Source organism: Caulobacter sp. CCUG 60055 (assembly GCF_022750545.1).
GTDB lineage: Bacteria > Pseudomonadota > Alphaproteobacteria > Caulobacterales > Caulobacteraceae > PUIC01.
On record NZ_PUIC01000017.1, the window covers coordinates 1 to 55,428 of the forward strand.

50 protein-coding genes and 1 tRNA gene are annotated in these 55,428 nt (G+C 69.6%); 27 read left to right on the forward strand and 24 right to left on the reverse strand.

Going from position 1 to position 55,428, the window contains the following annotated elements; all coding sequences use genetic code 11:
• Positions 1–343 precede the first annotated feature (343 nt).
• The 3 genes from C5708_RS18535 to C5708_RS18545 form a co-directional block, all read right to left on the reverse strand.
• Positions 344–1,354 (reverse strand): hypothetical protein, encoded by a 1,011-nt coding sequence (locus C5708_RS18535; RefSeq protein WP_242923418.1) that lies wholly within the window; start codon positions 1,352–1,354, stop codon positions 344–346.
• 915 nt (positions 1,355–2,269) lie between these two features.
• Positions 2,270–2,452: a hypothetical protein gene (locus C5708_RS18540; protein WP_242923420.1), complete on the reverse strand. Its 183-nt coding sequence runs from the start codon at positions 2,450–2,452 to the stop codon at positions 2,270–2,272.
• 465 nt (positions 2,453–2,917) lie between these two features.
• A tRNA-Cys gene (locus C5708_RS18545) sits at positions 2,918–2,991 on the reverse strand.
• A 172-nt stretch (positions 2,992–3,163) separates the two neighbouring features.
• On the opposite strand from C5708_RS18545, the gene C5708_RS18550 reads away from it, so the two are divergent.
• The 4 genes from C5708_RS18550 to C5708_RS18565 all read left to right on the forward strand — a co-directional run bounded on the left by C5708_RS18550 (position 3,164) and on the right by C5708_RS18565 (position 8,947).
• Positions 3,164–3,730: a protein-L-isoaspartate O-methyltransferase gene (locus C5708_RS18550; RefSeq protein WP_242923422.1), complete on the forward strand. Its 567-nt coding sequence runs from the start codon at positions 3,164–3,166 to the stop codon at positions 3,728–3,730.
• Positions 3,731–3,950: 220 nt separating this feature from the next.
• Complete coding sequence (locus C5708_RS18555; RefSeq protein WP_242923424.1) at positions 3,951–5,453, forward strand: TolC family outer membrane protein; 1,503 nt, start codon at positions 3,951–3,953, stop codon at positions 5,451–5,453.
• 151 nt (positions 5,454–5,604) lie between these two features.
• The gene (locus C5708_RS18560; RefSeq protein WP_278254059.1) at positions 5,605–6,162 is read left to right on the forward strand and encodes a DUF2497 domain-containing protein; all 558 of its coding nucleotides are present in this window, start codon (positions 5,605–5,607) and stop codon (positions 6,160–6,162) included.
• 112 nt (positions 6,163–6,274) lie between these two features.
• On the forward strand, positions 6,275–8,947 hold the full coding sequence (locus C5708_RS18565; protein ID WP_242923427.1) for a valine--tRNA ligase: 2,673 nt from the start codon (positions 6,275–6,277) through the stop codon (positions 8,945–8,947).
• Here C5708_RS18565 and C5708_RS18570 read toward each other — a convergent pair.
• On the reverse strand, positions 8,922–10,109 hold the full coding sequence (locus C5708_RS18570; protein ID WP_242923428.1) for an FAD-dependent monooxygenase: 1,188 nt from the start codon (positions 10,107–10,109) through the stop codon (positions 8,922–8,924). The two genes, C5708_RS18565 and C5708_RS18570, sit on opposite strands and share 26 nt — an antisense overlap.
• 306 nt (positions 10,110–10,415) lie before the next feature.
• Between C5708_RS18570 and C5708_RS18575 the strand changes: the two genes are divergently transcribed.
• Positions 10,416–12,161, forward strand: a complete 1,746-nt coding sequence (locus C5708_RS18575) for a class I adenylate-forming enzyme family protein (protein ID WP_242923429.1) — start codon at positions 10,416–10,418, stop codon at positions 12,159–12,161.
• A gap of 60 nt (positions 12,162–12,221) precedes the next feature.
• Here C5708_RS18575 and C5708_RS18580 read toward each other — a convergent pair whose 3' ends face one another.
• Positions 12,222–13,715, reverse strand: coding sequence for an amidase (locus C5708_RS18580; protein ID WP_242923430.1), 1,494 nt, complete (start codon positions 13,713–13,715; stop codon positions 12,222–12,224).
• Positions 13,716–13,811: 96 nt separating this feature from the next.
• Here C5708_RS18580 and C5708_RS18585 point away from each other — a divergent pair, with 96 nt between their 5' ends.
• Positions 13,812–14,546 (forward strand): TlyA family RNA methyltransferase, encoded by a 735-nt coding sequence (locus C5708_RS18585; protein WP_242923431.1) that lies wholly within the window; start codon positions 13,812–13,814, stop codon positions 14,544–14,546.
• A gap of 121 nt (positions 14,547–14,667) precedes the next feature.
• The gene (locus C5708_RS18590) at positions 14,668–16,284 is read left to right on the forward strand and encodes an amidase family protein (RefSeq protein ID WP_242923432.1); all 1,617 of its coding nucleotides are present in this window, start codon (positions 14,668–14,670) and stop codon (positions 16,282–16,284) included.
• Between the two features lie 109 nt (positions 16,285–16,393).
• On the opposite strand, the gene C5708_RS18595 is transcribed toward C5708_RS18590, so the two are convergent.
• Together C5708_RS18595 and C5708_RS18600 are read right to left on the reverse strand one after the other, a co-directional pair.
• Entirely contained in the window at positions 16,394–16,996 is a 603-nt protein-coding gene (locus C5708_RS18595) for a glycine zipper 2TM domain-containing protein (protein ID WP_242923433.1), read from the reverse strand.
• Between the two features lie 41 nt (positions 16,997–17,037).
• Positions 17,038–17,439 carry a glycine zipper 2TM domain-containing protein gene (locus C5708_RS18600; RefSeq protein ID WP_242923434.1) on the reverse strand — a complete coding sequence of 134 codons (402 nt, stop codon included), beginning with the start codon at positions 17,437–17,439 and terminating at the stop codon, positions 17,038–17,040.
• A 218-nt stretch (positions 17,440–17,657) separates the two neighbouring features.
• On the opposite strand from C5708_RS18600, the gene C5708_RS18605 reads away from it, so the two are divergent.
• Together C5708_RS18605 and C5708_RS18610 are read left to right on the forward strand one after the other, a co-directional pair.
• On the forward strand, positions 17,658–18,911 hold the full coding sequence (locus tag C5708_RS18605) for a class I SAM-dependent RNA methyltransferase (RefSeq protein WP_242923435.1): 1,254 nt from the start codon (positions 17,658–17,660) through the stop codon (positions 18,909–18,911).
• Between the two features lie 13 nt (positions 18,912–18,924).
• On the forward strand, positions 18,925–20,016 hold the full coding sequence (locus tag C5708_RS18610; RefSeq protein ID WP_242923437.1) for a class I SAM-dependent methyltransferase: 1,092 nt from the start codon (positions 18,925–18,927) through the stop codon (positions 20,014–20,016).
• 87 nt (positions 20,017–20,103) lie between these two features.
• Here C5708_RS18610 and C5708_RS18615 read toward each other — a convergent pair whose 3' ends face one another.
• Together C5708_RS18615 and C5708_RS18620 are read right to left on the reverse strand one after the other, a co-directional pair.
• A complete protein-coding gene (locus tag C5708_RS18615) occupies positions 20,104–20,739 on the reverse strand; it encodes a glutathione S-transferase family protein (protein ID WP_242923439.1) in 636 nt (211 codons plus the stop codon).
• Positions 20,740–20,844: 105 nt separating this feature from the next.
• Positions 20,845–21,921, reverse strand: coding sequence for a PA0069 family radical SAM protein (locus tag C5708_RS18620; protein ID WP_242923441.1), 1,077 nt, complete (start codon positions 21,919–21,921; stop codon positions 20,845–20,847).
• A 79-nt stretch (positions 21,922–22,000) separates the two neighbouring features.
• Between C5708_RS18620 and C5708_RS18625 the strand changes: the two genes are divergently transcribed.
• A complete protein-coding gene (locus C5708_RS18625; protein ID WP_242923442.1) occupies positions 22,001–22,504 on the forward strand; it encodes a glycosyltransferase in 504 nt (167 codons plus the stop codon).
• A gap of 33 nt (positions 22,505–22,537) precedes the next feature.
• Here the strand turns inward: C5708_RS18625 and C5708_RS18630 are convergent, their stop codons facing one another.
• The gene (locus tag C5708_RS18630) at positions 22,538–23,362 is read right to left on the reverse strand and encodes a uracil-DNA glycosylase (RefSeq protein WP_242923444.1); all 825 of its coding nucleotides are present in this window, start codon (positions 23,360–23,362) and stop codon (positions 22,538–22,540) included.
• Between the two features lie 137 nt (positions 23,363–23,499).
• Between C5708_RS18630 and C5708_RS18635 the strand changes: the two genes are divergently transcribed.
• The 3 genes from C5708_RS18635 to C5708_RS18645 are packed head-to-tail and all read left to right on the forward strand — an operon-like array spanning position 23,500 to position 27,867.
• A complete protein-coding gene (locus tag C5708_RS18635) occupies positions 23,500–25,179 on the forward strand; it encodes an electron transfer flavoprotein-ubiquinone oxidoreductase (protein ID WP_242923446.1) in 1,680 nt (559 codons plus the stop codon).
• 53 nt (positions 25,180–25,232) lie between these two features.
• Positions 25,233–26,975 (forward strand): tetratricopeptide repeat protein, encoded by a 1,743-nt coding sequence (locus tag C5708_RS18640; protein WP_242923448.1) that lies wholly within the window; start codon positions 25,233–25,235, stop codon positions 26,973–26,975.
• A 10-nt stretch (positions 26,976–26,985) separates the two neighbouring features.
• Positions 26,986–27,867, forward strand: coding sequence for a 4-(cytidine 5'-diphospho)-2-C-methyl-D-erythritol kinase (locus C5708_RS18645; protein WP_242923449.1), 882 nt, complete (start codon positions 26,986–26,988; stop codon positions 27,865–27,867).
• A 69-nt stretch (positions 27,868–27,936) separates the two neighbouring features.
• On the opposite strand, the gene C5708_RS18650 is transcribed toward C5708_RS18645, so the two are convergent.
• Positions 27,937–29,268 (reverse strand): ammonium transporter, encoded by a 1,332-nt coding sequence (locus C5708_RS18650; protein ID WP_278254064.1) that lies wholly within the window; start codon positions 29,266–29,268, stop codon positions 27,937–27,939.
• A 25-nt stretch (positions 29,269–29,293) separates the two neighbouring features.
• The gene (locus C5708_RS18655; protein WP_242923450.1) at positions 29,294–29,632 is read right to left on the reverse strand and encodes a P-II family nitrogen regulator; all 339 of its coding nucleotides are present in this window, start codon (positions 29,630–29,632) and stop codon (positions 29,294–29,296) included.
• Between the two features lie 320 nt (positions 29,633–29,952).
• On the opposite strand from C5708_RS18655, the gene C5708_RS18660 reads away from it, so the two are divergent.
• From C5708_RS18660 to C5708_RS18685, 6 genes are all read left to right on the forward strand, one after another.
• Positions 29,953–30,306 (forward strand): DMT family protein, encoded by a 354-nt coding sequence (locus C5708_RS18660; protein ID WP_242923451.1) that lies wholly within the window; start codon positions 29,953–29,955, stop codon positions 30,304–30,306.
• A gap of 127 nt (positions 30,307–30,433) precedes the next feature.
• Positions 30,434–31,393, forward strand: a complete 960-nt coding sequence (locus C5708_RS18665; protein ID WP_242923452.1) for a fasciclin domain-containing protein — start codon at positions 30,434–30,436, stop codon at positions 31,391–31,393.
• An 87-nt stretch (positions 31,394–31,480) separates the two neighbouring features.
• The gene (locus C5708_RS18670) at positions 31,481–32,377 is read left to right on the forward strand and encodes a glycine--tRNA ligase subunit alpha (protein WP_242923453.1); all 897 of its coding nucleotides are present in this window, start codon (positions 31,481–31,483) and stop codon (positions 32,375–32,377) included.
• Positions 32,378–32,384: 7 nt separating this feature from the next.
• A complete protein-coding gene (gene glyS / locus C5708_RS18675; protein ID WP_242923454.1) occupies positions 32,385–34,442 on the forward strand; it encodes a glycine--tRNA ligase subunit beta in 2,058 nt (685 codons plus the stop codon).
• Between the two features lie 10 nt (positions 34,443–34,452).
• Complete coding sequence (gene ppdK, locus C5708_RS18680; RefSeq protein WP_242923456.1) at positions 34,453–37,137, forward strand: pyruvate, phosphate dikinase; 2,685 nt, start codon at positions 34,453–34,455, stop codon at positions 37,135–37,137.
• Positions 37,138–37,230: 93 nt separating this feature from the next.
• Complete coding sequence (locus tag C5708_RS18685; RefSeq protein WP_242923457.1) at positions 37,231–38,415, forward strand: M48 family metallopeptidase; 1,185 nt, start codon at positions 37,231–37,233, stop codon at positions 38,413–38,415.
• A 19-nt stretch (positions 38,416–38,434) separates the two neighbouring features.
• Here the strand turns inward: C5708_RS18685 and C5708_RS18690 are convergent, their stop codons facing one another.
• On the reverse strand, positions 38,435–38,902 hold the full coding sequence (locus tag C5708_RS18690; protein WP_242923459.1) for a hypothetical protein: 468 nt from the start codon (positions 38,900–38,902) through the stop codon (positions 38,435–38,437).
• A 27-nt stretch (positions 38,903–38,929) separates the two neighbouring features.
• Positions 38,930–40,054: a beta-ketoacyl-ACP synthase III gene (locus tag C5708_RS18695; protein WP_242923460.1), complete on the reverse strand. Its 1,125-nt coding sequence runs from the start codon at positions 40,052–40,054 to the stop codon at positions 38,930–38,932.
• 257 nt (positions 40,055–40,311) lie between these two features.
• Here C5708_RS18695 and C5708_RS18700 point away from each other — a divergent pair, with 257 nt between their 5' ends.
• The 3 genes from C5708_RS18700 to C5708_RS18710 all read left to right on the forward strand — a co-directional run bounded on the left by C5708_RS18700 (position 40,312) and on the right by C5708_RS18710 (position 42,298).
• Positions 40,312–40,842: a porin family protein gene (locus C5708_RS18700; protein ID WP_242923461.1), complete on the forward strand. Its 531-nt coding sequence runs from the start codon at positions 40,312–40,314 to the stop codon at positions 40,840–40,842.
• A 113-nt stretch (positions 40,843–40,955) separates the two neighbouring features.
• On the forward strand, positions 40,956–41,354 hold the full coding sequence (locus C5708_RS18705; RefSeq protein WP_242923462.1) for a hypothetical protein: 399 nt from the start codon (positions 40,956–40,958) through the stop codon (positions 41,352–41,354).
• Positions 41,351–42,298: a sterol desaturase family protein gene (locus C5708_RS18710; protein ID WP_242923463.1), complete on the forward strand. Its 948-nt coding sequence runs from the start codon at positions 41,351–41,353 to the stop codon at positions 42,296–42,298. The genes C5708_RS18705 and C5708_RS18710 overlap by 4 nt, the downstream gene beginning before the upstream one ends.
• On the opposite strand, the gene C5708_RS18715 is transcribed toward C5708_RS18710, so the two are convergent.
• The 5 genes from C5708_RS18715 to C5708_RS18735 all read right to left on the reverse strand — a co-directional run bounded on the left by C5708_RS18715 (position 42,295) and on the right by C5708_RS18735 (position 47,448).
• The gene (locus tag C5708_RS18715) at positions 42,295–44,601 is read right to left on the reverse strand and encodes a TonB-dependent receptor (protein ID WP_242923464.1); all 2,307 of its coding nucleotides are present in this window, start codon (positions 44,599–44,601) and stop codon (positions 42,295–42,297) included. The genes C5708_RS18710 and C5708_RS18715 overlap by 4 nt on opposite strands.
• 126 nt (positions 44,602–44,727) lie before the next feature.
• The gene (locus C5708_RS18720) at positions 44,728–45,708 is read right to left on the reverse strand and encodes an NAD regulator (protein WP_242923465.1); all 981 of its coding nucleotides are present in this window, start codon (positions 45,706–45,708) and stop codon (positions 44,728–44,730) included.
• A 22-nt stretch (positions 45,709–45,730) separates the two neighbouring features.
• Positions 45,731–46,285, reverse strand: a complete 555-nt coding sequence (locus tag C5708_RS18725; RefSeq protein WP_242923467.1) for a hypothetical protein — start codon at positions 46,283–46,285, stop codon at positions 45,731–45,733.
• A gap of 52 nt (positions 46,286–46,337) precedes the next feature.
• Entirely contained in the window at positions 46,338–46,850 is a 513-nt protein-coding gene (locus C5708_RS18730; protein ID WP_242923468.1) for a hypothetical protein, read from the reverse strand.
• A 4-nt stretch (positions 46,851–46,854) separates the two neighbouring features.
• The gene (locus C5708_RS18735) at positions 46,855–47,448 is read right to left on the reverse strand and encodes an HD family hydrolase (RefSeq protein ID WP_242923470.1); all 594 of its coding nucleotides are present in this window, start codon (positions 47,446–47,448) and stop codon (positions 46,855–46,857) included.
• 162 nt (positions 47,449–47,610) lie between these two features.
• Between C5708_RS18735 and C5708_RS18740 the strand changes: the two genes are divergently transcribed.
• Positions 47,611–48,420, forward strand: coding sequence for a universal stress protein (locus C5708_RS18740; RefSeq protein WP_242923472.1), 810 nt, complete (start codon positions 47,611–47,613; stop codon positions 48,418–48,420).
• A gap of 22 nt (positions 48,421–48,442) precedes the next feature.
• A complete protein-coding gene (locus C5708_RS18745) occupies positions 48,443–48,817 on the forward strand; it encodes a hypothetical protein (protein ID WP_242923473.1) in 375 nt (124 codons plus the stop codon).
• Between the two features lie 18 nt (positions 48,818–48,835).
• Here the strand turns inward: C5708_RS18745 and C5708_RS18750 are convergent, their stop codons facing one another.
• The 5 genes from C5708_RS18750 to C5708_RS18770 all read right to left on the reverse strand — a co-directional run bounded on the left by C5708_RS18750 (position 48,836) and on the right by C5708_RS18770 (position 53,217).
• Complete coding sequence (locus C5708_RS18750; RefSeq protein ID WP_242923474.1) at positions 48,836–49,615, reverse strand: hypothetical protein; 780 nt, start codon at positions 49,613–49,615, stop codon at positions 48,836–48,838.
• 148 nt (positions 49,616–49,763) lie between these two features.
• Positions 49,764–50,636, reverse strand: a complete 873-nt coding sequence (locus C5708_RS18755; RefSeq protein WP_242923475.1) for a MoxR family ATPase — start codon at positions 50,634–50,636, stop codon at positions 49,764–49,766.
• An 85-nt stretch (positions 50,637–50,721) separates the two neighbouring features.
• Positions 50,722–50,913, reverse strand: a complete 192-nt coding sequence (locus tag C5708_RS18760; RefSeq protein WP_242923476.1) for a hypothetical protein — start codon at positions 50,911–50,913, stop codon at positions 50,722–50,724.
• Entirely contained in the window at positions 50,910–51,329 is a 420-nt protein-coding gene (locus C5708_RS18765) for a primosomal protein (RefSeq protein WP_242923477.1), read from the reverse strand. Before C5708_RS18765 ends, C5708_RS18760 begins: the two co-directional genes overlap by 4 nt.
• A gap of 94 nt (positions 51,330–51,423) precedes the next feature.
• Positions 51,424–53,217, reverse strand: coding sequence for a tetratricopeptide repeat protein (locus tag C5708_RS18770; RefSeq protein ID WP_242923478.1), 1,794 nt, complete (start codon positions 53,215–53,217; stop codon positions 51,424–51,426).
• 238 nt (positions 53,218–53,455) lie between these two features.
• On the opposite strand from C5708_RS18770, the gene flbT reads away from it, so the two are divergent.
• The 3 genes from flbT (at position 53,456) to C5708_RS18785 (ending at position 55,376) form a co-directional block, all read left to right on the forward strand.
• Positions 53,456–53,881 (forward strand): flagellar biosynthesis repressor FlbT, encoded by a 426-nt coding sequence (gene flbT / locus C5708_RS18775; protein ID WP_242923480.1) that lies wholly within the window; start codon positions 53,456–53,458, stop codon positions 53,879–53,881.
• Positions 53,841–54,206 carry a flagellar biosynthesis regulator FlaF gene (gene flaF / locus C5708_RS18780; protein ID WP_242923481.1) on the forward strand — a complete coding sequence of 122 codons (366 nt, stop codon included), beginning with the start codon at positions 53,841–53,843 and terminating at the stop codon, positions 54,204–54,206. The genes flbT and flaF overlap by 41 nt, the downstream gene beginning before the upstream one ends.
• A gap of 339 nt (positions 54,207–54,545) precedes the next feature.
• Complete coding sequence (locus C5708_RS18785; RefSeq protein WP_242923483.1) at positions 54,546–55,376, forward strand: flagellin; 831 nt, start codon at positions 54,546–54,548, stop codon at positions 55,374–55,376.
• Positions 55,377–55,428: the final 52 nt, after the last annotated feature.

The window sequence follows — 55,428 nt, forward strand, 5'->3', positions numbered from 1 at the left end:
ATTTTCCACGCCGATTCACAACGAACATGCTACAAGCGATGGTAGTGCCGGCCTAGCCGACCGCCCGGTCGCAGATCGAGCGCTCGCGAAAGTCTAGCGACAAGGCTGACGCAAAAATCGACTTAGTGCGCTTTTCAGAAAGTACACCAAGACGCGCACGATCCGCGCTCGTTGTGGCGGCGAGGTTGCCTCCCGCAAATTGGCTGAAGCTACTGCGCGAGCCGCTCACTGGCCAAAACTAGGGGCGATTTTCGCCCCTAGTTGGATTTGCCATGCGCTCTGGTCCGCCTCGCTGCTCCCGGGGCGCAGTGGAGCGTTTCGAAGTTGGGGCGCGAAGTGCTCGTTAACAGTGGGTGACGATCCCCCCTGCAGTGGCGAATTGGGCGGACGGCGGCCCGTTACAGGTCACGCCTGCCACTCCGTTATTATAATAGCCGACGCCGTTGATGTTGCCGTTGACGTTGAGCTTGTAGCCGGATGCGCCGAGGGTGGTGCCAATATCTAGCGCACCGTTGACCCAACGCCCTTGCTCGACCCCACCGACATTGAAGGTCATGATCGCGCTGGCCGTACTGCCTCCGATGCTGGTCTGGTTGGCGGTGACGCCCCAGCCGAGGCCATGCCCATCGGGCAAAACCACGTTGGCTGTCGGTGCGAGTTGGAGCGAGCCGGCTGCATCGGCATAGAGGTAAGCGACGCGGTTTGATGCGCTGGACCACCACTCGAAGCCATAGTTGGCAGGAGACTGGATCGCCGGACTAATTCCGCTGATGGCGGCGACAGAGCCTGGCAGGAAGGAAAGGCCAGCATTGAACGGCATGGGGTTGGCGGCAATGTATTCAGCGACATTGCAGTTGAATTGTCCGGCTGCCGCGAGACCCGCACCACAACCCAATTCAAGATCCACGGTGCCCGCCGGCGTCTGGTAGGGGTTCCAGGCGGACGCAGGGGGCGCTTTGATGTTTCGAGCTTCGTACTCGGCGACATAGGTGTTCGCCCCAGCCGAGGTGATGTTGTGTGCTTCAGCATAGATGGTCCAGATCGGGACCGAAGATGACACTGAGCTGTTATTGATCGAGAATAGATCGAGAGCGCGCGGTGTTGCGCCGGTCGGACTTGATGCGCTTTGCACAGCGAATAGCCCGCAAAGGAAGGGTGTTGCCGTCTTAGCGTACGTGCTGTTCGGATCTGACAGGCATTTGAGCGGCGGCACATAGATGGTGTCATCTCCACCGATTTGGCCGGCGAGATAGGCCGTGTTTAGCCAGTTGGTTGTGCTGCCAGCGACTACCTGCGCTTCAGCAGCAGAAAGGCCGAAGAGCCACGCAAAGGTGGCGACGATCAGATGCTTCATTGAGAAGGGCTCCGCTCGTAGATCCGTTTTGGGGGATAATCGAAATTGATCGACGTCCTGCGGGGCGCGATCTTTAGGTTACGGTGCTGGGGTGAACTCGCGGCCCGGCTCGTTTCGCGCAGTTGGGTTTCTCGGACGCTGGATTGCGCGGACGTGAGAGGGGCTAGATCATGAACGCCTGTTATCTAGTGGGCTTCAGATTCCGCGTGGCGGTTGGCGGTCTTCGGATCGCACGTCAGACCTTCAAGCTAGCCTTGACCCACTAGCTGTTCTCAAGCGGAAAGCTCGATACCCTCAGCTAAAGCTGCTCGCCGCATGGCTCGCAGAAAAAGCGGCTCACTCATCAAGCCATCATAGCTCGTCGGTTTTCCGCATCTCAAAAGAAGAGCGGCCGCGCTAACGACATAAATCGGAATGTTCTCTAATTGTTCTATTTTGGGGCCCGATTGTCAAGATGGGCGGGCGAGTCGAGAGGGGGACGAATCCGTCATGAGCTCTGGAGCGGGTCTGTGGACGCCTTTGCCAGCGCCCTCCGCCGCCAAGGCGCCTTAGGCGTCAGCTCGGCAACGACGTGGGTTGACCGCGCGCACTCATAGCCCTGCCGAGAAGCCTGAATATTACGCCATGCCGTTATGTCCGCGGCTGGGCGGTCGGCCACTGTCTGGGTATCGACTTCGACGCTCCCGAACTTGGAGTCGCAACAGCCCGACGCTAATTCAAGGAGCCTCCACCCGGCAGTTTTCTTCTTCTGAACCGAAAAGCTCCCGCAGGCGGTCAGCCTGATCCCGGCCTGTCGCGACCGGAAGCGCCGTCGCGCCATGGTCTCGCACCCGGCGAGCCTATGGCGTCCACCGGTGAACCGGATCTGGTTGGCGTGGTCGAGTGAAATGTAGGGCATGAAGATCGGATGGCCGCTCACGAAATGTCGCCCGACGGAGTCGTATCGGCTTGGTCGGCCACACCCGGCCCGACCCATTGATCACCTACCACGAACGACGCTTCGACCTTAGCCACATTCACCCAGACGACCGTGTCGGGCTCGACATCCCAACCTGCGCCGACAGGTGTCAACTCCCAGGTCAGTTGTAGGGTGGTCATGGCGTCGGCCCTGCCGTCCTAGGCGTCCGGCCCGGCTGGGATTGGGTCTGCGGGTACTTCGGCATGCTGGCCAAGGGCGGGGACAGGACGCGATCGCCACCGACTAGGATGACGAGCTGGCTAGGGTGCGCGGAAGTCTCGGCGCAGCGGACGATCGTGCTCTTGTCGCTCAGCAACATAATCCGGCGCTGCCGCGGAGATCAAGGGACTCACGTTTCATGACCTGCGCGGGACGTTTGTGACGCGCAGACTTAGTCAGGGCTGGACCACCCAGGAGGTGGCCATGTGCACCGGCCATTCCCTTCGTGATTTGGCGTCGCTCGACACCTATGCCGATCGCGGAATCATCGCTGATGCGGCGGCACTCCGGCTCGCACGTCCCAAAGCCTGAACAAGCAGGCAACCGCGTTTGCAAACCAAGCTGCAAACCGCGTCGACAGCGATTTCCTAACCCATTGAACTTATTGGAGGCCTGGCCGAGAATCGAACTCGGGTACGCGGATTTGCAGTCCGCTGCGTAACCACTCCGCCACCAGGCCGCCGGTGGGCTTCGGCGCAAATCGCCGTCGCCAAGGAGGCGCGATGGCTAACAGAACCCCGCGCCGCCCGCAATGTCTGACAGGCGCCGATTGCGCAGTCGTTAAAGGCGGACCTATAAGCGGCATCTCTTTCGCAGGCAGCTTCGGGGCGCAGAGCCCCGCCGAGGGGTACATGACGGTCGATTACGGCGCGGCGCGGCTGAACATGGTCGAGAGCCAGGTGCGGACCAACGACGTCACCGACGTCGCCATTCACGACGCCATGCGGGCCGTGGCGCGCGAGGCGTTCTGCCCGGCGGACAAGGCGTTCCAGGCCTATGCCGACGTCGACGTCGAGTATGCGCCGGGCCGCTGGCTGCTGAAGCCGCGCGACGTCGGCAAGCTGCTGCAGGCGCTGAAGCCGCGCGCCGGCGAGAAGGCCCTGGCGGTCGCCGCGCCCTATGCGGCGGCCGTGCTGGAGCATATCGGCCTGGACGTGACGCGGGTCGACGCCGACCTGGCGGGGGCGGCCGGCCAATACGACCTGATCATCGTCGAGGGGGCGGTGTCCGCCGTCCCGGCCGCATGGCTGCAGGCGCTGGCGCCGGAAGGCCGGCTGGGCGCGATCGAGCGCAACGGGCCGGTGGGCCGCGCGCGCATCCACCTGCGCGGGGCCGACGACGTCGGCGTGGTCGACGCCTTCGACGCCACCCCCCCGGTCCTGGCCGGGTTCGAGGCTCCCGCCGGCTTCGCCTTCTGAGCGGGCGAGGCCCAAGCAAAAAGGGCGGCCGCGCGGGGATAGGCGAGGGGGACGACGCCTTCCACGACCGGCTTTGGACGGTTTCCCGAGCAACGGCCGGCTTGGCGCGCGTGAAAAAAGCTTAACTCGCTCCGGCTGGCGACTGACGCTACAGGCGCGGTATGGGATGAAACGCGCTGGCCTTTCGGTAAGCGTTCACGGTTGTTGGGGATAGACCTTTATGCGCAAGAGTCGCCGGGCCGGGCTGCTGGCCTCCGTTTGCAGCGCCGGCGCCTTGGCCGCGTTCCTCGTCGCCTCCGCGCCCGCCTCCGCGGAGACGCTCGCCGACGCCATCGCCCTGGCCTATCAGACCAATCCGACGCTGCAGGCCCAGCGCGCCCAGCTGCGGGCGACCGACGAGAACTATGTCCAGGCCCGGGCCGGGCTGCGGCCGACCGCGAAGGTCACCGCCGACTACAACTACCAGAACTCCGAAAGCCTGGTTCAGAACGACCCGGTCACCGGCAAGCAGGTCGTGGGCCCCGAGGCGCGCAGCACCGACGCCACGCTGTCGATCACCCAGACCCTCTATTCGGGCGGGGCGCTGGGCGCGGGGATCCGCGCCGCCGAGGCCGATGTGCTCTCGGGCCGCGAACAGCTGCGCCAGGTCGAGAGCACCGTCCTGCAGAACGTGGTGTCGGCCTATGTCAGCGTGCGTCGCGACCAGCAGGCCCTGGGCATCTCGCAGGAGAACGTCAACGTCCTGAAACGGCAGCTCGAAGAGTCGAAGGCCCGCTTCGAGGTGGGTGAAATCACCCGCACCGACGTGGCCCAGTCCGAGGCCCGGCTGGCCGCCGCCCAGGCGTCGCTGTCCTCGGCCCAGGCCCAGCTGGCCATCAGCCGCTCGACCTACGCCGCCGTGGTCGGCCAGAACCCCGGCGACCTGGCCGCCGAGCCCGATCTCGGCCATGTCCTGCCGGCGACGGTCGAGCAGGCGTTCGAGACTGCGGAGAAGCGCAATCCGTCGATCCTGTCGGCCGACTACGCCGAGCAGGCCGCCGCCGCCCGCGTGGCCGCCGCCAAGGCCCAGACGCGTCCGACCGTCAGCGTGCGCGGCGGCTTCGGCTACGCCGGCGCCGATTCCTTCGGCCGGTCGGAATGGGCCGACCAGCGCAACATCACCGGCGTGGTCACCGCCTCGGTGCCGCTGTTCACCGGCGGCCTCTATTCGTCGCAGATCCGCCAGGCGGCCGAGCGCGACAACGCCGCCCGCATCGGCCTCGAGGGCGCCAAGCGCCAGACGGTGCAGCAGGTCTCCCAGGCCTGGAACCAGCTGCTGGCGGCCCGCGCCAACCTGATCTCCAACGAGCAGCAGGTTAAGGCGACCGAGATCGCCTACGAAGGCACGCGCCAGGAGAACCAGGTCGGCCTGCGCACCACGCTCGACGTGCTGAACGCCGAGCAGGAGCTGCGCAACGCCCAGCTGGCCCTGGTCAACGCCCGCCACGACGCCTATGTCGCCGCCGCGGCGGTGCTGAGCGCCATGGGCTCGCTGGAGGCGCGCTACCTGGCCGCCGACGCGCCGCTCTACGATCCGGCCAAGTCGTTCAACAAGGTGCGGCGATCGGGCGCGGTGCCGTGGGAAGGCGCCGTCCAGGCGCTGGATTCCGTCGGCGCGCCGGCGATCCGCGCCCGGCCGACCGGCGTCGACCAGCCGATCCCGACGGCGAAGGCGCCGCAATAGCCAAATAGCGACAAGGGCTTCGCAAATCTCCGACTTGCGAAGCCCGCGGAAAATTGCAGGATCGCCGAAAGCGCCTAGACTTGGGCGTTCGCGATCCAGCGATTCTGTCACGGCGGGAAAAATGGCGGACCAATCTTCGCAAGAACCCACGATGGAGGAGATTCTCGCCTCCATCCGGCGGATCATTTCTGAAGACGAACCGGCGGCCGGGCCCGCCCACGCCGAGGCGCCGGCCCATCCGGCCCCCGTGGTCGAGGCCGAGCCCGCGCCCTTTTCCGAGACCGTGACCGAGGAAGAAGACATCCTCGACCTCACCGAACGCGTCGACGAGCCGCATGCGGCCGTCGAAAGCCACGGCGATCTGGACGTCTACACCGCCGAGGCCGCGCATGAGCCGCCGCCGGCTCCCGCGCCGGCGCCCGTGCACGAGCCGGCCCCCGTCCTGGCCGCCGCGCCGCCGCTGGCCGCCTCCGTCGCCGAACATGTCGAGGGCCTGGTCGGCCGCGACGCCGCCTCGGCCTCGGCCTCGCACTTCGGCATGCTGCACCAGCATATCGCCATGCCGCCCGCCGGCCTCACGCTCGACGAGGTGGTGCGCGACCTGTTGCGCCCGCTGCTCAAGGAATGGCTCGACACCCACCTGCCCGACATCGTCCAGGCGACCGTCCAGCAGGAAGTCGAGCGGATCGCCCGCCGCAACGTACGCTAGGCGACCATGACGCGCGGTCCGGCGACCGGACCGCGCGACGCCGCTTCGCTTTCTCGTCCACACCTTGTAATAGGCACGGCGGCGCCACTCCGATGCGCCGCCGAAATTCGTCATGCTTGAAAAGACCTTCGATCCCAAAACCGTCGAACCGCGCCTCTATGCGCAATGGGAAGCCTCCGGCGCCTTCGCGCCGACGGACGACCCGAACGCCGAGCCGTTCTCCATCGTCATCCCGCCGCCGAACGTCACTGGCAGCCTGCACATCGGCCATGCGCTGAACAACACGCTGCAGGACGTGCTGATCCGCTTCGAGCGGATGCGCGGCAAGGCCGCCCTGTGGCTGCCCGGCACCGATCACGCCGGCATCGCCACCCAGATGGTGGTCGAGCGCCAGCTCGCCGCCGAGGGCAATGTCGGCCGCCGCGATCTCGGCCGCGACGAGTTCGTCGCCAAGGTCTGGGAATGGAAGGCCAAGTCCGGGGGGACCATCGTCAACCAGCTGCGCCGCCTGGGCGCGTCCTGCGACTGGAGCCGCGAGCGCTTCACCCTGGACGACGGGCTGTCGGCCGCCGTCCGCAAGGTGTTCGTCCAGCTCTATCGCGAGCAGCTGATCTATCGCGACAAGCGGCTGGTCAACTGGGACCCGTTCTTCCAGACCGCCATCTCCGACCTCGAGGTCGAGCAGAAGGAGGTCGATGGCCACTACTGGCATCTGGCCTATCCGCTGGAGGACGGCTCGGGCGAGATCGTCGTCGCCACCACCCGGCCGGAGACCATGCTGGGCGACGCGGCCGTGGCCGTGCACCCGGACGACGAGCGTTACAGGGGTCTGGTCGGAAAGAACGTGCGCCTGCCGATCGTCGGACGGCTGATCCCGATCGTCGCCGACGACTACGCCGACCCGGAAAAGGGCTCGGGCGCGGTCAAGATCACCCCGGCTCACGATTTCAACGACTTCCAGGTCGGCAAGCGCCACAAGCTGCCGCAGATCAACATCCTCGATCCGTTCGCCCGCGTGAACGAGAACGCCCCTGAGGCCTATCGCGGCCTTGACCGTTTCGTCGCCCGCAAGAAGGTCGTCGAGGCGTTCGAGGCGCTCGGCCTGCTGCGCGGGATCGAAAAGACCCGCCATATGGTGCCGCACGGCGACCGCTCCGGCGTGGTCATCGAGCCCTATCTGACCGACCAGTGGTACGTCGACGCCCACACCCTGGCCCAGCCGGCCATCAAGGCGGTGGAAGAGGGCGACACCGTCTTCGAGCCCCGCAACTGGGAGAAGACCTACTTCGAGTGGCTGCGCAACATCGAGCCGTGGTGCATCTCGCGCCAGCTCTGGTGGGGCCACCGCATCCCGGCCTGGTACGGGCCGGACGGCCATATCTTCGTCGCCGAGAGCGAGGGCGAGGTGAAGGCGGCCGCCCGCGAACGCTATGGCCGCGACGAGCCCCTGGCGCAGGACGAGGACGTCCTCGACACCTGGTTCTCGTCTGGCCTGTGGCCGTTCTCGACCCTGGGCTGGCCGGAAGAGACCTCCGACCTGAAGCGGTTCTATCCGACCCACACCCTGGTCACCGGCTTCGACATCATCTTCTTCTGGGTCGCCCGGATGATGATGATGGGCCTGCACTTTCAGGATCGCGTCCCCTTCAAGCGCGTCTTCATCAACGCCCTGATCCGCGACGAGAAGGGGCAGAAGATGTCGAAGTCGAAGGGGAACGTCATGGACCCCCTCGAACTGGTCGACGCCTATGGCTGCGACGCCCTGCGCTTCACCCTGACGGCGATGTCGGGCCAGGCGCGCGACATCAAGCTGTCGCGCCAGCGCATCGAGGGCTACCGCAACTTCGGCACCAAGCTGTGGAACGCCGCCCGGTTCTGCCAGATGAACGAGTGCCTTCGCGTCGAGGGCTTCGACCCCGGCGCGGTCGGTCAGACCCTCAACCGCTGGATTCGCGGCGAGACGGTGAAGACCGCGCACGAGGTGACGCGGGCGCTGGAGGCCTGCGCCTTCGACGACGCGGCCAACGCGCTCTACCGCTTCATCTGGAACGTGTTCTGCGACTGGCACCTGGAGCTGGCCAAACCGATCCTCAACGGCGACGACGAGGCGGCCAAGGCCGAGACCCGCGCCACGACGGCCTGGGTGCTCGACGTCATCCTCAAGCTGCTGCACCCGGTGACGCCGTTCATCACCGAGGAGCTGTGGGACAAGCTGGCCGAATTCGGCGGTCCGCCGCGCGCGGCCGGCGAGGCCCAGCTGATCACGGCGCGCTGGCCGGACCTGCCCCTGGCGTGGATCGACGTCGACGCCGAGAGCGAGATCGGCCTGATCGTCGGCGCGGTGGGCGAGGGGCGCTCGGTGCGCTCGGAGCTGAACGTGCCGCCCTCGGCCCGCCCGCACCTGATCGTCGTCGACGCCTCGGCGGAACAGCAGGCCATCTTCCAGGCCAATGCGGCGGTGATCGCCTCGACCCTCCGCGTCGGCGGGGTGCGGTTCGAGGCCGCCGCGCCGCACGGGGCCATCGCCTTCGTCGTCGACGGGGCGACCTTGGCGCTGCCGGTGGCCGAGTTCATCGACCTGTCGGCGGAGAAGGCCCGCCTGGCCAAGGAGGTCGGGGTCCTGGCCGCCGACGTCGAACGCACGGCCAAGAAGCTCGGCAACCCCGACTTCGTGGCGCGCGCCAAGGAAGAGGTGGTCGAGGAAACCCGCGAGCGCCTGGCCGAGGCCGAGGCGGCCAAGGCCAAGCTGGAAGCGGCGCTCAGACGCCTGGTTGCGGCCGACTGACCGCCGCCCGCCGGACCGGGGCCGCGGCGATCGCCGTCCGCAGCGCGCTGCGGACGCCGACGGCGGTCCGGTGCAGGGCCCAATAGGGCCCCCGGCCGACCTTCGAGCCCCGGGCCCGCAGCGAGATCGACAGAGAGCGCCGGTCGATCCGCCGCTTGGCCGGGTCGGCGTAGAAGCGGGCGATCTTGGTTCGCGCCATGCCCTCGCTGCCCAGCCATTGCGGGATGTGCGTCCGGGCCAGGACGTCGATGTCGTTGAGGATGCGCAGCATGCCGGTGCCGGACGCCGGGCAGGGCGCGTGGAAGGCGTCGCCGATCAGCACCACCCCGTCCCGCGCCGGCTGGTCGACCCGATAGAGGTCGGTGCCGCGGGCCTCGCAGCGGCGGACGACGCGCGCGCCGGCCAGGATTTCGGCGGCGTCAGGCGAAACCTCGGCCAGCGCCTCCAGGGGCGAGCGGCTCATCCGCCGGGTCCATGGATCGTCGAGGGGGCGGTAGCTGAAGACGTTGACCCGCGTCTCGCCGGGCATGGGGAAGATGCTGACATAGCCGATCCCGGCGCCGGGCAGGCCCTGGACCACCACCGAAGGCGAGCTGTCCAGCGCCACGCTGAAGCCGAGGCAGACCGAGTGGCCGGGGCTGATCGCCCGGCGGCGCAGGCCCAGTTCGTCCAGCAGCCGGGGCGCGCGTCCGGTGGCCACCACCACCAGGCGGCCGGCGAACCGTTCCCCGGTCGCGGTCGTCACCACCTGCATGTCGTCCGAAGTGGCGATGCTGTCGACGGCGGCCTCCACGAACCGGACATTGGCCGGCCAGGCGTCCCGCACCGAGGTCAGCCAGGCGTGGTGCGGCGCGCCGCAGTCGGTCAGCGAGGGGCGCGCATCGGCCGGATAGGCGTGGGGATGGCCCTCCGGGGGCCAGCAGACGTCGGCGAAACAGGACAGGGCGTCGTAGCGGCGCAGCAGGACGATCTGTTCGTCGCCCAGCTTTTCGTTGCGGAACATCGGCGGCGGCCGCCGGTGCGGGTCGAAGACCGTCACGCCGTAACCGGCGCGCGACAGCACGAACGCCAGCAGCGACCCGGCCATGCCGGCGCCGACAATCAAAATCTGGTCCAACGCGTACGGAACAAAGCTGGCGACTTCGAAATCGAAATCCTCCATGCGTTCTCTCGCGATGTTGTGCGGCGCCCTGCGTCGCCTGCGGGCCGCGTCTAGCGAGCGCCGCCGGTCGTCAGGGAACCGGACGCCGGGAAGAGCCCCGGCAGGCTAAGGGTTAGCAGGGTCTTAAGCGATCGCCCTCGAATTTCTCTCTCAGCGGGAAAAAGGCTTTGAGAGGCCATAAGGTTCCCGTGTCGGGCGAACATGCGTCGCCCAAACGCTCGTTTGCATCCGGCTTCAGGTTATGCTTGTTCACTTGGGACGAAAGCATGCGCCAAGACATGCCTCGCACATTTCGGAGAACGCCCCATGACTGACGCCGCGATGGCGAAGCCCGTTTGGCCCGCCATGTCCATCGCCCAGGCCCATGCGCTTCTGACCGCGCCCGGCCAGCCGTTCGAGATGGAGGAGGTGGTCATCCGCGGCGTGCCGACGCGAACATGGAAGAACGCGCCGCCGACCCTGCGCCAGGTCTTTCAGGCGGGGCTCGCCCACGGCGAGCGCACCTTCCTGGTCTATGAGGGCGACCGCGCCACCTTCACCACCTTCGGGCGCGCCGTCGTGGCCCTGGCCAAGGAATTCCTGGCCCAGGGCGTGCGCAAGGGCGACCGCGTCGCCATCATCATGCGAAACCTGCCGGAATGGCCCGTGGCGTTCTTCGCCGCCGCCGGCGTCGGCGCCATCGTCACGCCGCTGAACGCCTGGTGGACCGGGCCGGAGCTTGAGTACGGCCTGACCGATTCCGGCGCCAAGATCGCCGTCATGGACGCCGAGCGTCTGGACCGCCTCGCCGAGCACCTGCCCAATTGCCCGGACCTGCAACGGGTCTATGTCGCCCGCGCCACCGAAGAGATCACCCACCCCTGGATCACCCGCCTGGAGGACGTCCTGGGTCAGGTCAACGACTGGGGCGCGCTGCCGGAGGGGGCGCTGCCGGATGCCGATCTGACGCCCGAGGACGACGCCACGATCTTCTACACCTCCGGCACCACCGGAAAGCCGAAGGGGGCGCTGGGCACCCACCGCAACATCGTCTCCAACATCATGGCCTCGGCCATCTCCGGCGCGCGCACCTTCCTGCGCAAGGGCGAGATGCCGCCGACGCCCGATCCGGCCGGCCCGCAGCGATCGACCCTGCTGTCGGTGCCGTTCTTCCACGCCACCGGCTGCTTCGCGGTGCTGTCGCCGTCGCTGTTCGCCGGGGCCAAGCTGGTGCTGATGCGCAAGTGGGAGCCCGAACTGGCCATGCAGCTCATCGAGCGCGAAAGGGTCAGCGGCGCCGGCGGCGTGCCGACCATCGCCTGGCAGCTGATCGAGCATCCCAACCGCCACAAGTACGATCTGTCGTCGCTGGAGAGCGTCTCCTACGGCGGCGCGCCCTCGGCGCCGGAACTGGTGCGCAAGATCGTCGAGACCTTCCCCAAGTCGCTGCCCGGCAACGGCTGGGGCATGACCGAGACCTCGGCCACCTTCACCCACCACCAGGGCGAGGACTACGAGAACCGGCCTGACAGCTGCGGCCCGGCCGTGCCGGTCTGCGATATGAAGATCGTCGATCCCGACGGCAAGATGCTCGGCCCCAACGAGGTCGGCGAACTGTGGGGCAAGGGTCCGAACGTGGTGAAGGGCTACTGGAACAAGCCCGAGGCCACCGCCCAGACCTTCGTCGACGGCTGGGTCAAGACCGGCGATCTGGCGCGGATCGACGAGGAAGGCTTCTGCTTCATCATCGACCGGGCCAAGGACATGCTGATCCGCGGCGGCGAGAACATCTACTGCATCGAGGTCGAGAACGTCCTCTACGACCACCCGGCGGTGATGGACGCCGCCCTGGTCGGCATCCCGCACAAGACCCTGGGCGAAGAGCCGGGGGCGGTGGTCCACCTCAAGCCCGGCGCGACCGCCACCGAGGCGGAGCTGCGCGCCTTCGTCGCCGACCGCCTGGCGGCGTTCAAGGTGCCGGTCAAGGTGACCTTCTGGGCCGAGACCCTGCCGCGCAACGCCAACGGCAAGATCCTCAAGACCGAGCTGAAAAAGGTGTTCGCCGAGGCCTGACGGCCCGTCCCAGTCTCGTCCGGGCCGATCGCCGGGCGAGACCCGAGAAGCCGTGCCGCCTCAGGCGGCCCACAGCGGCGGGCGGCGCCCGGCCCACGGTCGGGCGCGTTCCAGTTCGTAGGCCAGCTGGAACAGGGTGCGCTCCTGGCCGGCGCGGGCGGCGAACTGCACGCCCACCGGCAGGCCGTCCGGGGTCCAGTGCAGGGGGACGCTCATGGCCGGAGCGCCAGCGACGTTGTGCAAGGTGGTGTAGCCGACATAGCCGGTGAGCCGCTCGATCAGCGTCGGCATGTCTACGGTCGGGGCGACATAGCCCAGCTCGACCGGCGGTTTGCCGAGCACGGGCGAGACGATGACGTCGTAGGCGTCGAACCATCGGTCGTAGGCCGCGCTGTCCGCCTTGAGGTTGGCCACCGCCTTGTCGAGCCCGCCCGGCGGCAGTTGGCGCACCAGGTCGGCCATGGCCAGGGTGAAGGGCTCCAGCATGGTCTCGTCGGGGCGGCGGCCGATGTGCTTGGCCACGCCGTCGACCAGCGCCGCCGCGCCCGACGCCCACAGAGTGGTGAAGTCCTGGCCGAACCGTACGCCGTCCACCGGCCAGCGGGCGGGGTCGACATGGTGGCCCAGGGCCTCCAGCAGCTTGGCCGCCTCTTCCGTCGCGACCCGCACCTCGGGATCGGGCGGGCCGCCGGTCAGGGTGACGACGATCAGCCCGACCTTCAACCGGCGCTTGTCTGGGCCGGTCACGAGACCGACCGGGGCCAGGGGCGCGCCCGCCTGGGTCTGCTCGGTGGCCGCGAACAGGGTCGCCGAGTCCCGCACGCTGCGGGTGACGCAGTGCTCGACCGCGATGTCCAGGGCCCGCGAGCTGGGCCGGCCGGGGATCATGCGGCCGCGCGAGGGCTTGAGGCCGAACAGGCCGCAATTGGCCGACGGGATGCGGATGGAGCCGCCGCCGTCGTTGGCGTGGGCGAAGGGCACGACGCCGGCCGCCACGGCGGCGGCCGAGCCGCCCGACGAGCCGCCGCTGGAACGGGCCAGGTTCCAGGGATTATGGGTCGGGCCGAAGGCGACCGGCTCGGTGGTCGGCAGGAACCCATATTCCGGCGTCGCCGACTTGCCGATGAAGATCAGGCCGGCCTTCTCGAACGCGTCGATATAGGGCTCCTGGCTTTCGGCGGCCGGGTTCTTGAGGTTGACCCGCGAGCCGTAGCGGGTGGGGACGCCTTTGACGTCGTTGAGATCTTTGACCAGGAACGGCACGCCGGCGAACGGGCCGGTCTGGCCGCCGGCCTTGGCCCGGGCCCGGGCGCGCTCGAACATCGGCGTGACCAGGAAATTCAGCTTGGGCTGCAACGCCTCGGCCCGGCCGATGGCCAGATCGACGGCCTCCAGCGCGCTGATCTGCCGTTTACGGATCATCTGGGCGAGGCCGACCGCGTCGGGATGGGCGGCCTTGGCCTGGACGGATCTCGCCATGACGGCGGCCGGGGCCGCGCCGGCCGCCAGCACGGGAGCAGAGGCCAGCAGGCCCCGGCGGGTGATCGAATTCATCTGGTCGCCTCCCACGGAACGTCGTCAGCGCGTTCCTTATCGTTGGCAACTTGGCGGGCGGCGTGCGCGGGCGCAAGTCGTGCTATGGCGTGGGCCATGCGAAAGCGCGCCGATGTTCTCCTGGTCGAACGGGGGCTGTTCGACAGCCGGGCCAAGGCCCGCGCCGCCATCGAGGCGGGGCGGGTGACGGCGGCCGGGCGGCCGGTGGCGCGGGCCGCCGAATCGCTCGACGAGGACGCCGACATCCAGGCCGAGCCGGCCCATCCCTGGGTCGGGCGCGGGGGGCTGAAGCTCGACCACGCCCTGGGCCTGTGGCCGGTCGACGTGGCGGGGCGGACGGCGCTGGACGTCGGCGCCTCCACCGGCGGCTTCACCCAGGTCTGCCTGGCTCGGGGGGCGGCGCACGTCTACGCCGTCGACGTCGGGCGCGGCCAGCTGCATCCCAGCCTCGCCGCCGATCCGCGGGTCAGCGACCTGTCGGGCGTCGACGCCCGCCGCCTGGACCGCGCGCTCGTCCCCCAAGCCCCTGGGCTGGTCGTCTGCGACGCCAGCTTCATCGGCCTGGCCAAGGTGCTGCCGGCCGCCCTGGCCCTGGCGGCGCCGGACGCCGACCTGATCGCGCTGGTCAAGCCGCAGTTCGAGGCGGGGCCCGAGCATGTGGGCCGGGGCGGACTGGTGCGCGACACCGCGGTGCGGGCCGCGGTGCTGGCCCGGGTCGAGGCCGAGTTGAACGACCTGGGCTGGACGGTCCGGGCGACCGCGGAGAGCCCGGTGGCCGGGGGCGACGGCAACCTCGAATACCTGGCCTGGGCGCGCCGGACGGCCGGCTGACGCGCCCAGGCCGCGCCCGCATTGCGCATTTGTAAGCAGACGCCCCGATCTCCGCGCCTCAAGGTCCGGCGGAAACGGACTTCGGGGCCGGCCCCGCGGTCGGCGAGGGAAGGGGGACGGCATGACGCGCCTGCAGGGTTTCGTCGCGACGTGGCCGGTGATGGCCTTGCTGGTGCTTGCGCAGCCTTTGCAGGCGGTCGGCCAGCCCCGCGCAAGCCTGGATCTGGAGACGGCGACGGTCGCCGATCTCGACCGGGCCATGGACGCCGGGGCGCTGACGTCCGAGCAGCTGGTGAGGCTGTCGCTGGCGCGGATCGCGGCCTATGAGCCCAAGCTCGACGCGATCATCACGCTGAACCCGCATGCGCTCGCCGAGGCGCGGGCGCTCGACGCCGAGCGGCGGAAGAAGGGGCCGCGCTCTCCGCTGCACGGCGTTCCCGTGCTGTTGAAGGACAACATCAACACCCGCGATCTTCCGACCACGCTCGGCTTCTACGGGTTGAAGGGCGCGGTTCCCCGTTCGGACGCGAGCGTGGTCGCAAGGCTGCGCGACGCGGGCGCGATCATCCTCGCCAAGACCAATTTGAGCGAGCTGGCCTCGGGCCCGACGATGAGCTCGCTGGGGGGCCAGACGCACAATCCGCACGCGCTGGACTACAGTCCGGCGGGCTCGTCCAGCGGAGCGGCGGCGGGCGTCGCCGCCGGCTACGCGCCCATCGCCATCGCCACCGACACCACCGGATCGGTGCGCTGGCCCGCCGCCACCAACGGCGTCGTCGGTCTGCGGCCGACGACCGGGGTCATCAACAATGCGGGCGTCCAGCCCAGCGCGCCGACGCTGGACGCCGTCGGCCCCATCACGCGGCGGGTGGCGGACGCGGCGCTGATGCTGAGCCTTCTGGAGGGGATCGACCGCCGGTCGCCGGCGGCGCGCGACGCCGACGGCCGTTATCCGGCCGATTTCATGCAGGGCCTGAACGCCGACGCCCTGCGAGGCGTGCGGATCGGCTTTCCACGGCGCGACTTCTCGGGCGACGATCCCGAGGTGGATGCGGTGATGAACGCCGCCGTCGAGGCTTTGAAGGCCGGCGGCGCGACCGTGGTCGAGGTCGAACTGCCCGCCGGCCTGGTTCGGCTTGGCGGCGAGCTGCAGTCGATCCTGGTGTGCACCGAATCCGCGCCCAGCCTCGACGCCTATCTGGCCGCGTCGTTCCCGCCGGGCGCGCCCCGGAGCCACGCGGAGATCCTGGCGATGAGCGAGGCGCTGGCCTCGTCCCCGCCGACGGGCGCCACGCCGAACCCCGGCCGCCTGGGCGGGTATCGCGAGGAAGCCGCCGCGACGCCGCCGACCGACGCCTATTACCTCGCCGCGCGGGACCAGGGCCGCCAGTACGTGAAAGCCATGATGCAGGCCGTCCTGGTTCGGAACCGGTTGGACGCCATCGTCTATCCGACGCAGACGACGCGCATCAACAAGCTGGGCGAACGCCCGAAACGGAACGCACGCGGCCTGTTCGGCAACTTCGGCCAGATCCTGGCGAGCCTCGCCGGCTGGCCCGAACTGACCGTTCCCGGCGGCTTCACGCCCGACGGCTTGCCGGTCGGCGTGTCGTTCGTGGGGCCCGAGTTCAGCGAACAGAAGCTGCTCGGCCTCGGCTTCGCGTTCGAACAGAGGACCCAGGCCTTGCGTCAGCCGGTCACGACGCCGCCCCTCGCCGGCGACCGCTTCGCCTATTGAAGGCCGGCGCGCGGCCTTCCAGCGGCGTCTGGCTAAGAGGTTTGGCCAAAAAGAAAGCCGCCCTGCGAAGGGCGGCTTTCCGATCGACGCTCGGGGCGTCAGCCTTGGCTTACTGGACCACTTGGTAGCGGCCGGTCGAGTCGGGGCAGACCCGCACGAAGCGCTTCTGGGTGGTTCCGTCCGGCATGTAGATCGGGCTCTCGACCAGCTGGCAGCCGTCGCCGACCGGGCGGCGGGCCACGGGCTGGCTGACATAGTTGCGGTCGTAGTCGTAGCCGTAGCGGTCGCCGTCATAGCTGCTCGGATAGGGCGGCGGGGGCGGCGGCGGGGCCGGCTGGTAGTAGGTTTGGCGCGGCGGCGGGGGGGCGGCGCCATAGGAGGGGTCGCAGGCGGCGGTGCTCTTGCCGATCTGCGAGCCGACAACGGCGCCCAGCAGGCCGCCGAGCACGGCGCCCTCGGTGCGGACGTGACGGCCGGCGACGTTGCTGCCGATCGCCGCGCCCAGCGCAGCGCCAGCCAGGCCGCCGCCGGTGGCGCGGGTGTTGGTCGAGCGTTGGCAGGGGTTGTAGTAGTAGCCGTTGGAGTCGTAGCTCGACGGCGGGTCGTAGCTCTGGGCCGAGGCGGACGACGGGATCGCCGCCAGGGTGGTCAGCACCATCGCCGCCAGGCCCGCGCCGAAGGCGGCCTTGCCGATCATGGTTTGCGCGGTCATCTCAAATCATCCTTCCAAAGAGACTCTGTACGTGGGCGGGATCAGCGGCGGTCGCTAGGACGCCAGACCCCGTCTGGGCCGCGGCAAACCTCGAAGCCGCGATTCTTCTCCTCGACCCAGCGACAACCATCGCGAGGGCGATAATAAGACGGCGGCGTCGCGCACTTGACGTTGTGCTTGCCGACCTGGTGGCCGATCACCGCGCCGGCCGCGCCGCCGATCAGAGCGCCGCCCAGCTTGTTGCCGTGGCCGGCGATCAGGCCGCCGGCGAGGGCGCCGGCGCCGGCGCCCAGCAAGGTGCCCTTGTTCGCCGAGCTGCGCCGGGCGTCAGAGCAGGGATCGCTGGTGCCGTAGTTCGAATCGCGAGCGGCGGCGAAGGTCGGGATCAACGCGACCGGTGCGGCCAGGGCCGCGACGCTGGCGATAATCAAGAGCTTCCGCATATGGACTTCTCCATCGGCCGCAGTTAGCGAGCAGGGAGCTGTGCGCCCGTCTCGCCCATGGGGTGGAAGATGACGCCGCCTACCTGAACGATGCTTGAGCGGACCGTTCATCTTCGTTCATTCGATAAAACGTCGCCGCGACGGCGCGGCCGGACCGCGGCGCGGTCGTCAATGCGCCCACCCTGGTTTCTAATGGCCGGGCCGACAGGAAGTTCCCCGTGACCAAGTCCTCTGCAGCCCTCGTCGAAGACCTCGTCGTCGACAGCCTCGGTTCCCAGGCGGACGGCGTCGCGCCCGGGCCGGTCTATGTTCCCCTGACCCTGCCGGGCGAGCGCGTGCGGGTCGAGCGGCATGGCGAGCGGGCCGACCTGCTGGAGGTGCTGTCGCCGAGCGCGGACCGCATCGCGCCGGCCTGCCCGCACTATGGCGAATGCGGCGGCTGCGCCCTGCAGCATTGGGCGCAGGCGCCTTATCTGGCCTGGAAGGCCGAGCAGGTCCGGCTGGCTCTTGGGCGCGAGCGGATCGAAACCGAAATCGCCGCCGCCGTGGCCGTCCAGCCCGGAACGCGCCGGCGGCTGGCGTTGCACGCCCGGCCGGGCAAGGGCGGCGCCAAGCTGGGCTTCAAGGCCCGGCGGTCCTGGCGGCTGGTCGACATCGCCGCCTGCTCCGTCGCCGACCCCCGGCTGGTCGCCGCGCTGCCGGCGCTGGAGCGGCTGGCCGCGCCGTTCCTGGAGCATCCCAAGTCGGCGCCGACCCTGCACGTCACCCTGACGGCGACCGGGCTCGACGTCGACGTCACCGGAGTGGAACGCCGCAGCGGCGGGCTTTCCGCCGACGCCCGCGTGCGGGCGGCCGCGGCGGCGCAGGCGGCGGACATGGCCCGGGTCAGCCTGGCCGGCGAGATTGTCTACCAGGCCCGCCTGCCGATGGTGCGGCTGGGGCCCGCCGCCGTCGCCCTGCCGCCCGGGGCGTTCCTGCAGGCCACGCCCCAGGCCGAGGCGGCGATGGCGGCACTGGCCGTCGAGGCCGTGCGCGGAGCCGGCCGCATCGCCGACCTCTATTGCGGCGTCGGCACCTTCACCTTCCGCCTCGCCGAGGTCGCCCCGGTCTACGCCGCCGATTCGGCCGCGCCGGCGGTGCGGGCCCTGACCGCGGCCCTGGCCACCGCGCCGGGCCTCAAGAGCATCACCGCCGAGGCGCGCGACCTCGTTCGCCGCCCGGTCCTGGCGAGCGAACTGAAGAAGATCGACGCCGTGGTCTTCGATCCGCCGCGGGCGGGGGCGCTGGAACAGGCCGGCGAGATCGGCCGCTCCACCGCCCAGCGCGTGGTCGGCGTCTCGTGCAATCCCGCCACCTTCGCCCGCGACGCCCGCATCTTGACGGACGCCGGCTTCAGGCTGGACCGTGTCGCCCCGGTGGACCAGTTCCTGTGGTCGCCCCATATCGAACTGGTCGGAGTGTTCAGCCGATAGACAGGACGCAGGCATGAGCGGCAAGGATCGACGGGCCGGGCGCAAGGCGGCGTTTCGCGGCGACGTGGCGGCGCAGGCGGCCGGAGCCCTGGCCAAGGCCTTGTGGTGGAGCGGGGCGGGCGCGGCGGCCAAGGCGATCACCCGCCCGACCCGCGGCGAACAGGTCGGGCGGTTCCAGCCCAAGGCCCCGCCGACCTCGCGCGAGCGTTTGCGCCGGGCCTATCTCGAAGCGTTCGCCAAGGACGCCCGCGACGTCGCCGCCGGGCTCTATCCGCCGTCCGACGACCGGCCCGGCGACGTCGGCGAGCTGCTGCGCCAGGCCGGCGACTTCCTCAACGACGCCCGCGAGGTCGACGCCCGCCGCCGGCGCGGCGACGTGGTCGAGGTCCGCGACCAGGCTCCGTCCGACGCCTATCCCGTCTATTACCGTCAGAACTTCCATTTCCAGTCGGGCGGCTGGTTCACCGAGGCCAGCGCCCGCCGCTACGAGGCCCAGGTCGAGGCGCTGTTCTCCGGCGCGGCCGGGGCCATGCGCCGCCGCGCCCTGTCGCTGCTGGCCCAGGCCTGGCGCGGCCGCGATCATCGCGGCCTGACGGTGGTCGACCTGGCCTGCGGCGCCGGCGGTTTCCTGCGCGACCTGAGGTCGGCCTTCCCCCGCGCCCAGGCGTTCGGCCTCGACCTGTCGGCGGCCTACGCCTCAAGGGCCGGACGCGAGGCCGGGGCGGCGACCGTCCAGGCCAATATCGAGCGCCTGCCGTTCGCCGACGACAGCCTGGACGCGGCGACCTGCGTCTATCTGTTCCACGAGCTGCCGCCCCGGCTACGCGAGCCCGTGGCCGCCGAGATCGCCCGCGTGCTGCGGCCGGGCGGCGTCCTGGCCTTCGCCGATTCGGTGCAGCCGGCGGACGAGCCAGAACTGGCCCGCATGCTCGAGGCCTTCCCGGCCTTCTTCCACGAGCCCTACTACGGCTCCTACGCCGAGACCGACCTGCCGGCCTTGTTCGGGCGCGCGGGGCTGACGCTCAAGGGGCAGGACAAGGCCTTCCTGACCAAGGCGTTGCTCCTGGAGAAGCCGCTGCCTTCGCCATCGTCCCGGACGGTCTGAAAGCCCGAGCCGGAACCCCGGCGGCGACCGGCGTCCAGCTTGGGCCCCGGACAGGCGCTGCGCCCGTCCGGGATGAAGACGATGGCCTCAGGCGGCTTCCTTGAAGTCGCCCAGCTGCGCGGCGAGGGCGCGTTGGAAGGCCGGACGGGCGATGCAGCGTTCGAGATAGGCCGCCAGGCGGGGCTCGTCGATCAGGCCGGGGGCGATGCGCAGGACCGAGGCCATCATCAGGTCGCCGGCCGTGAAACGGTCGCCGTCGAGATAGGGCTTGTCGCCCAGCGCCTTGGCCAGCGAGGCCAGCCGCTGGCGAGCGAACGCCTCGGCGCTGGGGCGGCGCAGCTTGGCCCACTCCTGGTCGGCGTAGAAGACCTCGATCACCGCCACGTTCATGATGTGCGGCTCGATGGAGTTGAGCGCGGCGATCAGCCATTGGGTGGCGCGGGCGCGGGCGGCGGAGTCCTTGGGCAGCAGCGCCTCGCTGCGCTCGCCTATGTGCAGGACGATGGCCCCGCTCTCGAACAGCGCCAGGCCGTCGTCCTCGATGACCGGCACCTGGCCGAACGGCTGCAGGGCGCGGTATTCGGGCGTGTCCTGGTCGCCCGCCTTGAGCAGGCGGCGGTTGTAGGGGAGGCCGGCTTCCTCGAGCGCCCAGCGGACCCTCAGGTCGCGCACCTGGCCCTGGGCGAAAGGCGGGACCCACTGAAAGGCGGAGACGGTGATCATGCGGTTTCTCCCTCACGCTGACCGCGACGCTCCCGTCGCGTACGCCTAGGACGAACGGCCGTCGGTCGATCCGACAGCCGGCCGCGATTTTTTCGCCCGCCGGGCCTATCCGAACAGCGACAACTGGTCGCCGGCCTTGGGCGGCGGCCTGAACTTGGAGACGTCGAGGGCGGGAAACGGACGGTCGAGGCCGTAGCGGCGAAGCGCGGCCTTGAAACGGGTGCGGATCAGGTCTGCGACCGGGCCTTCGCCCCGCATGCGCTTGGTCCATTCGGGGTCGTAGTCCTTGCCGCCGCGCATCTGGCGCACCAGCGACATCACCCGGCGGGCGCGGGCCGGCTGTTCGGCCTCCAGCCATTCGCGGAACAGGTCCTTGATCTCCAGCGGCAGGCGCAGGACCACATAGCGGGCGCAGACGGCGCCGGCCTCGGCCGCGCGCTCCAGCACCGCTTCCAGCTCATGGTCGTTGAGGCCCGGAATGACCGGCGAGAAGCCGACCATGGTCGGCACCCCGGCCTGGGTCAGCGCCCTGACCGCCTCGAAACGGCGTCCGGGCGTCGAGGCCCGCGGCTCCATCGAGCGGGCCAGCGACCGGTCGAGGGTGGTGATCGACACCGACACCGCCGCCAGGCCTTCGGCGGCCATCTCGCCCAGGATGTCGGCGTCGCGCGCCACCAGGGCGTTCTTGGTGGTGATGCCCACGGGATGGTGGAAGCGCTGCAGCACCTTCAGCACCTCGCGGGTGATCTGCAGCCGGCGCTCGATCGGCTGATAGGGGTCGGTGTTGGTGCCCATGGCGATGAAGCGCGGCTGGTAGCCGGGCTTGGACAGCTCCTTTTCCAGCAGGCGGGCGGCCTCGGGCTTGAAGAACAGCCGGCTTTCGAAATCGATCCCGGGCGACAGGCCGAGATAGGCGTGGGTCGGCCGGGCGAAGCAGTAGACGCAGCCGTGCTCGCAGCCCCGGTAGCTGTTGATCGAGCGGTCGAAACCGATGTCGGGGCTGTCGTTGCGGGTGATGATGGTTCGCGCCGCCTCGGCGGTGAGGGTGGTGCGCAGCTTGGGGGCCGGGGCGTCGTCGCTGGTCCAGCCGTCGTCGAACGTCTCCCGCGTGAAGGCCTCGAAGCGCCCGGAAGCGTTCGACAGGGCGCCGCGCCCACGGATGCCGGAAACAGGGGAGGCCATGCGCCAAACTTAATGCGATTATAGAACAAATCAAGAACATAACTTGACGGCGCGGCGTCGAGCGGCTTGATGCGCGGCCATGATTTCCGTGGTCATTCCCACCCTCGATTGCGCCGCGGGCCTGTCGGCGACCCTGGCGTCCCTGGTTCCGGCGGCGGTGGACGCGACGGTGCGCGAGGTGGTGGTGGTCGACGCCGGATCGCGCGACACCACCCTGGTCGTGGCCGACGACGCCGGCGCGCGGGTGGTGCGCCGCCAGGGCGACACGGACGCCCGCGTCGCCGTCGGCTGCGTGCTCGCCAAGGGACCCTGGCTGCTGATCCTGCGGCCGGGGATCAGGCTTCCCGCCGACTGGGCCGAGGCCGCCCTGTCGCACATCCGCGATCATTCGGGGGCGGCGGGCTGGTTCGACCTGCGCGGCGGGTCGGGTTTCGGCCGTCTGGCGGCGGGGGCCCTGGGCGCGCCAGCCGACGCGCCGATCCTGGCGTCCAGGGTCCTGCTGGAATCGGTGCGGGGGGCGGGACCGCTGTCGCGGCGGCTGGGCCGGGGCCGGATGCGGCCGGTGTTCCTGCGCCAGGCCTGAGACCCAAGGCTCGTCGAGGCTTGAATCTGGGCGTCAGGCCGGGCGGTCGAGCCGTTCGGTCAGCGACAGCAGGTCTTGCCACGCCTTCTTCTTGGCGGCCGGCTGGCGCAGCAGGAAGGCGGGGTGCAGGGTCGGCATGGCGGCCACGGTCTGGGCGCCGTCCTGCGAGGTCCAGTCGAACCAGCGGCCGCGCAGGCTGAGAATGCCTTCCTCGCGCCTCAGCACCGACTTGGCCGACGCGCCGCCGGCCAGCAGCAGGAAGCGCGGCTTCACCAGGGCGACGGCCCGTTCGAGGAACGGCTGGCAGACCGCCTGCTCCTGCGGGGTCGGGGTGCGGTTGCCGGGCGGGCGCCAATAGACGGTGTTGGTGATGAACACCCGGCCGGTCAGGCCGGCGGCGGCCAACATCTTGTCGAGCAGCTTGCCGGCGCGGCCGACGAACGGCGCGCCCTGGGCGTCCTCGTCGGCGCCGGGGCCTTCGCCGATCACCATCACCGGGGCGTCCGGCGCGCCGCGCGCGAACACCGCCTGCCTGGCGCCTTCGAACTTGAGGCCGCAGCCGTCGAAGGCGGCGATCGCCGCCTCCAGCGCCGCCAGATCGCCGGCCGCCGCCGCCGCGGCGTGGGCCTCGGCCAGAGCGGCGGACGCGTCGGGGCCGCCGCGGACGGGCAGGCGGCCGACCGGCGCGGGAACGCGGGGAGGCGGGGGCGGCGGCGCGCGCATCATCCGGGCCGCCTCGGCGGTGCGGTCCACGGGGGCGTCGTCGAAGCAGGCCTCGACCCCGGCCTGCGCCCAGAAGGCGAGCAGGCTTTCGACAGCGCGAGGATCTTGTCGGGGATCTGGGCCGGCGGGGATCACGTTACGCTCTTGGAGCAAAGCAACGACGAGCGCAAAGGGTTTGTCCTTGACCGCCTATGCGTCACCTTCGGATAAGACCGCAAAGCGATCAATCCCGCGCATGAGGGGCGCGCGGAATGCCTGGGGAGCTGTTGGCCATGAGTGAAGACGTCGAAGAACGCGAAGCGATGGAGTACGACGTCGTCATCGTCGGCGCCGGTCCCGCCGGCCTGGCCGCGGCGATCCGGCTGAAGCAACTGGCTCAGGCCGCCGGGACCGAGGTCTCGGTCGCCGTGCTGGAGAAGGGCTCCGAGGTCGGCGCCCATATCCTGTCGGGCGCGGTGATCGACCCCAAGGCGCTGAACGAGCTGTTCCCCGACTGGAAAGAGCTGGGCGCGCCGCTGGAGACGCCGGTCAAGACCGACCGGTTCAAGATCCTCGGCCCGCAGGGCGAGCTGGACATCAGCTGGCTGCCGATGCCGGGCTTCATGAAGAACCACGGCTGCTACATCGCCTCCCTGGCCAATGTCTGCCGTTGGCTGGGTCAGCAGGCCGAGGCGCTGGGCGTCGAGATCTATCCCGGCTTCGCCGCCTCGGACCTCGTCTATCGCGAGGACGGTTCGGTCAAGGGCGTGATCGTCGGCGTGGTCGGCGTCGCCAAGGATGGCCACAAGAAGGACGACTACCAGCCGGGCATGGAGCTGCACGGCAAGTACGTGTTCATCGGCGAGGGCGTGCGCGGATCTCTGGCCAAGGTTATCCAGGCCAAGTACCGCCTGACCGAGGGGCGGGAGCCCCAGAAGTTCGGCATCGGGATCAAGGAGCTCTGGCAGGTCCCGCCGGAAAACTTCCAGCCCGGCCTGGTGCAGCACACCCTCGGCTGGCCGCTCGACGACAAGACCGGCGGCGGCACGTTCATGTACCACTTCGGCGACAACTACGTCTCGATCGGCCTGGTGGTTCACCTGAACTACAAGAACCCGTTCATCTCGCCGTTCGATGAATTCCAGCGGTTCAAGCAGCATCCGTCGGTGCGGCCGTTCCTCGAGGGCGGTAAGCGCATCGCCTACGGGGCCCGCGCCATCACCGAGGGCGGCCACCAGTCGGTGCCCAAGCTGGCCTTCCCGGGCGGCGTGCTGATCGGCTGCTCGGCCGGCTTCGTCAACCTGCCGCGCATCAAGGGCAGCCACAACGCCATGAAGACCGGCATGCTGGCCGCCGAGGAGGCGTTCAAGGCCCTCCAGGACGGCCGCGAGGGCGACGAGCTGGCCGCGTACGAGACCGCCTACCAGGGCTCGTGGGTGGCCAAGGAGCTGAAGATCGTCCGCAACGCCAAGCCGCTGCTGGCGCGGTTCGGCACCCTGCTGGGCGGTATCGTCCTGGGCGGCCTGGAGCTGACCATCTCCAACCTGACCGGCGGCTTCTCGTTCCTCGGCACGCTGAAGCACGGCAAGACCGACGCGGCCTCGACGGGCCTGGCCAGGGACTACAAGCCGATCGTCTATCCCAAGCCCGACGGCGTGATCAGCTTCGACAAGCTATCCTCGGTGTTCCTGTCGAACACCAACCACGAAGAGGACCAGCCGGCGCACCTGAAGCTCAAGGACCCGGAGATCCCGATCTCGGTCAACCTGCCCAAGTACGGCGAGCCGGCGCGGCTTTACTGCCCGGCCGGCGTCTACGAGGTGCTGTACGACGAGGCCGGCGACAACCCGCGCTTCCAGATCAACGCCCAGAACTGCGTCCATTGCAAAACCTGCGACATCAAGGACCCGTCGCAGAACATCAACTGGACGACGCCCGAGGGCGGCGGCGGGCCGAACTATCCCAACATGTGACGGCGGGAGCGGGGCGGGCGTTCCGCTCCGATTTCCGGCTTGCGGGGGCGCGCATGAAAGCGCAGACCTTCGGCATGTCCATCGCGTCCCGTCTCGCCGCCCTGGCTCTCCTCGCCCCCCTGGCCGCATGCGCGACCGCCGGCGGCGACCTTCGCGTCCGTTCCGCCGCGACGTCGGCTCCCGCGCCCGACCGCTCGCAATACGGGCTGTTTCTGGCGGGGCAGGCGGCGCTGAACAGCGGTCATAGCGCCGAGGCCGCCGACTATTTCGCGCGGGCCTCGAACGATGCGCCCGGATCGGGCCTGCTCAAGGAGCGGGCCTTCACCGCCGCCCTGATCGCCGGCGACGTTTCGCGGGCGGCGCAGCTGGCGCCGGGACCGGACGACGGCTCGGCCGTGTCGCAGCGGCTCGGCCGCCTGACCCAGGCCGTGGACGCGCTGGCCTCCGGAAAGGGCAAGGCCGCCTACGCCATCCTGTCCGGCGATCCGATCGGCGTGCCGCACCGCACCGCCGCCGCCCTGCTCAAGCCCTGGGCCGCCGGGGCCGCCGGGGACTGGACCGCGGCCGTGGTCGCGCCCGACCTGCCCGGCGACCGTTTCGGCCAGTATTTCGCGACGCTGGACCAGGGCCTGCTCTTCGAGCGCGCCAAGCGCTACGACGACGCCGAGGCCGCGTTCAAGAGCCTGCTCGAGCGCGACGACGGTCCGGGGATATTCCCGCTGGCCTATGGCGCGTTCCTGGAGCGGCGCGGCCGGCAGGCCGACGCCGTCGAAATCTATGACCGGGCGCTGAAGCGCGCGCCGAACGACGCCTCGCTGCGCGCCGCCAAGGCTCGCGCCGAAGCCAAGGGCGCGCCGCCGCCGCAGCCGACCCTCGCCGAGGGCGCGGCCCAGGCGGTGCTGGCCCCCGCCGCCCAGTTGCTGGCCCAGAAGCAGCCCGAGATGGGGCTGGCCTATCTGCGGCTGGTGCTGCGGCTGGATCCCAGCCGCGACGAGGCCTGGCTGCTGGTCGGCGACGCCATGCGCGAGGCGGGGGACGTCGACGCCGCCCGCTCCGCCTACAACCGTCCCCGCGCCGGCTCCTCGGAATACGCCGCCGCCCGTGCGCGGCTGGCCTGGACCTATCAGGACGCCAGCGACGGCCCCGGGGCGCTGAAGATCATCGACGAGGCGGTCAAGGCCGCCCCGGACAGCATCGACGCCCAGACCGCCTACGCCGACCTGCTGCGGGCCAACAAGCGCTACGCCGAGTCCGCCGCCGTGCTGGACAAGGTGGTCGTCCAGGAAGGCGACCGCGCCGACTGGCGGCTTTACTATGCGCGCGGCGTCAGCCTGGAGCGGGCCGGCCGCTGGCCGGAGGCCGAGCGTGACCTGAGGCAGGCGTTGAAGCTGCAGCCGGACCAGCCCGAGGTGCTGAACTATCTCGGCTATTCCTGGGTCGACCGCGGCGAGCGCCTCAAGGAGGCCCTGGCCATGATCGAAAAGGCGGTCGAGGCGCAGCCGAAATCGGGGGCCATGACCGATTCCCTGGGATGGGCCCACTACCGCCTGGGCGACTACAAGCGGGCGGTCGACCTGCTGGAGCGGGCGGTCGAGCTGGACGCCTCCGATCCCGACGTCAACAACCACCTGGGCGACGCCTACTGGCGGGTCGGGCGCAAGCTCGAGGCGCGCTTCCAGTGGAACCGGGTGCTGACGCTGGAGCCCGAGCCGGCGCTGCGCGACGAGGTCGAGCAGAAGCTGAAGTCGGGCCTGGGCGCGGGCAAGGCGGTCGCGGCCGCGGTCGCCGCCAGCTGACGACCGCGCCATGAGCCTGAGCGCGTTCGCGCCCGCCAAGGTCAACCTGTTCCTGCATGTCGGCGCGCTCGACGGCGACTATCATCCGGTCAGCAGCCTGATGGTGTTCGCCGACGTCGGCGACCGCGTGGCGATCCAGCCCGCCGACGCCCTGGCTTTCGAGATCGACGGGCCGTTCGCGGGCGCGCTGGCCGACGCCGCCGAGGACAATCTGGTGATGCGCGCCGCCCGGGGGTTGCTGGCGCGCAGCGGCGGGCCCCAGCCGCCGTTCCGCCTGATTCTCAGCAAGCACCTGCCGGTGGCGGCCGGGCTGGGCGGCGGGTCCAGCGACGCGGGGGCGGCGCTGCGGCTGCTGCGCGAGGCCCTGGATCTTTCGTTGCAGGACGAGGTGGTCGAGGCGATCGCGGCGACCCTGGGGGCGGACGGGCCGGTCTGCCTGCACGGCCGGCCGGTGATCGGCGAGGGCAGGGGCGACCGCTTCCACCCCGCGCCGCGCCTGCCGGAGATGCACGCCGTGCTGGTCAATCCAGGGCGGCCCTCGCCGACCGGGGCGGTCTACCGGGCCTATGACGCGGCCGGCGCGCCCGGCGACGCCGACCGGCCGCGGCTTCCCGAGGCCTTCGAGAGCGTCGAGGAGGCGGCGGCCTTTCTCAGCCTCTGCCGTAACGACCTCGAGGCGCCGGCCGTCGGCCTGGAGCCGACCATCGGCGAGGCGCTGGCCATGCTGCGCGAGGAGCCCGAGACGCTGCTAGCCCGCATGTCGGGCTCGGGCGCGACCTGTTTCGCCCTGTGCGCCGGCGACATCGAGGCCGAGGGCCTGGCCGAGCGGCTGCGGCGGGCGAGGCCCGGGTGGTGGATCCGGCGCTGCCGCCTGGGCGGGCCCTGGACCTAGCCCGCCACAGACGAAGAACGGGAGACCCGAAGGCCTCCCGCTCCATCCTCCCGCTGGTTCGGTCGGGCGTTATTCGTGGATGGTCTCGCCGTGCAGGCTGACGTCCAGCCCCTCGATCTCGGCCTCTTCCGAGGGACGCAGGCCGACGGTGAACTTGCAGATCATCAGGATGATGAAGGTGACCACCGCCGTCCAGGCGATGGTGACGATCACGCCTTCGGCCTGGACGAGCAGGCTGTGGTCCTTGCCCGCCGGGTTGATCGCCGCGTCGGCCAGCACGCCGGTCAGCAGGGCGCCGACGATGCCGCCGATCCCGTGCACGCCGAACGCGTCGAGACTGTCGTCGTACTTGAAGATCTTCTTGATCCAGACCGCGCCCGCATAGCAGACCACGCCGGCCACCAGGCCCAGGATCAGCGCGCCCTGCGGATTGACGAAGCCCGAGGCCGGGGTGATGGCGACCAGGCCGGCCACCGCGCCCGAACACAGGCCGAGGATGCCGGGCTTCTTGCGTTCGATCCATTCGACCACCATCCAGGCCAGGGCGGCGGCGGCGGTGGCGACCTGGGTGTTGACCATGGCCGCGCCGGCCAGGGCGTTGGAGGCCACCGCCGAGCCGGCGTTGAAGCCGAACCAGCCGACCCACAGCAGGCTGGCGCCGATCATGGTGTAGATCAGGTTGTGCGGGGCCATGTTGTCGTGGCCGAAGCCCTTGCGCTTGCCCATGACCAGGGCGCAGACGAGGCCGGCGACGCCGGCGTTGATGTGGACCACGGTGCCGCCGGCGAAATCGAGCACGCCCTTCGACCCCAGGAAGCCGCCGCCCCACACCCAGTGGGCGATCGGGGTGTAGACCGCCAGCGACCACAGGGTCATGAACAGCAGCAGGGCCGAGAACTTCATGCGTTCGGCGAAGGCCCCGGCGATCAGGGCCGGGGTGATGATCGCGAAGGTCATCTGGAACATCATGAAGACGTATTCGGGGATGGTGCCGGCGAGGGCGTTGCTCGATCCGACGCCGACGCCGTGCAGGAACATCTCGCCGAAGCCGCCGATGAACTTGTTCAGGGCGGGGTTGGGATTGGTGGTGAAGGCGGCGGAATAGCCGACCACCATCCAGATCACCGTCACCAGGCAGGTGATGGCGAACGACTGGGCGACGGTGGCGATGACGTTCTTCTTGCGGACCATGCCGCCGTAGAACAGCGCCAGCCCGGGGATCGTCATCAGCAGCACCAACGCGGTGGAGGTGAGCATCCACGCGGTGTCGCCGCTGTCGGGCTTCCACGGCGCGGCCGGGGCCGCGGCCTGCGCGAGCGCCGGTCCCGCCGCCAGCCAGGCGCCCAGGGCGGCCAGCGGCAGGGCGATCCTCGCCCATCCTTTAAGTCCGATGCCTTTCATCGTCGTCATCCCCTTGATCCTGTCCCTAGAGCGCCGCAGTGCCGGTTTCGCCGGTGCGGATGCGCACGGCGTCCTCGACGCTCAGCACGAAGATCTTGCCGTCCCCGATCTTGCCGGTGGCCGCCGCGGCCTTGACCGCCTCCACCGCCGCCGGAGCGGCCGCGTCGTCGACCACCGCCTCCAGCTTGACCTTGGGCACGAAATTGACCTGGTACTCCGCGCCTCGGTAGATTTCGGTCTGGCCCTTCTGTCGGCCGTATCCCTTGACCTCCGAGACCGTCAGCCCCTCGACGCCGGCCTTGACGAGCGCTTCGCGCACGTCGTCCAGCTTGAAGGGTTTGACGATCGCAATGATGAGTTTCATCCGCCTCGCTCCCGCTCGCCGACCGTCGCCGGTCCCGCGCCCCGAATGGTCGCCGCAACACGCGTCGCCGCGCGGCCGAGGGGCGATGGATCCTGTTCCCGCCGCTCGACCAGGGAACGCTATCGGGGTCGGCCCCGTTACGAGGCGGCGGGCGCGAGCCGGGAGGGCGATTTCGGACGCTCGCCCGTTCTGTGGGCGCATGCGGCGCGTGGCGCCTAAAAAATAGGCTGGCGCCGTTCCCGGCGCTGTGGTGCTGAGGTCTTGGCGGGGCGGCGGCCCATGGGGTTCGGCCCTGGCCAAAGGTGTGATTGGAGGTTCGTTTGCCGGCGATGTCGTGGTCCGTCCTCGCCCCGTGGCTGCTGCTGCTGGGCTCGAACCTGTTCATGACCTTCGCCTGGTACGGGCATCTCAAGCATCGCGGCGCGGCGCTGCCGGCGGTCGTTCTGGTCAGCTGGCTGATCGCGCTGCCCGAGTACAGTCTGGCGGTTCCGGCAAACAGACTGGGCTCGTATCACTACAGTCCGGCTCAATTGAAGACGATCCAGGAAGTCATCACCCTGGCTGTCTTCGTGCTGTTCTCATATTTCTATCTGGGCGAGCCGATAAAGTGGTCCACACTCGTGGGTTTTGCGCTCATCGCCGCCGGCGCCTTCTTCGTGTTCCTGAATCGATAGGAATGAGGCGGGTTCTCACGAAGCCGTGATGCGGCGAAACCGGCCGCCGCCGCCGCGCGTAGTTCCGCCGGTGGGAGGCGGGGCAGGCCGGCCGCGGACAGCGCGCCGAACTTGAGTGAGGACCAAGATGCACATTCAACGACTTCTGACCGCAGCGGCCGCCGCAGCGTTGCTTGGCGGTCCTCTGGCCGCGCACGCGGCGGCCCAGGCGGACGCGCCGCAGGCTCCGGCCGCGCCGTCCGCCGGCGGCTCGCTGATCGCCAAGGGCGACCTGGCGGCCACCCTCAAGGCCTCGGGGGACTTCACCATCCTGACCAAGGCGCTGGACGCCACCAACCTGACGCCGGTGCTGAAGTCGCAGCCGAACCTGACGGTGCTCGCGCCCACCGACGCCGCGTTCAAGGCGCTGCCGCCGGGCGAACTGGACAAGCTGATGCTGCCCGAGAACGCGCCCCGGCTGCAGAAGCTGCTGACCTATCACGTCATCAACGCGCGGGTGGACGCGGCCAAGATCAAGGGCGCCAAGGGGCCGATGAAGACCGTGGCCGGCGTCGACGTGCAGATCGACGGCTCGGCCGATCCGATCAAGATCAACGACGCCAGCGTCACCCAGGTCGACGTCAAGGCGACCAACGGCGAGATCTACGTGATCGACAAGGTGTTGATCCCGGCTGGGGCGCTGGCCGAGGCCCGCGCCGGAGCGCTCGCTGCGACCGCCCAGGGCGTCGACGTCTCGGCGACGGCGCCTGACCAGGCCGGGCCGGTCAATCCGCCGGCCGCGGGGGGCGACGCCGCCCCGCCGCCGATGCCGCCGCCGGGGCCGGCCGAGAAGGTGCCGCCGTCGGTGATGGCGACGCCGGCCGCGCAGAGCTCGACCGACGCCTCCGCCGTGGCGCCGGCCGCCGCGCCGATGAGCAGCCAGGGCGACGAGGCGCGCTGGAAGTACGGCGATCCGGGCGTGGTCTCCAACGCGCCGATCCCCGACACGCGGGAGAACCGCGCCAGGTACGGCCAGCCCATGTCCAGCGCCGGCAAGCATTCGCGCCTCGAGGCGCCGGGCGAGGCCGCCGCGCCGCAGCCGCAGTGATTAGGCCGATCACGCCGCTTTCGGCGGCTTGATGCACAGGTCGGCGGGCCCTATGGTCCGCCGACTTTTTTGCATCCGCGAACAAGAATGTCCTACGTCCAGCCGCTGTCGTTCCAGAACCTGATCCTGACGCTCCACGACTACTGGAGCCGGCAGGGTTGCGTCATCCTGCAACCCTACGACATCGAGGTGGGGGCGGGGACGCTGCACCCGGCCACGGTGCTGCGCGCGCTCGGGCCCAAGGAGTGGAAGGCGGCCTATGTGCAGCCCTCGCGCCGCCCGGCCGACGGCCGCTTCGGCGAGAACCCCAACCGGCTGCAGCACTATTATCAGTATCAGGTGATCCTGAAGCCGAACCCCAGGAACATGCAGGCGCTGTACCTCGGCTCGCTGGCCGCCATCGGCCTCGACCCGACCCTGCACGACATGCGCTTCGTCGAGGACGACTGGGAAAACCCCACCGTCGGCGCCTGGGGCCTGGGCTGGGAAGTGTGGTGCGACGGCATGGAAGTGTCGCAGTACACCTATTTCCAGCAGGTCGGCGGCCTGGACGTCGATCCGGTCGCGGGCGAACTGACCTACGGCCTGGAGCGCCTGGCCATGTACGTGCAGGGCGTCGACAACGTCTATGACCTGCGTTTCAACGACGAGGGCGTGAAGTACGGCGACGTGTTCCTGGAGAACGAGCGCCAGTTCAGCGCCGCCAATTTCGAGGCCTTCGACGTCGAGGTGCTCAAGCGCCAGTTCGAGGACATGGAGCGCCAGGTGCCGCGCTTCCTGGCCATGAAGGGACCGCAGGGCCAGGCCCTGGTGCTGCCGGCCTATGACCACGTGCTCAAGGCCAGCCACCTGTTCAACCTGATGGACGCCCGCGGCGCCATCGCCGTCGCCGAACGTCAAAGCTACATCGGCCGCATCCGCGACCTGTGCAAGCTGTGCGCCCAGGAGTGGGAACGCCAGCAACGCGAACCCTCTGCGGCCTAAGAGCGCCATGCCCCAACTTCTCCTCGAACTGTTCTCCGAAGAAATCCCCGCGCGCATGCAGGCCCAGGCCGCGCGCGACCTGGAGCGCATGGCGCGCGAGCGGCTGGCCGAAGCCGGCTTCCTGCCCGAGGCGCTGAAGACCTTCGCCGGTCCGCGCCGCCTGACCCTGGTGGTCGAGGGCCTGCCCGTCGCCCAGAACGACCGCAAGGAAGAGCTGAAGGGCCCAAAAGTCGGCGCGCCGCCCCAGGCCCTGGAAGGCTTCCTGCGCAAGACCGGCCTTGGCCAGGACCAGCTGGTCGAGCGCGACGGCGTCTATTTCGCCGTCATCGAGAAGGCCGGTCGGCCGACGCCGCAGATCGTCGCCGAGATGGTCGATTCCATCATCCGGGCCTTCCCGTGGCCCAAGTCGATGAAGTGGGGCAGGGGAACGCTGCGCTGGGTGCGCCCGCTGCAGCGCATCCTGTGCGCCTTCGACGGCGAGGTCGTGACCTTCGATGTCGACGGGATCGAGAGCGGCGACCTGACCGAGGGCCATCGGTTCATGGGCTCGGGGCGGCCGTTCCGCGCCCGGGACTTCGACGCCTACGCCGCGGGCCTCGCCGCCAACTTCGTGGCGCTCGACGTCGAGGAGCGCAAGGCGCGCATCCTCGAAGGGGCCAAGACCCTGTGCTTCGCCCGCGACCTGGAGCTGGTCGAGGACGAAGGCCTGCTGGACGAGGTCGCCGGCCTCGCCGAATGGCCGACGCCGATCCTGGGCGACATGGAGCCGCACTTCCTGGACCTGCCGCCCGAGGTGATCCGCACCTCGATGCGCACGCACCAGAAGTATTTCGCCGTCCGCGACCCGGCGACCGGCAAGCTGGCCCCCAACTTCCTGGCCGTGGCCAATATCGAGGCCAAGGACGGCGGGGCGACCATCGCCGCCGGCAACGCCAAGGTGCTGTCGGCCCGCCTGAGCGACGCGCGCTTCTTCTGGGACGAGGACCGCAAGCACTCGCTGGAAAGCCGGTTGGAGAAGCTGAAGGGCGTCACCTTCCACGCCAAGCTCGGCACCATGTACCAGCGGGTCGAGCGCATCGTCGCCCTGGCCCGCGAGATCGCGCCCCTGGTCGGCGCCGATCCGGAGCTGGCCGCCCAGGCCGCTCGGCTGGCCAAGGCCGACCTCGGAACCGGCATGGTCGGCGAGTTCCCGGAACTGCAGGGCCTGATGGGCGGCTATTACGCCCGCGCCGAGGGCCTGCCCGACGCCGTCGCCGACGCCGTCCGCGACCACTACAAGCCGCAAGGCCCGGGCGACAGCGTGCCGACCGCGCCGGTGTCGGTGGCCGTGGCCCTGGCCGACAAGCTCGACACCCTGACCGGCTTCTTCGCCATCGACGAGAAGCCGACCGGCTCGAAGGACCCCTTCGCCCTGCGCCGCGCGGCGCTTGGCGTGATCCGGATCGCCTTGGAGCAGAAGGTCCGCTTCGGCCTACGAGACGTTGTCGGCGTGGCCAGTCGTATTCGAGCCGAGCAACCGGCCGGTGCGTTGGGGAAGGCCAACCCAGACGAGGTTCTCTCCTTCTTCGCCGATCGCCTGAAGGTGCTGCTGCGTGAGCAGGGCCGTCGCCACGATCTGGTCGACGCCGTGTTCGCCCTGGGCGATGACGACCTGGTGCGCATCGTCGCCCGGGTCGAGGCCCTCGACGGCTTCCTGCATACGGAAGACGGGGCGAACCTGCTGGCCGGCTACAAGCGGGCGACCAACATCCTCAAGGCCGAGGAGAAGAAGGGGCCGCTGCCCGAGGGGGCGGCGATCCGCCTGCCCGTCGCGCCGGCTGAAGAAGCCGCCCTCGTCGACGCCGTCCACGCCGTCTCAGGCCCGGTCAATGATGCTCTGTCCCGTGAAGATTTCGCCGGGGCGATGACAACGTTGGCCAAGCTGCGCGGGCCCGTGGACGCGTTCTTCGACAAGGTGCTAGTGAACGCCGACGACAAGACGGAGCGTGAAAACCGTCTGCGGCTTCTGTCGGAAGTCCGCGCGGCCATGGGCCGGGTGGCGGACTTCTCGCTGATTGCGGGTTGAGGACATCGACATGACCACGGATACGCTGACCAAGAACCGTTGGGTCTATTCCTTCGGAGGCGGCGGCGCCGACGGCGACGCGTCGATGAAGAACCTGCTGGGCGGCAAGGGCGCCAACCTGGCCGAGATGTGCGCCCTGGGCCTGCCGGTGCCGCCGGGCTTCACCATCACCACCGAGACCTGCGTCCACTATTACGCCAACGGCCGCAGCTATCCCGCCGACCTCGAGGCCCAGGTCCGCGACGGCCTGGCCAAGGTCGAGAAGGCCGCCGGCAAGACCTTCGGCGATCCGTCCAACCCGCTGCTGGTGTCGGTGCGCTCGGGCGCCCGCGCCTCGATGCCGGGCATGATGGACACCGTGTTGAACCTCGGCCTCAACGACGAGACCGTGGCGGGCCTGGCCAAGCTGTCGGGCGACAAGCGCTTCGCCTTCGACAGCTATCGCCGCTTCATCCAGATGTATTCGAACGTGGTGCTCGACCTCGACCACCACATGTTCGAGGAGATCCTCGACGACCATAAGGACCGCCTGGGCGTCACGGTCGACACCGCCCTCAGCGCCGAGGACTGGGAAGGCGTCGTCGCCGACTACAAGCAGGCGGTCGAGCGCGAGCTGGGCCGGCCGTTCCCGCAGGACCCGACCGACCAGCTGTGGGGCGCCGTCGGCGCGGTGTTCGCCAGCTGGATGAACGACCGGGCCAAGTTCTATCGCCGCATGCACGACATCCCGGAAAGCTGGGGCACGGCGGTCAACGTCCAGTCGATGGTGTTCGGCAACATGGGCGACACCTCGGCGACGGGCGTGGCCTTCACCCGCAACCCCTCGACCGGCGAGAACCGCCTGTACGGCGAGTTCCTGATCAACGCCCAGGGCGAGGACGTGGTCGCCGGCATCCGCACGCCGCAGAACCTCACACGCGCCGCGCGCGAGGAGATGGGCGAGACGGCGCCGTCGATGGAAGAGGCGATGCCCGAGGTGTTCGCCCAGTTCAAGGCGGTCGTGGAGAAGCTGGAAAAGCACTACCGCGACATGCAGGACATCGAGTTCACGGTGGAGCGGGGGGTGCTCTACATGCTCCAGACCCGCAACGGCAAGCGCACCGCCAAGGCCGCGCTGAAGATCGCCGTGGACATGGCCGCCGAGGGGCTGATCGGCCAGGACGAGGCGGTGATGCGCGTCGAGCCGGCCGCCCTGGACCAGCTGCTGCACCCGACCATCGACCCCAAGGCCCAGCGCGACGTGATCGCCGCCGGCCTGCCGGCCTCGCCCGGCGCGGCCACCGGCAAGGTGGTGTTCGACGCCGACGAGGCCGAACGGCTGGGACAGGCCGGTGAAGCCGTCATCCTGGTGCGTGACGAGACCAGCCCGGAAGACATCCACGGCATGCACGCGGCCAGGGGCATCATCACCGCCCGAGGCGGCATGACTAGCCACGCCGCCGTGGTGGCGCGCGGCATGGGCCGTCCCTGCGTCTCGGGCGCCGGCGACGTGCGCATCGATGCGAAGGCCGGCGAGTTCCGCGCCCGCGGCCGCACCTTCAAGGCCGGCGACATCATCACCATCGACGGCTCCAAGGGCGAAATCCTGGCCGGCGCGGTCAAGATGGTCGAGCCGGAGCTGACCGGCGACTTCGCCAGCCTGATGGTCTGGGCCGACGCCGCCCGCCGACTGAAGGTCCGCGCCAACGCCGAAACCCCGCTGGACGCCCAGACCGCCCGCGGCTTCGGCGCCGAGGGCATCGGCCTTTGCCGCACCGAGCACATGTTCTTCGACGCCGACCGCATCGCGGCGGTGCGCGAGATGATCCTGGCCGACGACGAGGGCGGCCGCCGCGCCGCCCTGGCCAAGATCCTGCCGATGCAGCGCGCCGACTTCGTCGAGCTGTTCACCATCATGGAAGGCCTGCCGGTCACCATCCGCCTGCTCGACCCGCCGCTGCACGAATTCCTTCCGCATACGGAAGAGGACGTCGAGGCGGTCGCCAAAGCCACCGGCCTGGACGCCCGCAAGCTGCTGCTGCGCGCCAAGGACCTGCAGGAAACCAACCCCATGCTCGGCCATCGCGGCTGTCGCCTGGGGGTTTCCTATCCCGAGATCTACGAGATGCAGGTCCGCGCCATCGTCGAGGCCGCCTGCGAGATCGCCGCCTCGGGCAAGGCCGCGCCGGTGCCGGAGATCATGCACCCCCTCGTCGCCAAGGGCGAGGAGATGAAGTTCCTCCGTGAACTGACCGACCGGGTGGCCAAGCAGGTGATCGCCGAGAAAGGCCAGGCCATCGAATACATGGTCGGCACCATGGTCGAGCTGCCCCGCGCGGCCCTGCGCGCCGACGAACTGGCCGTCAACGCCGAGTTCTTCTCGTTCGGCACCAACGACCTGACCCAGACCACATTCGGCATCAGCCGCGACGACGCCGGCAAGTTCCTGGGCGCCTATCTGGAGAAGGGGATCTTCGAGAAGGACCCCTTCGTCAGCCTCGACCAGGACGGCGTCGGCGACCTGATCCGCATCGCCGTCGAGCGCGGCCGAAAGGCGCGCCCGGACGTCAAGCTCGGCATCTGCGGCGAACACGGCGGCGACCCGGCCTCGATCGACTTCTGCGAGCGGGCCGGTCTCGACTATGTGTCGTGCTCGCCTTACCGCGTGCCGATCGCGCGGCTGGCGGCGGCCCAGGCGGCGCTCGCGCGGCGTTGAACGCCGCCCGCCGCGGCGGGTGACAGCGATTTAACCTGACACGGCGGCCCAGGTCGGCTGTTCTGTCCCCCTTCTCCGAGGGGCGTTTGGCGCATGGCGCGGTTTGATCCTGCGGCGGCGACGGCCGCCTATCTGGCGCAACTGCCGCCCGAAGCCCACGCCAAGGCCCAGGCCTACACCCAGGGCGGCCACTGGCTGCTGCTGTGGGGCTGTCTGGTCACCCTGGTCGTCGCCTCGCTGGTGCTGCGCAGCGGCGTGTTGCCGGCCGTCCGCGACCGGTTGGAGCGCCGCTGGCCGAGACCGGTCAGCACGCCGTTCATTCTGAGCCTGATCTATTTCGCGGCCAGCTGGGCGCTGTCCCTGCCGTGGGACATCTATTCCCGCTGGTGGCGCGAGCGCTCCTACGGCTTCAGCAGCCAGTCGCTGCCGGCGTGGCTCGGCGAGGGGGTCATGGCCACGGCCATCGGCGCCTTCGTCGGCGGGGTGTTCCTGATCGCGCTCTACGCCTTGATCCGGCGGGCCCAGCGCGTCTGGTGGGCCTGGGCCGGCGGCCTGACCGCCGTGTTCATCCTGTTCATTCTGCTGATCCAGCCGGTGCTGATCGACCCGATCTTCAACAGCTACACGCCCGCGCCGGCCGGTCCGGTGCGCGAGGCGGTGGTCGAGATCGCCAAGGCCAGCAGCGTGCGGCCCGACCGCATCTTCGTCTATGACGGATCGAAGCAGTCGAACCTCTACACGGCCAATGTGGCGGGCCTGTTCGGCACCGCCCGCATCGCCATGAGCGACGTGATGTTCCAGAGCGGAGCCGACGTCCCGGAGGTGCGGGGCGTGGTCGGTCACGAAATGGGGCACTACGTCCACCTGCACGCCGTGTGGCTGACCCTGGGCTACAGCCTGATCGCCATGCTGGTCTTCTGGCTGATCGACCGCCTGTTCGGCCCCGCGGCGCGCCTGCTGGGCGCCCGGGGCGTGCGCGGCCTGGACGATCCGGCCGGCATGCCCGTCCTGGCGGCCCTGGCGACGGTGCTGATGCTGGCGGCGACGCCGGCGGTCAACACCCTGTCGCGCTGCGTCGAGGCCGACGCCGACACCTTCTCGCTCCAGCACGTCGACGAGCCGGACGGCCTGGCCCGGGCCCTGGTCAAGACCATCGCCTATCGCGCCGCCGCGCCGTCATGGCTGGAGGAGACGGTGTTCTACGACCACCCGGCCGTGGCGCGCCGCATTCGCAAGGCCATGGACTGGAAGGCTTCGCATAATCTGGCCCGCCGCTGAGGCGGGCCGCCGCCGTCGGTCAGCCGCCGACGGCTCGGCAACGGCTCGCGCCGGCCTGGGTGGCGCAGAAGCCGACCTCGGGCGAGCCCTCGACGATCTCGAACCAGTGGTCGGCCACGCAGTCGCGCCAGCCGGGGGCGAAGTCGGCCGCCGAGACGTCGAGCGCGAAAACCGGCTTGTCGCTCTGGACATAGAAGGGGGTCATGCCGGTCAGGCCGCCGAAGCTGCCCCGGCCGTTGACCACCCCGCAGATCAGCCCCGACCTGGTCCGCCACACTTCGCCGAACTCCAGCGGCCCAGGTTGGGAAAGGCGGGCGGCCAGGGCGCGTTGCGCCACCGCCCAATGGCGCTGGACCGCGGGGGCGGCGCGGTCATGCTCGCTCTTCTCGTGCAGGCGCACGCCGGCCAGCACCGCCGCGCCGCCGGCGACCAGCGCCAGAATGGCCGCCGCCGTCGATATAAGCACCCGGCGTTCTCGACGCGTCATGTCCGCCCCCCGACGGCCTGAAGCCTGTCAGCCCCGCTTGCGCACGAACACGGTGCCGGCGGAATAGCCGGCGCCGAAACTGCAGATCAGGCCGGTCTCGCCCGCCTGGAAGTCGTCGTTCTTCTTGTGGAAGGCGATGATCGACCCGGCCGACGAGGTGTTGGCGTATTCGTCCAGGATGATGATGTTCTCGTCGGGGCCGGGCTCGCGGCCCAGCACCTTGCGGCCGATCATGTCGTTCATGTTGATGTTGGCCTGGTGCAGCCACAGGCGCTTGAGGCCGGTCGGGTCGACGCCCAACTCGCCGGCGTGGTCGACGATCATGTCGCTGACCATCGGCACCACGTCCTTGAACACCTTGCGGCCCTGCTGGACGAACAGCTTGTCCGGCTGACCGAAGCCTTCGGGCGCGGCGTTGTTGAGGAAGCCGAAGTTGTTGCGGATGTTGTTCGAGAACACCGTCTTCAGCCGCGCGCCCAGCACGTCCCAGCCCTGGCCGGGCTTGGCCTGGTCGGCGGCTTCGACGATCACCGCCGTCGCCACGTCGCCGAAGATGAAGTGGCTGTCGCGGTCCTTGAAGTTCAGATGCCCCGAGCAGATCTCGGGATTGACCATCAGCACCGCCTTGGTCGAACCCGAGGCGATGAAGTCGGCCGCGGTCTTGATGCCGAAGGTGGCGGACGAGCAGGCGACGTTCATGTCGAAGGCGAAGCCTTCGATCCCCAGCGCGGCCTGGATCTCGACCGCCATGGCCGGATAGGCGCGCTGCATGTTCGAACAGGCGCACAGCACCGCGCCGATCTCGCTGGCGGGCTTGCCCCAGGCCTCGATCGCCTGACGGGCCGCCGCCACGGCCATCTCGGCCAGGATCGACAGCTCCTCGTTCGGCCGCTCGGGGATGACCGGCCGCATGATCTCGGGGTCGATCACCCCGTCCTTGTTCATCACATAGCGGGCCTTGATGCCCGAGGCCTTGAGGATGAACTCCGGCGACGAGGGCTGCAGCGGCTCGACCGCGCCCGAGGCGATGTCGTCGGCGTGGGCGGCGTTGAAGCGCTCCACATAGGTGTTGAAGGCCTCGACCAGCTCTTCGTTGGAAACGGAATAGGGCGGGGTGTAGAGCCCCGTCGCGGCGATGACGGCTTTTTGCATGCAATGCCCTTGGGCGAATTCCCGACGCGGCCTGCGGCGGCCGGCGTCGATCCCGCTCTTCGGAATGAGACTGCCGCGATTGATAGCATGCCGCGCACGGCCGTCCACAAGCCCGTTCAGTCAGGTGTTGCGCCAATGCAACGAAATAAATGCGCCTTATTCTGGCCCTTGCTCGCCCACCGACCCGCCGTTTTTCAGGTCGATAACACCCCTGCTTGAGGGGTCATGTCGGGGTTATTGAGTAAAGGATTATCAATATGAAGACCATCTACGCCGCCGCCGCCCTGGCGACGCTCGCGGTTTCGGCTCCCGCCTTCGCTCAACAGTCAAGCTTCGCGCCCATCTCCGGCTACGGTACGCTGGGCTACAGCTATCTGGACAACGACGGGCCCAGCTACGGCGCGGTCACCGGCCGCCTCGGCGCCCGTTTCGGCCGCTACCTCGGGGTCGAGGGCGAACTGTCCGGCGGCCTGCAGGGCGACACGGTCAGCGTCAACGGCGTCAATGTGAAGACCAAGGCCAACAGCCAGGTCGCGGCCTATGGGGTCGGCTTCCTGCCGGTCAGCCCCAATCTCGACCTGATCGCCCGGGTCGGCTACGGCGACACCGACGTCAAGGCCAAGGCGCCGAACATCTCGGTGGCCGGCGGCAACAGCTGGAACTACGGCGTCGGCGCCCAGTACCTGTTCGACGAGAAGAACGGCGTCCGCGGCGACTACACCCGCTACGACTACAACGACGGCGGCGCGGCCAACGTCTGGTCGGTGGCCTATATCCGCAAGTTCTAGGTTTCGGTTCCTGGTTGAAGGTTCGACTGGCGCGCTCGGTGACGGGCGCGTCATTTTTCTTGACGGGCTGGTCCGACCCGGCGGACCCTTCCCAGGATTGGGAGGAAGCCCGCATGAGTTGGGCGTTTTTGCTTCAGACCCTGGCCTCGGCCGCCGCCATCGCCATCCTGGTCGGCTTCACGGCCTGGGCGAGGATTTCGCGCGCGCCGCCTAAGCTCGACGCCGCCGGCGCCCTGCGCGTGCTGGCCGACGAGTTCCCGGACGCCAGCCCCGCCACGCCCTGGATCGCCGCCGACGGGGCGGGGGCGGTGGCGCGCTCCGGCGACGAGGCGCTGATGATCTTCAGGCTGGGCGACGGCTTTGTCGCCCGCGCCGCGCCCTGGGCGCGGGTGGCGGCCAGCCCGGTCGTCGCCGGCCGGCTGACCGTGCGGCTCGACGATCCCGGCGCCCCGCGCATCCGGCTCCTGACCGGCGACGGCGCTTCGCCGTTCGGCGAGGGGGCCGCGTCATGAAGGCCGCCTTCGATCCGGTGACCCTCGCCACGCCGTTCTTCATCGTAGCCATCGTGCTGGAGATCGTGCTGGCCCGGCTGGGCCGCGCCCGCGCCGCCTACGAGGCCAAGGACACCGCCGTATCCCTGCTGATGGGCCTGGGCAGCACCGTCGCCGGCGTGCTGACCGCCGGGGCGGTGTTCGCCGCGACCCTGTGGGCGCACCAGCACCGCCTGTTCGACATCCCGATGACGGCCGCGTGGGCGTGGGTGGCGATCTTCTTCCTGGAGGACCTGACCTACTACTGGTTCCACCGGCTCAGCCACGAGCGGCGCTTCTGGTGGGCCAGCCACGTCAACCACCATTCCTCGCAGCACTACAACCTGTCGACCGCCCTGCGGCAGACCTGGACCGGCGGCGTCGCCGGCACCTGGCTGCTGTGGCTGCCCCTGGCCTTCCTGGGCTTCCCGCCGGCGATGATCGCCATCGAGAAGGGGATCAGCCTCGTCTACCAGTTCTGGATCCACACCGAGACCATCCGCAGGCTGCCCGCGCCGATCGAGGCGGTGTTCAACACCCCCTCGCACCACCGCGTCCACCACGCCCGCAACCCGCGCTATCTCGACAAGAACTACGCCGGCATCCTGATCATCTGGGACCGGCTGTTCGGCACCTTCGAGCCCGAGCGCGACGACGAGCCGTGCCGGTACGGCATCGTCAAGAACCTGGGCGATTTCAACGTGCTGCGGGCGGCCTTCCACGAATGGATCGGCATCGGCGCCGACCTGCTGCGCGTCCGCTCGCCGCGCGAGGCGCTTGGCTATCTGTTCGGCCCGCCGGGATGGAGCCCGGACGGCTCGCGCCAAACCTCGGCGATGATCAAGGCCCGTTGGCGGGCCCGCATGCAGGAAAAGGCGGCGAAGCCGGCCGAAGCCGACCCCGCCGCCGCCTCGGAGACGGTCTAGAACTGCTTCTTCAGGGTCACGAAGGCCTGACGCGGCGCGCCGGCCAGCAGGGTCTGGAACGCGCCGTTCGGGTCGGAGTTGACGAAGCCGTTCGAGCCGATGGTCGACACGTACCGCTTGTCGAACAGGTTGGTGACGTTGAGCTGCGCCTCCAGCCCGTCGAGCCAGGGCGACATGCCGTGGATGCGGTAGCCCAGGCTGAGGTCGACCAGGGTCTGGGCCTTGACCGACGCGTCGTTGAGGTAGGTGTAGTAGCGCTTGCCCATGTAGTTGACGCCGGCCTGGGCGAAGAAAGAGCCGTTGTCGTAGCGCAGCTCGGCCTTGACCAGGTTGTCGGGCGTGTCGACCGTGGTCTTGCCGGCGGTGGGGGCCACCACCACGCCGTCGCCGTTCTTGGTGTCGTCGTCGTATTGGGAGTTCGAGTAGGCGTAGGAGCCGAACAGCGACCAGTCAGGCGCGAACCGCCAGGTGCCGGCCGCCTCCAGCCCCTTGGCCGTCACCGAGCCGACGTTCTGCAGGGCCGACGGGTTGCCCTGGATGCCCGAGCCGACGGTGATCGCCAGCAGGCGGTTGTCGAAGCTGACATAGTAGGCGGCGAGCACGCCCTCGAAGTCGCCGGCATGGAAGCGATAGCCCACCTCGAAGGTGTCGGACGTCTCGGGCTTCAGCTTGTCCTTGATCGCGTTGAAGCCGGCCTGGCTGGTCGAGAAAGGCCCGGCCGTGGCCGCGCTGACGAAGGCGCGGGCGTTGCGGGCGTAGTCCCCGAACACCTCGCCGCCGCCGCCCACCGCCCAGTTGAACCCGACCTGGGGCAGGAAGCCCTCGCTGACGTCGATCGAGCCCGAGATGGTCGCGCCCTGGACGCCGGTCGCCTCGTTCTCGACCTTCATCGACTTGAAGCCGAAGTTGGTCTTCAGCGTCTCGGTGATGCGCCAGGTGTCCTGCAGGTGGAACTGGTAGGTCTTGGTGTTGAAGTCGTACTCCCACTGGGTGGCGAAGGGGTTCGACTGGAACGAGGTCGACGACCGGTTCGGCGCGGCCCGCGTCAGGCCGTAGAAGCGGCGGGCCTGGTTGAAGTCGTTGTTCTCGTACCAGAAGCCGCCTTCCAGCGTGTGCTGGCCCAGAGTGTAGGTCAGGGCGGCGATGACGCCGGCGCGGTTGATCTCGTACTCGGTGGTGCGCAGCGAGATCGGGCCGCCGCCGGGGGAGGGCACATAGGGGGTGAACCACAGGCCCTGGCCTTCGTTGTGGTGGCCGTAGCCGGTGGCCTTGAGGCGCAGGTTCTCGTTGATCGGCCACTCGACGGTGACGCCGCCGATGGTGTCCTTACGCAGGCCGGCGGCGTTGTAATAGACGTCGTCGACGGTGGTGTAGGGGGCCGGATAGACCGTGCCCGCCGCCGGGTTGGACACCGGCGCGCCGGTGTCGCCGCGATTGTTGGCCACGTCGGCGATCTGCACCGCCAGCGGCCAGTTGTTGGAGATGTTGTCGAGGTTGTAGCCGACGCGCTTGATGAGGGCGAGCGACAGGTCCTGGTAGTCGTTCTCGCGGCGGTCGGAATAGTTGATCCAGCCGGTGACGGTGGCGGGGCCGACCGGCTGGACGAACTTGGCGTTGACCTGCTGCTGCTTCTGGACGCCGTCGCCCTTCCACTTGTCGGCGTTCTGATAGCCGTAGGACAGGTAGCCGCGGCCGCCGGTCTGCAGCACGCCGGTGTCGAGGCGCGCGAAGGCGTGGATGGTGTTGTCGCTGCCGCCGGTGACGGCGGCCAGCACGCCGAACTTCTCGGCGGGGGCGACCGAGACGAACTTCACCGCGCCGCCGAGGTTCGAGGTCGAGGCGGTGTCGAGGCCGCCGGTGCCCTGGGCCAGGTCGACACGGCCGATGTTCTCGGATGAGATGGCTCGGCTGATGTGCAGGCCGTTGTAGTTGCCGTAGGACATGTCGCCGAGCGGCACGTCGTCCAGGGTGAAGCCGAGCTGGTTCTGGTTGAAGCCGCGGATCGAGATGCGGGCCGACCACTCATAGGCGCCGAACGGGTCGGCGGACTGGAAGTTCACGCTGGGCAGCTTCGACAGCACCTTGATCGGGCTGGTGCCGGGGGTGAAGGCTTGGATGTCGTCGGCCTTGATGGTCTGGATCTGGCGGGTCTCGCCACGGCCGTAGACGACGATTTCCTCGACATTGGCGGCGCCGGCGGTGGTCGCGGCGGCGTCGGCGGCCGTTTCGGCGGCCAGGGCCGGGGCGGCGCAGAGGCCGAGCGCGGCGAACGCCGCGCTGGCGAGCAAGCGGGTCTTTGACATGAGTATCCCCTCTGATTTCGCCCTCGGCGTGGGAGCGGCCGGGGCGATCTTCGGCGGATAACAGTGGTCTGTGACGGGCGGCGCAAAGTGGCGCGACAGTTCCTTTGCGCAATTGCGACGGTGGCGTTACTCGCGCAGCAGCGGCAGGGTGAGGCCGGTCGCCGGCCCCGTGTTCGGCCCGTCGCGGCGAAAGCGGAAAAGTTCGGCGGGGCGTCCGCCGGTGTCGGAATCCTGGCGGCCCAGCCCCTCGACCAGGCCTGTGCGTTCGACGCCGCGCCGGAAATTCTGTTTGTGCAGCGCCACGCCGGCCACCGATTCGACCACGCGCTGGAGCTCCGACAGGGTGAACTCGGCCGGGGTGAGCTCGAACGCCACCGGGCGATAGCGCAGCTTGCCGCGAAGGCGGCCGAGGCCGGTGGCGAGGATGCGGCGGTGGTCGGAGATCATCGGCTCGCCGAGGGCGGCCGACAGGGCGGCGGGCTCCTCGGCGGCGAGACCCTGGGCGCGGCGGCGGTCGCGGTCGGCCTCGGGGGCGAGGCCGGCCTCGTAGAGCAGTTCGTAGCGGTCCAGCACCCGTTCGGGGTTCCAGCGTTGGCCGTCGAGGGCGAACAGCGCGCGGGCCCGCGCCGCGCGCTCGTCCGAACGGTCGGCCCAGGCGGCCAGGGCGGGGGCGATGACCTGGTCTATGCCGCGCGGCCGGCCGCGCCGCCAATCCTCCCAGGGGAAGTAGCGTGACCAGGGCGCCCAGGCGGTGTCCGGGGCCGAGGTGTCCGTCGGCCGGGGCGTCAGCGCCAGGTAGCCGACCGAGATCACCCGCGCCGCGCCGGCGCCGATGTCGGCCAGCGGCGCGTCGCGGCCCTTGTCGCCGAAGGTGTAGAGCTGTTCGACATAGCCCAGCTCGAACCGGGTCTGGGCGGCGACGAAGGCGCGCAGGGCCAGCTCGAAGGTGCGGTCGGCCACGGGATCGAACGGCCCGAACGGCAGGCCGGCCAGGGCCGAGGCCCTGTGGGTCTGGGCGTCCTGCGGGCGGACGGTCAGCACCAGGGCCTCGCCGTCGCGGCAGGCGACGACCACGGCGGAAAGTCCGATGACGACCGAGGCGTTCAAGGGCGGCCCTCCTCCTGGCGCGTCAGCCGCCGGAGGGCGGGACGTAGTTGAACACGCCGCACAGTTGGACCGCCTTGCCGGCGCCGGGGCGGTCGGCCCCCTGGAACGCGGCGAGATGAAGCGTCCTGGCCGGGCCCTCGCCGTCGAGCGCCAGCGCCAGATAGGTCGGCGGCCCGCCGCCGCAGAAACCGCCGTTGGGGGCGCCCTTGGGCACGGCCTCCCGCGAGACCTTGCGGATCTCGACCCGGGCGGCCTTGGACGTCGTCATCAGGTCGGCGAAGTTCTGCGCGCCGTCGGCCAGGTCGCTTGCCGTCGCCTCGGCCACCGGCGCGGCCTCGTAGCGCAGGCCGATCCGGCTTTCGATGGCGGTCCCCTCGACGGTGATCGGCCCGGTGAAGGCCTCGGCCGTGGTCGAAAGGGCCTCGTAGCGCCCGGCCAGCGTCGAGGCTGGGGCGGGCGGGATGGCCACCGTCGCGGCGGGGGCTGGCGCCTGGGGGCGCGGCGGCTGGGCGGGCTTGTCGCCGCAGCCGGCCAGCAGGCTGGCGACGGCCAGTCCGGGAAGGACGGCTGAACGCATGGGAGACTCCTCGGTTCGGCGCCAGCTTAGCGTGCGGCGCGGCCGGCGGCGATCAGAACCGCGCCGGCAGGTCGAAGGGCGCGCCCTCGAAGGCGAAAGCCCCCGTGCCGATGGCCGTCGCCGCCTCGACCATGCGGCCCTGGCGTCCCAGCATGTCGTCGGCCAGGGCGACGATGCGGCGATTGGGCGTGGCGGTGGGCGAGGCCTGGCGCAGCCGCTGGGCGATGTCGTGCTCGGCGGTGTCGGGATTGCGCGCGCAGGCCAGCACGAAGGCGGTCGCGCTCGACCGGCTGATCCCGGCCCAGCAGTGGATCAGCATCGGCTGCGCCTCGTCCCAGGCTTCGCCGAAGGCGAGGATGCGGCGGATCAGGGCTTCGTCGGGCGGGATCAGGCCCTCGGCCTGCTCGGCGATGTCGTTGACCGACAGCTTCAGGTGCCGTTCGGGCGACACGCCGGCCGGCGTGTCGATCATCGACGCGGGATCGAGCAGGGTGACGAGGTGCGAGGGCGCGCGGGCGGCGATGACGGCGTGCACCTGGCTGAGCGGCGAGACGATCAGGGTCACGTCGTCACTCCGTGTCGAAGGCGGCCTTCACCGGCTCGTAGCCGGCGGCCTCGGACAGCACGTGGAAGCGCTGGACGTAGCGCTCCTGGGCGACGGCCGGGGCGAGGGGGTCGATGGTCAGGCCGTAGCCTTCCGGCGGATGGCCGAAGAAGCCGATGGATTCCTCGATGGAGAAGCCGGCGAGCTGGGTCGCCTCGAAGAAGGCGCAGGCGCGGTCGGCCTGCTTGATCAGCTTCTTGATCGGGGCGGGCGTCTTGGCCGGCAGGCCGAAGCGGACGTGGATCGCCGTCTCCAGCTTCTCCTCGAACTCCTTGTAGCTGACGCCCAGCGCCGCCTTGAACGGCGAGATCATGTCGCCGATCACGTACTCCGAGGCGTCGTGCAGCAGGGCGGCCAGGCGCCAGCGCGGCTCCAGGTCCGGCTTGATGTGGACGGCGATCTCCTCGACCACCACCGAGTGCTGGGCCACCGAGAACCCGTGCTCGCCGATCGTCTGGCCGTTCCAGCGGGCGACGCGGGCCAGGCCGTGGGCGATGTCCTCGATCTCGATGTCCATAGGGGAGGGGTCGAGCAGATCCAGCCGCCGGCCCGACAACATCCGCTGCCACGCCCGTGGGGCGGTCTTGCTCGCGCGAGTTTGACGCAGCCCTTTCGCCACCAGATCGTTCCTTGCTTACCGGGTTGGACGAACTGGCCCAACGGACGGAGAATAGCAACCATTGCGACCCGATCGAACGAAGCCTTTTGTGGAGAGACGATCATGAGCTGGGCGCGGATCATGGCCCCCCTGGCCGGCGCATCGGGCGACGCCGCCGTGCTGAAAGCCGCCGAAACCGTCGCCGCGCCCTTCGGCGCCGAGATCGCGGCGATCTACACGCCGGCCGACGTCGCCGACCTGATGCCGTGGATGGGCGAGGGGTTCATGGGCGGCGTGCAGATCACCGCCATCGAAAGCATCAAGGAGGCCGCCGTCGCCGGCGAGGCGGCCGCCCGGGCCGCCTGCGAGACCTGTCGCGGCCGCGTCGCCTTCACCGCGCTGGAGTCTCCGGTCTGGGCCGCCCTGTCCATGGAGAGCCGGTTGTCGGACGTGGTGGTGTTCGACGACCAGGCGGCGCGGGGCAAGGGACCGCTCGCCGAGGCCTTCCAGCAGCTCGTCGCCGACGAACAGCGCCCGACCATCGTCGCCCGGCCGGGCCTGCGGGCGGACGGCTGCGTCATGGTGGCGTGGGACGGCGGCAAGGAGGCCAGCCGCGCGGCGCGCACGGCGCTGCCCCTGCTGGAGAAGGCCCGCCGGGTGGTGATCGTCGCCGCGCCGGCGGCTTCGTCGCGCAAGTCCGACCCGGCCCGCCTGCAGGCGTTCTTCGCCGCGCGCGGCGTCGCCGCCGAGGTCGAGGTCGTCTCCGAAAGCGGCGAGGCGGCCAGCCTGCTGCTGGCCGCCGCCCGGCGGCTGGAGGCCGACCTGATCGTCGCCGGCGCGTTCGGCCATCCGCGGCTGCAGGAGTTCATCTTCGGCGGCACCACGCGCAGCCTGTTGGCGGCGGACGCGCCGTCGCTGTTCCTGTCGCACTGAAAAAAGACAACGGAGGCGCCCCATGGGCCTGTCCCGCATCGTCATGCGTCTAGCCCGCAACCCGGGAACCGAGTTCGCCAACGGCGACGATCATCGCGGCTACATGCTGATCGCGCCGCTGACGTCCGACGGCTATCTGGACGAGGATGCGTACGCCAGGGGCCGGGCGGGGTGCACGGTGCGCCGGTTCGCGCCGGACGAGGACGCGGCCGACGGCCGGCTGGCGCGCCGGGGCGGGCGGTGGTTCTTCGACTATGACGAGGCCGACGACGCCGACGACGAGGTGGTCTATCGCCTGGGCGACCATCGCTTCGCCGTGGGCGAATACGTCACGGTGAACGACGAGGACGGCCGCCCCCTGACCTACAAGGTGATGGAGGTCGCCCCCGCCGCCTGAGGCGGGACGCCCGAGGGTCTAGTCGCCGCCACCGACATTCAGCGTGATCAGGCGCTTGAGGTCGTTGAACTGGCCGTTGCGGCCCTCGGAGCGGGACTTGATCTTGGCGACCACCAGCGGGCCTTCGGACGGGCCGCGCGCCTCGTAGCCGACCAGGCGGTAGCCTTCCGGTCCGGGGGTGTCAGAGGCCAGGATATAGGTGATGCTGACGCCGGGGCCGGCCTTGTAGGCGCGGATCTCCGCGCCCTGGTCGTTGGCGTCGACCGTGACGCCGCCCTTGCCGCGTTCGCTCTTGACGACGACGTTGTCGCTGTCGCTGGCCTCGACCTTGGCGCCGTCGTCGTCGGCGTCGATATGGACGCCGGCCACGCGGACGCGGGCGCCGTTGTCGTTGGCGCGGATATGCACGCCGGGCAGGTCGATGTTGACGTCGTCCCCGCCGCCCTCGGACGGGCCGTGCGCGGCGGCCTTGGAGTCACGCGGGGGCAGCAGGGCCTTCAGCTCGGCCTCGGTCGGCTCCAGCGTGCTCTTGGCGTCGCCGCCGTCGAGGTCGACCAGGGTCAGGGTGATCTCGGAGCCCCGGTCGTTGATGTAGGTGCAGCTCTTGCCGTCGGAATCCGCGGCCGTGCGCTTCAGCCGCCCCTGGGCTTCGGGGCAGTTGAGGGCGCTGATCGTCTTGTAGGTCGAGCCGGCCTCTTCGGCGGCCTTGGCCGCCTGCTTGCGCGGCTGCGGGGGATGACATGCCGCCAGACTCGCCGCCGCAACACCGCTGAGGAGCAGGACCAGGGCTTTGTTCATTGGCTTCCGCCTCCGATGCTGTTGCGGAAAGGGTGATCCCGCCATCCGTGAAGCGCCAGTGAATTCGCTGTTAGCTCCGGACGCGGCCCTCAAACCATTCGCTCGGGACGCAGTCAATTTGGCCAGTCGGGGCGTGACCCGAAAAGCCTCAATTGCCGCCCGGCCGCCCGCCCGCGCCCTCGCGGCGGGCCAGGAAGGCCAGCCGCTCGAACAGATGGACGTCCTGTTCGTTCTTGAGCAGGGCGCCGTGCAGGGGCGGGATCAGCTTGGTCGGGTCGCGCTCGCGCAGGGCCGATTCGTCGATGTCCTCGACCAGCAGCAGCTTCAGCCAGTCGAGCAGCTCCGAGGTCGAGGGCTTCTTCTTCAGGCCCGGCACCTTGCGCATGTCGTAGAAGATGCGCAGCGCCTCGGAGACCAGCTTCTGCTTGATGCCGGGGAAGTGGACGTCGACGATGGCCTGCATCGTGTCCTCGTCCGGGAAGCGGATGTAGTGGAAGAAGCAGCGGCGCAGGAACGCGTCCGGCAGCTCCTTTTCGTTGTTCGAGGTGATGATCACCACCGGCCGGATCTTGGCCTTGATGGTCTCGCCGGTCTCGTAGACGAAGAACTCCATGCGATCGAGCTCCTGCAGGAGGTCGTTCGGGAACTCGATGTCGGCCTTGTCGATCTCGTCGATCAGCAGCACGGGGCGCTTGGGCGCGTCGAACGCTTCCCAGAGCTTGCCCTTCTTGATGTAGTTCTTGACGTCCTTGACGCGCTCGTCGCCAAGCTGGCTGTCGCGCAGGCGGGTGACGGCGTCGTACTCGTAGAGGCCCTGCTGGGCCTTGGTGGTCGACTTGATGTGCCAGGTCAGCAGGGCGGCGTCGAGCGCCTTGGCCACTTCGTAGGCCAGCACGGTCTTGCCGGTGCCCGGCTCGCCCTTGATCAGCAGCGGGCGCTCCAGCGCGATGGCGGCGTTGACCGCGACCTTGAGATCTTCCGTCGCGACGTAATCGCTGGTGCCTTCGAAACGCTGGCTCATGCCCTGTCCCCCGAGACGCGCCGGCGCGGCCGTCTCGAACAAGTGTTCGATTGAACCCTTCAAACTAAAGCGGGACGCGCGGGTTTCAAGCCGGTTTGTCGGCGGCCCCGCGCCGGGGGCGGGTGAGGGCGGGCGGATCGGAGGCCGGGAAGGTCTCCTCCAGGGCTTCGTCCAGCGCTTCGTCGAGCTGCGCCTGGGTTGGAGCGGGATCGAACCCGGAGGCGGGATCGGCGGCGGGCCGCGCGCGGGGCCGGGGACGGCGAGGGGCGGCGGTCACCGGCGCGGCTCCTTGTCGCTGTCGGCGTAGCCGAGCTCGCGCAGCTCGTCGTCCGACAGGCGGGACGACTCGAAGCGCGACAACCGGTCGCGGTCGCGCGTCGAGACCTGATCGACGCCGTCGAGGTCGGCGGTTCCCTCGTCCTCGTCCTCGTCGTCCTCGTAGTCCGCCTCGGCTTCGGGCGCGCCGTCGAGGTCGTCCTCGTCGTCCTCGTCGTCCTCGTCGTAGTCGTCCGGGTCGAAGTCGTCGTAGTCGTCGTCCTCATCGGCGTCGCCGTCGGCGCGGGTGGCGTCGTAGACGTCGTCGATGTCGTCGAAATTGGCGATGTCGGCCCCGTCGTCCGTCAGGTTGGTCTCGTCGAAGACCTCGGCCAGGTCCTGATCGTCGAAGTCGGCGCTGTTGCTGTTCGCGGGCATGGACGGCCTCCTCGCTCGCGCCGGCGCACCGGTCGGCGCTGATCGATTCAACCCCTCTGCGGGAAGACCGTTCCCGGCGTCCGGCGCGTCGCCGTCAGAGCCCGAACCGTTCGGTCAGCGCCGCCGCGATCGCCTCCATGGTCGGCCGCCAGGCCTGTTCCTCGGGATTGAACACGCGGGCCTGAGGATACCAGGGATAGCGGTCGGTGCCGAGCTTGGGCCACACTCCGGGCGGGGAGATCAGCCACGTCTCGGCGCCGCAGGCGGCGGCGATGTTGGTGGTGGCGTTGGCGAAGCCGGTAACCAGGTCGACGGCGCAGCTGAGGGCCGCGACCTCGTCGAGGTCGTTCTTGAGGTCGACGCCGGGGGGCGTCCAGATGTCGACGCCGAAGCGGGTCCTGGCCTCGGCGATCTCGGCCTCGCAGTCGCCGTACTGAAGATTGACCAGGCGCACGCCGGGCGTGCGCAGCACCGGCTCCCAGTGCTCGAAGGGCGAGAAGTAGCGCCGCCGCGCCCCGGTCAGCTTGAGGCTCTTCCAAAGGATGCCGACCTTGGGGGCGGGGCCGAGGGCGGCCAGTTCGCCGCGCCAATGGGCGACGCGCTCGGGGTCGGCCTTGAGGAAGGACGGCCGGTCCGGATAGGCCTCGACCGAACGGCGGAAGCGGCGCAGGGGCGAGGCGAGCGGCGCCCACAGGTCAATGGCCTCGAAATCCTTGACGAACGGCGCGCCGCGAATGGTGTGGGCGTCGACCTTGTAGGTGGCGTGGGCGCCGATCTCGGCCTGTGGGAACGAGCGCTGGAACAGGCCGACCAGCCGCTTCTCCACCGCGATGGCCAGCCGGCCTTGCGGGCCGAGCGCCTCCAGCACGTCGGGCACGGTGCTGGCGAACAGCACCTCGTCGCCCAGCCCCTGTTCGCCCATCAGCAGCAGCGAACGGCCGGAGAGCTCGGACTCCGGCGTCCATTTCGGCCGGTCGATCATGAAGTGGGTGACGTCGTGGAACTCCGGGACGAGCCGTTCCTCATAGGCGTCCCAGCCTTCGCCGATGCGGCCCAGGCAGAGCAGGATGGTCGAGCGGGCCAGGCGCATCATCGACGCCTCGTCCGGCGCCAGCGGTTCGGCCATTGCGGCCTCGCAATCGACCAGGGCTTCGTCGTACTGGCCCAGGGGCAGCCGGGCGTTGCCGCGATTGTAGCGGGCCTTGGCGAAGTGTGGGTCCAGCCGCAGCGCCTCGTCGAAGAAGGTGATGGCGGAGGACGGGTCGCCCTGCTCGGCCAGGACGGTGCCCAGGGTGTTCCACAGCAGCGGCTGGGCGGGCGAGGCCTGGATCACCGGACGCAGCACGGCGACGGCGTCGTCGTAGCGGTTGTCGTCGCGCAGCACGCAGGCCAGGTTGTTGGCCGCTTCCTCCGATCCCGGATAGCGGTCCAGATAATGCAGGAACAGCTTGGCCGCGGCGTCCTTCATATCGAGCCGGTAGGCGAGGCGGCCGAGGTCGTTGGCGATCTCGGCCTCGTCGGGCAGAAGTTGAAGCGCCGACTCATAACATTGCAGCGACGTCCTGAAATCGCCGGCCTTTTCCCGCGCGATTGCGAGGAGGTGCCAGGCGAGGCCGCTGCGCTCGTCCTGCTGCAGGGCCTTGATCGCCCAGTCAGCGGCGGCCTTGTGGTCCTCGCCGCGCAGGGCGTCGGCGGCCTTGCCGAGCAGCGGCAGGATCTTGGCGGCGTTGATCTCGCGGATGGCGGCGTCGATGCGGGCCAGGGCGGCGGCGGAGGCGGAATCCCCGACCGCGCCCGCGGCGGGCGGCAGGCGGAACGGCGCGGCGGCCTCCGCCTCCGGCGTCAGGGCCCCGGAGGCCGCCGACGCCTGCATTTCTGAGCGGCTCATGCGGCGCGCGGACATGCCAGGACCCTTGCGATTCTCATCCTCGAAGACCGCATGGATGGCGCGATCATGCTTAATGAAGGTTAAAGGCGGCCGGCCGCGCGGGCGATCGGGCAACGCCCCGTTAACCACGTCCCTTTAGCTTGCCTTCAGCAAGGTCGCGCACAGTGCGGGACGGGGCGCTCAACCGTGCCGCGACGATGTCGCCGCCGGCTCGCGTCGGCTTTGGGAGCATGAGGGCATGCCTCTGAAATTGTCGCTGAAGCCGGGCGAGAAGTTCGTTCTGAACGGCGCCGTGGTGCAGAACGGCGACCGGCGCGGGACGCTGATCCTGCAGAACAAGGCTTCCGTCCTGCGCGAGAAGGACATCATGCAGGCCGAGGACGTCAATTCGCCGGCGCGGCACATCTATTTCCCGGTGATGATGATGTACCTCGATGAGGGCGGCGCCACGCGCTACTACGACGAGTTCGCCCTGCGCCTGAACGAATTCATGAACGTCATCCGCAATCCCGCCGTCCTGGCCGATTGCGTGGCGGCGTCCCGGCACATCATGGCCCGCGAGTACTACAAGGCCCTGATGCTGTGCCGGAAGCTGGTCGAGTACGAAGACGAAAGGTTGGGGAATGGGGCTTCAGGCCTATCAGCAGGCGGCGGCGCGGGCTGAAAACCCGCGCGACGCCGAATATCGCCTGTTCGGCCAGGTCACGCTCGCCCTCATGGACGCCGCCAAGGCCGACGAGGGCGACCTGAAGACCCGCATCGAGGCGCTCGATTGGAACAAGCGCCTGTGGTCGGCGCTCGCCTCCGATTGCGCCAGCCCGAGCAACGCGCTGCCTGAATCCCTGCGCGCCCAGATCATCTCGATCAGCCTGTGGGTGAACCGCCACTCCAGCGCCGTGATGCGGCGCGAAGAGGATTTCGAGGCCCTGATCGACGTCAACCGCACCGTCATGCAGGGCCTGTCGGGCCAGGCCCAGGCCGCCGCCTGACCCCGCCTTCGCGGCGGGCCTGGCGCGGGAGGTCCGCGCCTCGTTTCCGGACGGTCGAACGGGCCGCGCATCCTCGGGGTGCGCGGCCCGTTCGCGTCAGGCTTCCACGTAACCGCGTTTCCAGCCCCGTTCCGGCAGAACTTGCCGCCCGGCAAGGCTGATCCGCGCCCATGCGGCGGCGGCGTCCGGGGGGCGCTGCGAAAGTTCAAGGAATTCAGGGCGCGGCCGCGGTCGCGGTCGCACGGGCTCTGGCCCGGGGCTTGCGATGGCCGGGGCGGGCGAGAACGCCCTCCCGGCAAAAGCCGTCAAAAATTCCGACCAGAATGGAAGGTACCGACGATGATCGCGAACTCGATCAATACGAACCTTGGCGCTCTCGTGGCGCTGCAAAACCTCACCGCGACCCAGGAGGACCTGACCACAACTCAGAACCGCATCAGCACCGGCCTGAAGATCGCGACGGCCAAGGACAACGGAGCCATCTGGGCTATCGCCCAGAGCCAACGTGCGGCCTCGACCTCGCTCGACTCGGTGAAGGATTCGCTTTCGCGCGTCTCCAGCACCGTCGACGTCGCCCTGGCGGCGGGTCAATCCGTGTCAGACCTGCTCACGCAGATGCAGCAGAAGGCCCTGGCGGCTTCGGACACCTCGCTGGACACGGCGAGCCGCGCCAAGCTCAACCAGGACTTCGTCTCGCTGCGCGATCAGATCACCAAGGCCATCACCAACGCGGACTTCAACGGCGCGAACCTGATCAAGGGGGGCGCCGTGGATCTGGCCGCCCTGGCCAACGCCGACGGTTCGTCCCGTCTGACGGTCAAGGCTCAGAATCTGTCGTTGGGCGGCGGCATCATCACGGTGGCTGCGACCGGGACCATCGGTACGGCGACCCTGGCCACGACCATGATCGCTACGATCAAGGCGTCGCTGGACAACGTCAACACCGCCCTGGCCAGCCTCGGCACGAGCTCGAAGGCGCTGAACACGCATCTGACCTTCATCGGCAAGCTGAAGGACTCGCTCGACGCCGGCGTGGGCAACCTCGTCGACGCGGACCTGGCCAAGGAAAGCGCCCGGCTGCAGGCCCTGCAAAGCAAGCAGCAGCTCGGCATCCAGGCCTTGTCCATCGCGAACCAGTCGCCTCAGTCGCTGATGCAGCTGTTCAAATAGGTCGCGACCGCCGGACGGGCAGCCCCCGTCCGGCGGGCCCTTTCCCCTGATC

Bases quoted from the DNA above. Each gene is read 5' to 3' on its own strand.
- glyS (WP_242923454.1), top strand. From the start codon at position 32,385: ATGCCCCAACTTCTCCTCGAACTGTTCTCCGAAGAAATCCCCGCGCGC.
- C5708_RS18550 (WP_242923422.1), top strand. From the start codon at position 3,164: ATGACGGTCGATTACGGCGCGGCGCGGCTGAACATGGTCGAGAGCCAG.
- ppdK (WP_242923456.1), top strand. From the start codon at position 34,453: ATGACCACGGATACGCTGACCAAGAACCGTTGGGTCTATTCCTTCGGA.
- C5708_RS18635 (WP_242923446.1), top strand. From the start codon at position 23,500: ATGAGTGAAGACGTCGAAGAACGCGAAGCGATGGAGTACGACGTCGTC.
- C5708_RS18735 (WP_242923470.1), bottom strand. From the start codon at position 47,448: ATGTTGTCGGGCCGGCGGCTGGATCTGCTCGACCCCTCCCCTATGGAC.
- flbT (WP_242923480.1), top strand. From the start codon at position 53,456: ATGCCTCTGAAATTGTCGCTGAAGCCGGGCGAGAAGTTCGTTCTGAAC.
- C5708_RS18650 (WP_278254064.1), bottom strand. From the start codon at position 29,268: ATGAAAGGCATCGGACTTAAAGGATGGGCGAGGATCGCCCTGCCGCTG.
- C5708_RS18745 (WP_242923473.1), top strand. From the start codon at position 48,443: ATGGGCCTGTCCCGCATCGTCATGCGTCTAGCCCGCAACCCGGGAACC.
- C5708_RS18615 (WP_242923439.1), bottom strand. From the start codon at position 20,739: ATGATCACCGTCTCCGCCTTTCAGTGGGTCCCGCCTTTCGCCCAGGGC.
- C5708_RS18585 (WP_242923431.1), top strand. From the start codon at position 13,812: ATGCGAAAGCGCGCCGATGTTCTCCTGGTCGAACGGGGGCTGTTCGAC.
- C5708_RS18755 (WP_242923475.1), bottom strand. From the start codon at position 50,636: ATGAGCCAGCGTTTCGAAGGCACCAGCGATTACGTCGCGACGGAAGAT.
- C5708_RS18625 (WP_242923442.1), top strand. From the start codon at position 22,001: ATGATTTCCGTGGTCATTCCCACCCTCGATTGCGCCGCGGGCCTGTCG.
- C5708_RS18725 (WP_242923467.1), bottom strand. From the start codon at position 46,285: ATGCGTTCAGCCGTCCTTCCCGGACTGGCCGTCGCCAGCCTGCTGGCC.
- C5708_RS18555 (WP_242923424.1), top strand. From the start codon at position 3,951: ATGCGCAAGAGTCGCCGGGCCGGGCTGCTGGCCTCCGTTTGCAGCGCC.
- C5708_RS18695 (WP_242923460.1), bottom strand. From the start codon at position 40,054: ATGCAAAAAGCCGTCATCGCCGCGACGGGGCTCTACACCCCGCCCTAT.
- C5708_RS18575 (WP_242923429.1), top strand. From the start codon at position 10,416: ATGACTGACGCCGCGATGGCGAAGCCCGTTTGGCCCGCCATGTCCATC.
- C5708_RS18595 (WP_242923433.1), bottom strand. From the start codon at position 16,996: ATGACCGCGCAAACCATGATCGGCAAGGCCGCCTTCGGCGCGGGCCTG.
- C5708_RS18765 (WP_242923477.1), bottom strand. From the start codon at position 51,329: ATGCCCGCGAACAGCAACAGCGCCGACTTCGACGATCAGGACCTGGCC.
- C5708_RS18560 (WP_278254059.1), top strand. From the start codon at position 5,605: ATGGAGGAGATTCTCGCCTCCATCCGGCGGATCATTTCTGAAGACGAA.
- C5708_RS18750 (WP_242923474.1), bottom strand. From the start codon at position 49,615: ATGAACAAAGCCCTGGTCCTGCTCCTCAGCGGTGTTGCGGCGGCGAGT.
- C5708_RS18600 (WP_242923434.1), bottom strand. From the start codon at position 17,439: ATGCGGAAGCTCTTGATTATCGCCAGCGTCGCGGCCCTGGCCGCACCG.
- C5708_RS18655 (WP_242923450.1), bottom strand. From the start codon at position 29,632: ATGAAACTCATCATTGCGATCGTCAAACCCTTCAAGCTGGACGACGTG.
- C5708_RS18570 (WP_242923428.1), bottom strand. From the start codon at position 10,109: ATGGAGGATTTCGATTTCGAAGTCGCCAGCTTTGTTCCGTACGCGTTG.
- C5708_RS18580 (WP_242923430.1), bottom strand. From the start codon at position 13,715: ATGAATTCGATCACCCGCCGGGGCCTGCTGGCCTCTGCTCCCGTGCTG.
- C5708_RS18535 (WP_242923418.1), bottom strand. From the start codon at position 1,354: ATGAAGCATCTGATCGTCGCCACCTTTGCGTGGCTCTTCGGCCTTTCT.
- C5708_RS18590 (WP_242923432.1), top strand. From the start codon at position 14,668: ATGACGCGCCTGCAGGGTTTCGTCGCGACGTGGCCGGTGATGGCCTTG.
- C5708_RS18565 (WP_242923427.1), top strand. From the start codon at position 6,275: ATGCTTGAAAAGACCTTCGATCCCAAAACCGTCGAACCGCGCCTCTAT.
- flaF (WP_242923481.1), top strand. From the start codon at position 53,841: ATGGGGCTTCAGGCCTATCAGCAGGCGGCGGCGCGGGCTGAAAACCCG.
- C5708_RS18640 (WP_242923448.1), top strand. From the start codon at position 25,233: ATGAAAGCGCAGACCTTCGGCATGTCCATCGCGTCCCGTCTCGCCGCC.
- C5708_RS18610 (WP_242923437.1), top strand. From the start codon at position 18,925: ATGAGCGGCAAGGATCGACGGGCCGGGCGCAAGGCGGCGTTTCGCGGC.
- C5708_RS18705 (WP_242923462.1), top strand. From the start codon at position 40,956: ATGAGTTGGGCGTTTTTGCTTCAGACCCTGGCCTCGGCCGCCGCCATC.
- C5708_RS18670 (WP_242923453.1), top strand. From the start codon at position 31,481: ATGTCCTACGTCCAGCCGCTGTCGTTCCAGAACCTGATCCTGACGCTC.
- C5708_RS18715 (WP_242923464.1), bottom strand. From the start codon at position 44,601: ATGTCAAAGACCCGCTTGCTCGCCAGCGCGGCGTTCGCCGCGCTCGGC.
- C5708_RS18645 (WP_242923449.1), top strand. From the start codon at position 26,986: ATGAGCCTGAGCGCGTTCGCGCCCGCCAAGGTCAACCTGTTCCTGCAT.
- C5708_RS18685 (WP_242923457.1), top strand. From the start codon at position 37,231: ATGGCGCGGTTTGATCCTGCGGCGGCGACGGCCGCCTATCTGGCGCAA.
- C5708_RS18690 (WP_242923459.1), bottom strand. From the start codon at position 38,902: ATGACGCGTCGAGAACGCCGGGTGCTTATATCGACGGCGGCGGCCATT.
- C5708_RS18700 (WP_242923461.1), top strand. From the start codon at position 40,312: ATGAAGACCATCTACGCCGCCGCCGCCCTGGCGACGCTCGCGGTTTCG.
- C5708_RS18740 (WP_242923472.1), top strand. From the start codon at position 47,611: ATGAGCTGGGCGCGGATCATGGCCCCCCTGGCCGGCGCATCGGGCGAC.
- C5708_RS18620 (WP_242923441.1), bottom strand. From the start codon at position 21,921: ATGGCCTCCCCTGTTTCCGGCATCCGTGGGCGCGGCGCCCTGTCGAAC.
- C5708_RS18665 (WP_242923452.1), top strand. From the start codon at position 30,434: ATGCACATTCAACGACTTCTGACCGCAGCGGCCGCCGCAGCGTTGCTT.
- C5708_RS18710 (WP_242923463.1), top strand. From the start codon at position 41,351: ATGAAGGCCGCCTTCGATCCGGTGACCCTCGCCACGCCGTTCTTCATC.
- C5708_RS18540 (WP_242923420.1), bottom strand. From the start codon at position 2,452: ATGACCACCCTACAACTGACCTGGGAGTTGACACCTGTCGGCGCAGGT.
- C5708_RS18785 (WP_242923483.1), top strand. From the start codon at position 54,546: ATGATCGCGAACTCGATCAATACGAACCTTGGCGCTCTCGTGGCGCTG.
- C5708_RS18770 (WP_242923478.1), bottom strand. From the start codon at position 53,217: ATGAGCCGCTCAGAAATGCAGGCGTCGGCGGCCTCCGGGGCCCTGACG.